Source organism: Pseudomonas sp. VEM90 (genome assembly GCF_054611535.1).
The window spans coordinates 56,770-113,335 of record NZ_JBTRAR010000002.1 but is presented as its reverse complement, the minus strand read 5'-3'; the positions used below and the strand labels follow the sequence as shown (position 1 = coordinate 113,335).

Below are 56,566 nucleotides of genomic sequence, written 5' to 3'. Positions count from 1 at the left end.
TGGATGTTTCAGGAGGCCCCATGCACCTCTGCTCCATCGACCAGGCTGTCGAGCAGGTCTTGTCCCGGCTGCCAACCCATATCCATATGGGCCTGCCTTTGGGCCTGGGGAAACCCAATGCCTTCGTCAACGCGCTTTACGCCCGCGTACGCGAGCTGCCCGAACGGCGCCTGACCATCTACACCGCACTTTCCCTCGGCCGCCCGCCACTGGGCGATGGCCTGCAGCGGCGCTTTCTCGAACCCTTCGTCGACCGAGTCTTCGCTGACTACGAAGAGCTCAGTTACCTCGCAGACCTGCGCAACGACACGTTGCCACCCAATATTCGGGTCGAACAGTTCTTCATGCAGCCCGGTAGCCTGCTGCACAGCGAATCAGCCCAGCAGGACTACGTCAGCAGCAACTACAGCCATGCCGCACGGGATATCAACGCCAAGGGCCTGAACCTGATCGCCCAGTTGGTGGCCGCCACCCCCGAAAAGCCCGTGCACTTGAGCCTGGCCTGCAACCCAGACATCACCCTCGACCTGCTGCCGATGATCGCCAAGCGCCGCGCGGCTGGCGAAACCATCCTTATGCTGGGCCAGGTGCATGCCGAGCTGCCCTACATGCCAGGCGATGCCGAGCTGCCCATCGATTCCTTCGACCTGCTGCTCGACGAAGCCGAGCAACGCCGGTTGTTTTCCACGCCAAATATGCCGGTCGGCATCCAGGACCACTGCATCGGTCTGCACGCCAGCAGCCTGGTACGCGATGGCGGTACGCTGCAGATCGGCATTGGTGCCATGGGCGATGCGGTTGCCGCGGCATTGCTGGCGCGTCAGGGCGACAACGCCGGTTACCGTGCGGTGCTCAAGGCGCTGGATGTCGGACCGTGGCAGACATTGATCGAGCGAGAAGGGGGTCTGGGCACCTTTGCCCACGGCTTGTACGGCTGCAGCGAGATGTTCGTCAACGGCCTGCTGGTGCTGGCTGAAGCAGGGCTGCTACGACGCCCGGCGGACGAGCAGGGCACAATACTGCATGGCGGCTTTTTCCTCGGCCCGCAAGCGTTCTACCAGCGCTTGCGCGAGATGCCGCTGGAGCAGCGCGCGCAGTTTGCCATGACCCGTATCAGCTTCATCAACGAGCTATATGGGCAGGAGGAACTCAAGCGCCGCCAACGCCGTGATGCGCGGTTTATCAACACGGCGTTTGCCATGACCTTGCTCGGCGCCGGGGTGGCCGATCAACTTGAAGACGGCCGCGTGCTCAGCGGCGTGGGCGGGCAGTACAACTTTGTCGCTCAGGGCCATGCGCTGGAAGGCGCACGTTCGATTCTGCTTTTGCGCAGCTGGCGCGAGGCAGGCGGGGAGGTGACCTCAAACCTGTTCTGGACCTATGGCCACTGCACCATCCCCCGGCACCTGCGCGATATCGTGGTGACCGAGTACGGTATCGCGGACTTACGTGGGCAGACCGACAGCGAGGTGATAGCGCGGTTGTTGGCGGTGAGCGATTCGCGGTTCCAGCCGGGCCTGATCAAGCAGGCCAAAGAAGCTGGCAAGCTTGCCGACGACTTTCAGCTGGAGGCGCGCTTTACCGACAATACCCCGCAACGTCTGGAGGCAATCAGGGCACAGCATGCGCGGCTGTTCCCGGAGTATCCGATGGGCACCGACTTTACGGCCGAAGAGCGGGATCTGTTGCGGGCGCTGAACTGGTTGAAGAGCAAGTTCAAGCTGAGCGAGGTGCTGGAGCTGGGCAAGGCAGCGTTGGATGCACCGGGGCCGGAGGGGTATGAAAGCCACCTGGAGCGGATGCAGTTGGGGCAGCCGCAGGGGCTTAAAGAAGAACTTTACCAGCGCTTGTTGTTGGCGGGGCTGGCGGCAACCAGATAAAAGGGTTGCGGCCATTCGCGGGCACGCCCGCTCCCACAGGTACGGCACAGCGTTCGAGACCTGTGCTGTCCCTGTGGGAGCGGGCGTGCCCGCGAAGCAGGTGTCGCGTTTATTCGATGAAGCTGACTACACCACCTTCCAGCGACTTCACCCGGGCCAGCGATTCAACGCGGTAGCCCTGGCTGTCCAGTTCGGCACGGCCGCCCTGGAACGACTTCTCGATCACGATGCCCAGGCCCGCCACGGTGGCACCTGCCTGCTTGATGATCGAGATCAGCGCCTGCGAGGCCTTGCCGTTGGCCAGGAAGTCGTCGATCACCAGCACACGGTCGCTGCTGTTGAGGTGACGCGGCGAGATGGCCACGGTGTTCTCGGTCTGCTTGGTGAAGGAATACACCGAGGCGGTCAGCAGGTTCTCGGTCAGGGTCAGCGACTGGTGCTTGCGAGCGAAGATGACCGGCACACCCAGTTTCAGACCGGTCATCACCGCCGGGGCAATGCCTGAGGCTTCGATGGTGACGATCTTGGTCACACCGGCGTCGGCGAACAGGCGAGCGAACTCGTCACCGATCAGCTGCATCAGCGCCGGATCGATCTGGTGGTTGAGAAACGCGTCGACTTTGAGAACCTGATCGGAAAGCACGATGCCTTCTTCGCGAATCTTCTGATGCAGTGCTTCCACTGTGATTTCCTCGATGTAGATAGTGGTCTGTATGGCCGATCTGTGAGCTCAAATCGGCCATACAAACCACCGTGGCCGCTAACAGCGGCAAAGTTAAAGAGTAATGGTTGATCAGCGTTTGAGCATCGCCCGGATATCGGCCAGGGCGTTGTTGCCGCGTGCGGCCTTCACCTCGACCGGCGCATCGTCCAGGCCCTCCCAGGCCAGGTCGTCCGGAGGCAGTTCGTCGAGGAACCGGCTGGGCGTGCAGTCGATGATTTCACCGTACTGCTTGCGCTTGGCGGCGAAGGTGAAGGCCAGGGTCTGGCGCGCGCGGGTGATGCCCACGTAGGCCAGGCGGCGTTCCTCTTCGATGGTGTCGGCCTCGATGCTGGAGCGGTGCGGGAGGATTTCCTCTTCCATGCCCATGATGAACACGTAGGGGAATTCCAGGCCCTTGGAGGCATGCAGGGTCATCATCTGCACACCTTCGGCGTTCTCTTCTTCTTCCTGCTGGCGCTCGAGCATGTCGCGCAGCACCAGCTTGCCGATGGCGTCTTCGATGGTCATGTCACCCTCTTCGTCCTTCTCGAGGGTGTTTTTCAGCGCTTCCACCAGGAACCAGACGTTGCTGATGCGGAATTCTGCAGCCTTGTCGCTGGCGGTCTGCTGGCGGATCCAGTTCTCGTAGTCGATGTCGCGGATCATCTCGTGCAGCGCGGCAATCGGGTCTTCCAGGGCGACCTTGTGGCGCACCCCATCCAGCCAATGCTTGAAGCGCTGCAAACGCTCGGTGTAGCGCGCGTCCAGGTGCTCGCCCAGGCCCAGTTCCTCGCTGGCGGCGTACATCGATATACCGCGCTCGGTGGCGTAGTTGCCGAGCTTTTCCAGGGTGGTGGAGCCGATTTCCCGGCGCGGTACGTTGATCACACGCAGGTAGGCGTTGTCGTCGTCCGGGTTCACCAGCAAGCGCAGGTAGGCCATCAGGTCCTTGACCTCCTGGCGGCCGAAGAAACTGTTGCCACCCGACAGGCGATACGGCACCTGGTGGTGCTGCAGCTTCAGTTCGATCAGCTTGGCCTGGTAGTTGCCGCGGTAGAGGATGGCGAAGTCGCTGTACGGGCGGTTGGTGCGCAGGTGCAAGGTGAGGATTTCCATGGCCACGCGTTCGGCCTCGGCTTCCTCGTTCTTGCAACGGATCACGCGGATCTCGTCGCCCACGCCCATTTCGCTCCATAGCTGTTTCTCGAACGCATGCGGGTTGTTGGCGATCAACACGTTGGCACAGCGCAGGATGCGGCTGGTGGAGCGGTAGTTCTGCTCGAGCATGACGATCTTCAGGGAGGGGTAGTCCTCCTTGAGCAGCATCAGGTTCTCAGGGCGTGCACCACGCCAGGCGTAGATCGACTGGTCGTCGTCGCCTACCACGGTGAACTGGTTGCGCATGCCGATCAGCATCTTCACCAGCAGGTACTGGCTGGCGTTGGTGTCCTGATATTCGTCTACCAGCAGGTAGCGCACACGGTTTTGCCAGCGTTCCAGCACCTCGGGGTGCTCCTGGAACAGTTTGACTGGCAGCAGGATCAGGTCATCGAAGTCCACTGCGTTGAACGCCTTGAGCGTACGCTGATAGTGGGTGTAGACGATGGCTGCGGTCTGCTCGCGTGGGTTGCGCGCTTTTTCCAGGGCCTCTGGTGGCAGGATAAGGTCGTTCTTCCAGGCACCGATCATGTTCTTGATCTCGTCGATGCCGTCGTCGCCGGAGTATTCCTTCTGCATGATGTCCGACAGCAACGCTTTGATGTCGGACTCGTCGAAGATCGAGAACCCCGGCTTGTAACCCAGGCGCTCGTGTTCCTTGCGGATGATGTTCAGGCCCAGGTTGTGGAACGTACACACGGTCAGGCCACGGCCTTCTCCCGGGCGCAGCAAGGTGGCAACCCGCTCCTTCATCTCGCGCGCGGCCTTGTTGGTAAAGGTCATCGCCACGATGTACTGGGCGCGGATGCCGCAGTTCTGGATGAGGTGGGCAATCTTGCGCGTGATCACGCTGGTCTTGCCCGAACCTGCACCGGCGAGCACCAAAAGAGGGCCGCCGACATAGTCACGGGCTTCCTGCTGCCGGGGATTGAGTCGGGACATGCTAGAAACCGGGGGTCGCCAGAAAATAGCCGCGCATTCTAACAGGCATGGGGCCGTTGTGGCGCGACCGTCTGACGTCTGAGTCAGACTTTTGTCCGTCTCACTATTAGCGCTACTAATGCTAGTAGCTGAAAAAATCATATTTGCCGGTTTGTGCCGTTTCGCGCAGGATGCACGACAAAATACGTCGGGATGCTACGCCCGAGAAACATGTATAAAATTGAAAATCATTTTCATTGAATGCAGTGGCATACCCGCCAGTCTCGTTGCACCGTGAAGCCCTAAGGAGCCCGCTTGTCCACGCCTGTCGAACCTTTGCGTTTGCTGCTGTTGGCCGATGAGCCGGAATGGGCCGCCTTGTTGCACGCCTGCATGCCTGCACTGGGTGGCAGCGCCGTGCTACTGACTGCGCCAAACTGGGAGGCGGTCGACAGCCTGTTCAGTCATGATCGCCAGGCCGTCGTGCTGGCAACGCCAGGCTTGCAGCCCGCCGCCGGGCGTTGCGAGCTGCCGACCATCCTGCTGCTTGACCACGAGCCTGAGGCGGCGCCCAGCGCTGTCAGCGACTGGCTGGTACGCGACCAGCTCAACGCCGATACCCTGCGCCGCTCACTGCGCCATGTGCGAGAGCGCGGTGTGCTGGTCGCCACCTTGCAGCGCCTGGCCGAGCAGGATCCGCTGACCGGCATCGCCAACCGCCAGGGCTTCCAGGCTTTGCTCAATGCGCGCCTGGCCGAAAACGACGGCCGTGGTGTTGCGCTTGGCCACCTGGACCTGGACAACTTCCGCCACGTCAACGATGCCCTCGGCCACCAGTGCGGTGACCGGTTGATCCTGCAGGTCGTGGCACGGCTGAAGCATCAGTTGGAAGCGGGCGACCAGTTGGCACGACTGGGCAGCGACGAGTTTGCCCTGCTGATCGACACCCGCCGCGATGCCAACCGCGCCGAATGGATGGCCGACCGCATCGTCGAGGCCTTGGCCGAACCTTATTGGATCGACGGCGAAAGCCTGTTGTTGGGCTGCAGCCTGGGCCTGGCCCATGCTCGCGCACAGAGCGGCGCCGATCCGCTGATGTGGCACGCGCACATCGCCATGCGTCAGGCCAAGGGCAGCCAAGGCTGCACCTTCCATGTGTTCAACGAACGCATCAACCGCAACGCCCGCAGCCTTGCCGACCTGGAAAGCGAATTGCGCCGCGCCCTGCGCCGCGACGAGCTGGAGCTGCACTATCAGCCCCGCCTTAACCTGGCCGACGGGCGCATTGTCGGGCTGGAGGCGCTGGTGCGCTGGCGCCATGGCGAGCGCGGGCTGCTGCCGCCCAGCGAGTTCGTGCCACTGGCCGAGCAGAGCGGCCTGATCGTGCCCTTGGGCTATTGGGTTATTTCCCGTGCCTTGAGTGACATGCAGGCACTGTGCGAGCGCGGCCTGGAACCGCTGCACATGGCGGTCAATTTGAGTTTCCGCCAGTTCCAGGACAGCCAGCTACTGGCCACCTTGAGTCGCCTGATCCTCGAGCACGGTGTGGATGCCCGCTGGCTTGAGTTCGAACTGACCGAGACGGCGGTGATGCGCCGCAACGAGGTGGTGCGCCAGACCATGGACGCGCTGGGTCGCCTGGGCGTGCGCTTCTCGCTCGATGATTTCGGCACCGGGTTCTCTTCGTTCGTGCACCTCAACAGCCTGCCGATCACCTTGCTCAAGGTGGACCGCAGCTTTGTTGCGGAAATGGAAATGCGTGAAGAAAACCGTAAGCTGGTGCACGCCATGATCAACCTGGCGCACAACCTCAACCTCGAGGTGGTGGCCGAGGGGGTGGAGAGTGAAGAGCAGCTGGCGTTGTTGCGTGGGTTTGGCTGCGACCAGGTGCAGGGTTTCCTGGTCAGCAAGCCGCTGCCGATAGAGGAATTGATGGCGTATTTGCTGCAGGCGCCTGGCCGCCAGTTGGAGGGTGTCCTTTAGGGCCCTTTCGCGGGTACGCTCGCAGGGGACGCGCAATTTTGAGCCTGCGCAATCCTGTAGGAGCGGGTTTACCCGCGAATGGGCCGGGCCTGCTGGCAAATCTCCACCAGGCGTTCACCGTTGCCGCCACCATCGTATTCGCGGGTAAACCCGCTCCTACACACTGATCTGCGGTGGACACACACCGGGGGTTGGGCACAGGCCGTTGTAGGAGCGGGTTTACCCGCGAATAGGCCCCCAAGTCAGGCCGAAGCCGTCGCTTTTCCGGTAGCCCAAGCCTTCCCCAGCAACCGCTTCATCCGCCACTCAAAGCCAAAGGTCAGCGCCACCGCCGCACATGCCAGCCCCAGCGCCAGCCCCCACCAGATCCCTACTGCACCACCGCCCAGGGTAAAGGTGAACAACCAGGCGCTCGGCGCCCCCACCAGCCAGTAGCACACCAGCCCGATCAGGAAGGTGGTCTTGGCATCTTTCAGCCCTCGGATAGAGCCCATGGCAATCGTCTGCATGCCGTCGAACAGTTCGAACCACGCCGCCACCATCAACAACTGCACGGCCACCTGGAAGATCGCGGCAAAGGCCGGGTCATTACGGTCGATAAACAGCCCTACCAGCGCTTCGGGCAGCAGCAGGAACAGGGCGGCGAAGGCAAACATGATCATTGCCCCGAAGCCGATGCCCACCCGCCCGGCGCTGCGTGCTGCCAGCAGGTTACCGGCGCCGTAGTACAGGCCTACGCGCATGGTCACCGCATAGGACAAGCCTGTCGGTACCATGAATGCCGTGGACACGATCTGCAGGGCAATCTGGTGCGCCGCCAGTTCGGTGCTGCCCAGTACGCCCATGCACAGCGCGGCGAAGGCGAACAGGCCCACTTCCACCATGTACGTGCCGCCAATCGGCAGGCCCAGCCGCCACAGTTCGCGCAAGGCCGCCAGTGATGGGCGTGACAGGCCCTTGCGCAGCGGGTAGGCGGCGTAGGCCGGGTGCCAGCGGATGTACAGCGCCAGGGCGATGGCCATGCCCATCGACACCACTGCAGTGACCAGGCCGATGCCCATCAGCCCCAGCTTGGGCAGGCCGAACATGCCCTCGATCAGCGCCACGTTGAACAGGTAGTTGAGCACCGTGCCTACCAGGCTGATGACCATCACCGGGGTCGAGCGGCCCAGCGCGCTGGTGAAGCCGCGCAAGGCCATGAAGGTCAGGTAGCCGGGCAGGGCCAGCGGCAGCAGGGTAAGGAATTGCGCCGCCGAGGCCACGTTCTCGGGCTTTTGCCCGAACAGCAGCAGCACCGGTTCAAGGTTCCACAGCACCAGCGCAGCGAACAGTGCAAGGCCCCAGGCCAGCCACAGACCGTTCTGCGCCAGGCGGGTAGCGCCCTCGATGTCGTTGGCACCCTTGCGAATGGCCACCAGCGTGCCGACTGCGGCGATCACGCCCAGGCAGAAGATCGATACGAACGAATAGCTGGCTGCCCCCAGACCACCACCCGCCAGAGCCTGAGGGCTGATGCGGGCCATCATCAGGGTGTCGGTCAGCACCATCAGCATGTGCGCCAACTGCGAGGCAATCAGCGGCCCGGCCAGGCGCAGCAAAGCCTTGAGTTCTGTGGTGGGCGCGACGTGCATGGGGCGGTCCTTCATTCTGGAGTGATCAACGAACGGCGATTCTGAGGCTTCGGTCAACTTTGCACAAAAGGATAAAAGCGATAGTTGGCATGAGTTGAACTCATGTATATAGGTTTCTCGGTGACTTGCCTCACACGCCTATATTGCAGGTGCCTCATGCCACGCCAGCTACCACCCCTGTATGCACTGCGCGCATTCGAAGCTGCCGCGCGGCTAAGCTCCTTCACCCGTGCGGGCGAAGAGCTTTCTATTACCCAAAGCGCCATCAGCCGGCATATCCGTACGTTGGAAGAGCATTTTGCCTGCCGCCTGTTCGTGCGCAGTGGCCGCAGCCTGCAACTTACCGAAGCGGGGCGGGTACTGCTGCCGGGCGTGCGCGAGGGCTTTGCGGCGTTTGAGCGGGCCTGCGAAACCTTGAGTGGTGAAGACGACATACTGCGCATGAAAGCCCCCTCGACCCTGACCATGCGCTGGTTGCTGGCGTGCCTCAGTCGCTTTCGCCACCTGCAACCGGGCAATGAGGTGCAGCTGACCAGTGCCTGGATGGATGTCGACCATGTGGACTTCCACCAGGAGCCGTTCGATTGCGCGGTGTTGCTCAGCGACGGGGTATTCCCGCCGGAGTGGGAGGTGCGCAAGCTGTTCCCTGAGTTGTTGATCCCGGTCGGCGCGCCGGACCTGCTCGACGAGGAACCCTGGAATGTGTGCAGGCTGGCCTCTGTCGAACTGCTGCACCCCACGGTGGACAAGCGTGACTGGCGGGAGTGGCTGGAGCGTATGGGGCTTGGCGACAAGGTATCGCTCAAGGGCGGCCAGGTGTTCGACACCCTGGAGCTGGGCATGATTGCCGCAGCGCGTGGCTACGGGATATCCATGGGCGACTTGCTGATGGTGGCCGAAGATGTGGCGCAGAAGCGCTTGAGCCTGCCATGGCCGACGGCGGTGCCCAGCGGCATGGATTACTACCTGGTGTGGCCGCGTACCCGCCCGGGTGGCGAGCGTTTGCGGCGGTTGAGTGCGTTTCTGGAAGACGAGGTGGCGGCGATGGATTTGCCGGATGTGGAAATCTTGCCGCGTCTTTGATCACCTGCACCGGCCTCTTCGCGGGCTCGCCCGCTCCCACAGGTCTTGTGGGAGCGGGCGAGCCCGCGAAGAGGCCGGTACAGATTTACATCGAGCCCAGATTCAACGCTTGTGCACAGGCCTGCAGCGACCGGCGCTCGCTTTGCGCATACAGCGCCAGCTCATCCTGTACCTGCAACCCCAACGCCGCTTCGAACGCTTCGCGGTTGGCGTTGCTGCCGTATTCGGCCTGCGCATCGTCGCCCAGGTTGGACTGGAAGATCCCCGCTGCGCTCACTGGCAGGAAGTCCTCGTACACCAGCGCCTCGAAGTGCACGTGGCCCGCGTCGATCAAGCCTTGCAGGGTGGTCGGGCGGCCTTCCTGGTCGCGTGCGGCCAGGCCTTTCTCGGTGGCGAAGTAGCGGAAATATGCAAGGCCTTGTTCGCGCATCTGCGCCAGGTCATCCGGGAATTCGGCAAAGTTTGCCTTCAGCAGCGCCATGTAACGCTCGGCATTGGCTTCGGCTGGAGCGCCACCCAGCGCAGCGCGGGTAGCGTCGAGCAACTTGTCGTAGAGCTGGCGACCTTTCGGCGTCAACGCTGCACCGCGTTGCTCGATTTCGCCAAAGCGTGCGGTGTGGCTGCCTTTGCTGCCTTGCTGGTCGCTGAAAGCGACCGTTTCCTGCAGAGCCTTGAAGCTGGTCTGGCGCAGCAGGATCGGGTGGCGGCGGGTGGGCGGGCCTTCAACCACGGCCTTCGGCGGGATGCCCTTGGCCGGCATGCCGCGCTGGATTGCATCGATATCCAGGGTACGTGGGGTCAGGTGGTTGATGTGCGGGCCCTTGAAGGCCACCACATCGGCGATCAGGCGGTGTTGGTCGTGCAGCTGCTGGTATTGCTCGGCAGTGACGGTAGCGTCCTGGTGCCAGCGGAAGGTGTGCAGCGCTTCCTGCACGAACGTCTCTGCATCCGCGGCGTCAAGGCCACCCTCGCGCTCACACTGGGCGATCAGTTCGAGGGCGCGGGCGGTGAAGATCTGGCGCTTGGCCAGGATGCCCTGTGCCAGCTCGCGCAACTGCGGGTTGTCGATCAGCTCCAGACGCAGCAGCGAGGTGAACACACGGAACGGGCTGACATGCAGCGATTGCTCGTGCACCGCGCGGAAGGCAGTGGAATGCACCGGTACGCCAGCGGAGCTGAGGTCATAGTAGCCGACCGGCTGCATGCCCATGACGGCGAACAGGCGGGCGATGGTGGCCAGTTCTTCGGCGGTGCCGACGCGGATGGCGCCGTGGCGTTCCTGGTCAAGGCGCTCGATTTCGCCGGTCCAGCGCAGGGCCTCGGCCACTTCGGGTTGCCGGGCCATCACCTGCTGGTTGATTTCGCTCACCAGCTCCAGCAGCGTGCCGTACAGCGGCACTTCCTGTTTGTACATGAGCGACATGGCGGCAGAGAACTGCGCGCGGATGCTGTCTGGGCTGACGAAATCGTGGGCTGGCATCGCTAGCTTCCTGGTTGGGTTCGGACGCTTACATGAAAGCTGGGAATGCACTTTGCTCACAAGCGAAAAAAAGTGAGTGTGTCATTCCTTTTTTGATCGACCTCGACGGCCCTTTCGCGGCTAAAGCCGCTCCTACGCGGTCCCCGTAGGAGCGGCTTTAGCCGCGAAGAGGCCCTCAAGCCTGGAGCTGTTCGTGGATCCACTCCACCAGCGCCCGCACCTTGGGCACTTCCGCCGCATGCTCGGCATACGCCAGGTAATGCGCCCCGGCACTGCGCATCGCATGGTTCCACGGCACCACCAGGCTACCGTCGGCCAGTTCCTTCGCCGCCAGGTAGCGCGGCACCAGCGCCACCCCGCACCCGGCCTGCGCCGCGCTCAACGCCATATAGAACGTATCGAAGCGCGGCCCGTGGTAGGCGCTGACGCTTTGCAGGCCCTGCTCCAGGAACCACTCATGCCAGGCCTCCGGGCGCGAGGTGCTTTGCAGCAGCACCAGCTCGGCCAGCTCCTCGGCACCGGCCAGCCTGCGTCCGGTCAGCAGCTCTGGCGCACACACCGGCACCACCTCTTCACGGAACAACTCCACGCAGGTGGCCCCGGGCCAGGTGCCCTGGCCATAGAAGAACACCACGTCGGCCGAGCCTTGCAGCAGGGCGAACGGCTCCATCTCGTTGCGAATGTCCAGGTGGATATTGCTGTGCCGTTTGCCAAAACCCTTCAGGTGCGGGATCAACCAGCGCACGCCAAAACTCGGTTGAGTGGCTACCTTCAATATCTCGGTCTGCTCGCCGTAGGTGAGTACGTAGCGGCTGGACATGTCCACCTGGGTGAGGATCTTGTTGACCTCGGCCAGGTACAGGCTGCCGGCCGGCGTAAGCTGCAAGCGCCGACGGATGCGCAGGAACAGGTGGTGGCGCAGCATGTCCTCCAGCTGCGCCACCTGCTTGCTGACCGCGCTCTGGGTCAGGTGCAGTTCTTCGGCAGCACGGGTAAAACTCAGATGGCGGGCTGCAGCTTCAAAGCACTGCAGGGCGGTCATGGAGGGTACCAGGCGTTTTGACATAGCGGTCTCTGCGGCTCAAATCATTACCTGACGGAATGATATGCGGAATAAAGGTCGTTTGTTGTACCTATGTGATCGGATTAATACTGATCCACATCATTTTTCCACCCCATCACCGATGTAGGAGATGCACAAATGGTTGCTGGATTGCTCGAGCGCCTTGGCGTTGCCGCCGAGGCTTACACCCAGGGCGACTACCCTGTTCACACGCCGATCGACGGCAGCCAGATCGCCTCGGTGAAACTGCTCGGCAAGGCCGAGACCATCGCCCGCATCGATCAGGCCCAGAGCGCCTTCGAAGCCTGGCGCAGTGTGCCGGCTCCGCGCCGTGGCGAACTGGTGCGCCTGTTCGGCGAAGTGCTGCGTGAGCACAAGGCCGACCTCGGCGAGCTGGTCTCGATCGAAGCCGGCAAGATCACCCAGGAAGGCCTGGGCGAAGTGCAGGAAATGATCGACATCTGCGACTTCGCCGTAGGCCTGTCGCGCCAGCTGTACGGCCTGACCATCGCTTCCGAGCGCCCTGGCCACCACATGCGTGAAACCTGGCACCCGCTGGGCGTGGTCGGCGTCATCAGCGCCTTCAACTTCCCGGTTGCCGTGTGGGCCTGGAACACCGCGCTGGCGCTGGTGGCCGGCAACTCGGTGGTATGGAAGCCGTCCGAGAAAACTCCGCTGACCGCCCTGGCCTGCCAGGCGCTGTTCGAAAAAGCCCTGAAAGCCTTCGGCGATGCTCCGGCTGGCTTGGCACAACTGGTTATCGGCGGCCGTGAAGCTGGCGAAGCCATGGTCGACGACCCGCGCGTACCGCTGGTCAGCGCCACCGGCAGCACCCGCATGGGTCGCGAAGTCGGCCCACGCGTGGCTGCCCGCTTCGGCCGCAGCATCCTGGAGCTGGGTGGCAACAACGCCATGATCCTGGCCCCGAGCGCCGACCTGGACCTGGCCGTGCGTGGCATCCTGTTCTCGGCTGTCGGCACTGCCGGCCAGCGTTGCACCACCCTGCGCCGCCTGATCGTGCACCGCTCGATCAAGGACGAAGTGGTTGCCCGCGTCAAAGCCGCCTACGGCAAAGTGCGCATCGGCGACCCACGTAAAGACAACCTGGTAGGCCCGCTGATCGACAAGCAGTCGTTCGACGCCATGCAAGGTGCACTGGCCAAGGCCCGCGACGAAGGTGGCCAGGTATTTGGTGGCGAGCGTCAGTTGGCCGACCAGTACCCGAACGCCTACTACGTTTCGCCAGCCATTGCTGAAATGCCGGCGCAGAGTGACGTGGTGCGCCACGAAACCTTCGCCCCGATCCTGTATGTGCTGGCCTATGACGACTTCGAAGAGGCCCTGCGCCTGAACAACGAAGTGCCACAAGGCCTGTCGTCCTGCATCTTCACCACCGACATCCGTGAGGCCGAGCGCTTCCAGAGCGCCTCGGGCAGCGACTGTGGTATCGCCAACGTCAACATCGGCACCAGCGGCGCCGAGATCGGCGGTGCGTTTGGTGGCGAGAAGGAAACGGGCGGTGGCCGTGAGTCGGGCTCGGATGCCTGGAAAGGCTACATGCGTCGCCAGACCAACACCGTGAACTACTCGCGTGAGCTGCCGCTGGCGCAGGGTATCGTGTTCGACTGATGTATTGATGCTGCATGGCCGGGGGCCTGGCCCCCGGTTCGCGGGTAGACCCGCTCCTACAGGGTTCGTCCAAGCGACACCGACCCCTGTAGGAGCGGGTTTACCCGCGAATGGGCCGCCTTGCGGCCCCAACAAGAACAAATTGCTGGAGCCGGCCATGTCCGAACTGCGTCAACAATGCTTGTGGGAACACGTCAGCAAACCGACCGTCGCCGCCCAGGCCCTGGCCGGTGAGCACAAGGCCGATGTCTGCGTGATCGGCGGCGGTATTACCGGCCTGTCGGCGGCCATCCACCTGCTCGAACAGGGCAAGTCGGTGATCGTGCTGGAGGCCTGGCAGATCGGCCACGGTGGCTCCGGGCGCAACGTCGGCCTGGTCAACGCCGGCACCTGGATCCGCCCCGACGACGTCGAGGCCACCCTTGGCCAGAAGCAGGGCAGCCGCCTGAACAAGGTGCTTGGCGAAGCCCCGGCTGAAGTGTTCGCCATGATCGAGCGCCTCGGCATCGATTGCCAGGCCCAGCACAAAGGCACGCTGCACATGGCGCACAACGCCACCGGCATCGCCGACCTCGAAGCGCGTCACGAACAATGGCGCCGCCGAGGTGCCGACGTCGAGCTGCTGACCGGCGCCCAGTGCCAGGAATACTGCGGTACCGACAAGATTTCCGCTGCGCTGCTTGATCGCCGTGCTGGCACCATCAACCCCATGGGCTACACCCAAGGCCTGGCGGCTGCCGTGGCGCGCCTGGGCGGCAGGATTTTCCAGCAGTCTTCGGTCGAAGGCCTGGAGCGTGAGGGGGATGGCTGGCGGGTGAAGACTGCGCGTGGCGCTGTGCGCGCCGAAAAGGTGGTGATTTCCACCGGCGCCTACACAGAAGGCGACTGGAGCAACCTGCAGAAGCAGTTTTTCCGTGGTTACTACTATCAGGTAGCCTCCAAACCGCTGCAGGGCGCTGCAGCCGACAAGGTGCTGCCACATGGCCAAGGTTCGTGGGACACCCGCACCGTACTCAGCAGCATCCGCCGCGACGACCAGGGCCGCCTGCTGCTCGGCAGCCTGGGCCGGGTAGACAACAAGCCAGCCTGGTTCGTGCGTAGCTGGGCTGACCGCATCCAGAGCCACTATTACCCGGAGCTGGGCAAGGTCGAGTGGGAAATGCACTGGACCGGCTGCATCGACTTCACCCCCGACCACCTGATGCGCCTGTTCGAGCCGGCGCCGGGGCTGGTGGCGGTAACCGGGTACAACGGGCGGGGTAACACAACCGGCACCGTGATCGGGCGTGCGTTTGCTGAGTTCCTGCTCAAGGGCGAGGCGGACAGCCTGCCCATTCCGTTCTCGCCGATGAGCGGCGTGAGCGCGCCTTCGCTGCGTACGGCGTTCTATGAGTCCGGGTTCTCGCTGTACCACGCGGGTCAGTGCCTGAGGGTTGTGTTGTAGCTGCTGGCCTCTTCGCGGGTGAACCCGCTCCTACGCGCGGAGCGGGGGGCACAGATCGGTGGCCCGGCGCAGGCCATTGTGTAGAAGCGGGTTCACCCGCGAAAGGGCCGGACCTGCTGGCCAATTTCCAAAGGCCGATCACCGTTGCCGCCGCTACCGTCTTCGCGGGTAAACCCGCTCCTACAGGCGACCGCGCAGGTTGTTCAAATTTTGAGCAAGACAGTTGCGCCTGTTTAGCGCCTGAGAGGTCTGTGGTGAACATGTGAGCGGGTTTACCCGCGAAGAAGCCAGCACAGGCTCACGTGTGCGACCAACCATGGAAGCCGCCCTTCTTGATTGAAGCCGGCTTCTGCAGCGACAACGACTCCCGGCTCTGTCGCCGAACCGCTGCAACTTGCTCACGCCGTCGGCAGCTCTTCACGCTGCTGCAAACAACTCTTCATCTGCTCCTTGTCGATCCGTTACAGCACGCAGTTGGTCAGCGTGTGGAATTCGGCCAGTCAACCCATTACGTTCTTCATCGTTCCTAGAACAGAACGCTAAAGCCAAAAACCACTATCTACCGCTCCAAAGGTGATGGTTTTAATCTTCTCCCATCAACGCGAAACACCCAGCTGACTGAACATCAAAACCTTAGGAGCAACGACCATGACCAACTTCAAATACAACCGCCTGAACAAAGACGACGCCGCTGTGCTGCTGGTCGATCACCAGGCTGGCCTGTTGTCGCTGGTGCGCGACATCGAGCCGGATGCGTTCAAGAACAACGTGCTGGCCCTGGCCGACCTGGCCAAGTTCTTCAACCTGCCGACCATTCTTACCACCAGCTTCGAGCAAGGCCCCAACGGCCCACTGGTACCGGAGCTGAAAGCCCTGTTCCCGGACGCTCCGTACATTGCCCGCCCTGGCCAGATCAACGCCTGGGACAACGAAGACTTCGTCAAGGCCGTGAAAGCCACTGGCAAGAAGCAGCTGATCATTGCCGGTGTGGTGACTGAGGTCTGTGTAGCTTTCCCGGCCCTGTCGGCCCTGGAAGAAGAGTTCGACGTGTTCGTGGTCACTGATGCCTCCGGCACTTTCAACGCCATGACCCGCGACGCTGCCCACGACCGCATGAGCCAGGCGGGTGCCCAGCTGATGACTTGGTTCGGCGTGGCCTGTGAGCTGCACCGCGACTGGCGCAACGACATCGAAGGCCTGGCCGCGCTGTGCTCCAACCATATCCCGGACTACCGCAACCTGATGACCAGCTACAACGCTTTCAACGCTGGCAAGTAAGCCGACCCGCCTCGGGCGCCGTGAGTCGGTGCCCGCGCAGGGCAGCACACCCATCCAATCCTCCGCCCGTTCGCCGTTGCACAGTGAATGCGGGCAAGCTCATCCCAAGGAACGCCGATGAACACCGCACTCCATGACAACCGCGAAGTGGTGACCGTATGCCTGCAACACAAGGTGCTTGATGGCTCGCCGGGCACCCCGGCAGCGCAACCGCCGCGCTGGAAGCAGGCACTGCTGACCTACCTGGTGATCTGCCCGATGACCATGGTCATCCCGCAACTGCTGGCGCCGCTGTTTGCGCGCTTCCCGCAGCTGGGCGGCGTGATTACCGGCAACCTGATCGTCAACCTGTTCGTCATCCTGCCCGTGGTGTTCTACATCATGCCTTGGGTAACCCGCCGCTGCGCCAACTGGCTGCGCGGCTGAGCCGACGCCTTCACCTGGAAACTTTCAAGGAGATACCGCTATGAGCACGTTCGTTACCCGCGATGGCACTTCGATCTACTTCAAGGACTGGGGCAGCGGCAAGCCTGTGCTGTTCAGCCACGGCTGGCCGCTGGACGCCGACATGTGGGATTCGCAGATGGAGTTCCTGGCCAGCCGCGGTTACCGCGCCATCGCCTTCGACCGCCGGGGTTTCGGGCGCTCGAGCCAGCCGTGGAGCGGTTACGACTACGACACCTTCGCCGATGACATTGCCCAGCTGATCGAACACCTCGACCTGCGCGACGTCACCCTGGTGGGCTTCTCGATGGGGGGCGGTGATGTCAGCCGCTACATCGCCCGCCACGGCAGCGAGCGGGTGGCCGGGCTGGTGTTGCTGGGCGCGGTGACGCCAGTGTTCGGCAAGCGTGACGACAACCCTGACGGTGTCGACCTATCGGTGTTCGAGGGCATCCGGGCCGGCCTGCGTGCCGACCGCGCACAATTCATCGCCGATTTCGCCACGCCGTTCTACGGCCTGAACCATGGGCAGCAGGTGTCCCAGGGTGTGCAGACGCAGACCCTGAACATTGCGCTGATGGCGTCAATCAAAGGCACCCTGGACTGTGTGACGGCCTTCTCGGAGACCGATTTCCGTCCGGACATGGCCAAGGTCGATGTGCCGACGTTGGTGATCCATGGCGATGACGACCAGATCGTGCCGTTCGAGACCACCGGCAAGCAGGCGGCGGAGCTGATTCGCGGCGCCGAGCTGAAGGTGTATGCCGGGGCGCCGCACGGGTTTGCGGTGACCCATGCACAGCAACTGAATGAGGACCTGCTGGCGTTCCTTCAGCGGTAAATGTGGGAAACATTCGCGGGTGAACCCGCTCCTGCGGACGTTGCAGGAGCGGGTTTACCCGCGAAGAGGCCGGCCCAGGCAGCAAAAAGCTTGACCAGGGCTAACCTTCTTCAACCCACCGCACATCCATTCAAGCCCAGGCCTTGCATCAACCGGCATGCTTCGCAGTCCCCCTGCCGGCCCCTAGTCGGAGAAGCCCATGTCCCAGGATCGCAACGACAAGACCCGTCGCCAGTTCCTCGCCACCAGCACTGTGCTCGGTGCCGCCGGCGCACTCTGGTCCGCATTGCCTTTTACCGGCCAAGCCGGTTCCGCTCACGCATCCACGCAAGGAGGTTCCATGACCGCCGACCTGATTCTGTTCAACGGCAAACTGCACACCGTTGACCGCGAAAAGCCCACCGCGACTGCTGTCGCCATCAAGGACGGCCGTTTCATCGCCGTGGGCAGCGACGCCGAGGCCATGGCCCACAAGGGTGCCGCCACGCAGATCATCGACCTCAAGCAACGCACGGTGATCCCGGGTCTCAATGACTCGCACCTGCACCTGATCCGTGGCGGTCTGAACTACAACCTCGAGCTGCGTTGGGAAGGGGTACCGTCGGTGGCCGATGCCCTGCGCATGCTCAAGGACCAGGCGGCGCGCACGCCCACCCCGCAGTGGGTGCGCGTGGTCGGTGGCTGGAACGAATTCCAGTTCGCCGAAAAGCGCATGCCCACCCTTGAAGAAATCAACCAGGCCGCACCCGACACCCCGGTGTTCCTGCTGCACCTGTACGACCGCGCGTTGCTCAACCGCGCCGCACTCAAGGCCGTTGGCTACACCAAGGACACACCGAACCCGCCGGGTGGCGAGATCCAGCGCGACAAGTTCGGCAACCCGACCGGCATGCTGATCGCCCGCCCGAACGCGATGATTCTCTACGCTACGCTGGCCAAGGGGCCTAAGCTGCCGCTGGAGTATCAGGTCAACTCCACTCGCCAGTTCATGCGTGAGCTCAACCGGCTGGGCCTGACCAGCGCCATCGACGCCGGCGGCGGCTACCAGAACTTCCCCGACGACTACTCCGTGATCCAGGAGCTGGCCGACAACGATCAATTGACCGTACGCATCGCCTACAACCTGTTCACCCAGAAGCCCAAGGAAGAACTCGACGATTTCAAGAAGTGGACCTCCAGCGTCAAGCTGCACAGCGGTACCGACTTCTTGCGCCACAATGGCGCTGGCGAAATGCTGGTGTTCTCTGCCGCCGACTTCGAAGACTTCCTCGAGCCGCGCCCAGACCTGCCGCAAACCATGGAAGAAGAGCTGGAGCCGGTGGTGCGCCACTTGGTCGAGCAGCGCTGGCCATTTCGCCTGCACGCCACCTACAACGAATCGATCACGCGCATGCTCGACGTGTTCGAGAAGGTCAACCGTGACATTCCATTCAACGGCCTGCCCTGGTTCTTCGACCACGCCGAAACCATCACCCCGCATAACATCGAACGCGTGCGAGCGCTGGGCGGTGGTATTGCCATCCAGGACCGCATGGCCTTTCAGGGTGAATACTTCGTCGACCGCTACGGCGCCAAGGCCGCCGAGCAGACCCCGCCGATCAAACGCATGCTCGAGATGGGCGTGCCGGTGGGCGCGGGTACCGACGCCACTCGGGTGTCCAGCTACAACCCATGGACTTCACTGTACTGGCTGGTCAGTGGCAAGACGGTCGGTGGCATGGAGCTGTACCCGGAAGGTCTGAGCCGTGACACCGCGCTGCAACTGTTCACCCAGGGCAGCGCCTGGTTTTCCAGCGAGCAAGGCAAGAAAGGCCAGATCAAGGTGGGCCAGCTGGCTGACCTGGCCGCGTTGTCGCTGGACTTCTTCAGTGTCGATGAGGAAGCGATCAAGGGTATCGAATCAGTGTTGACCATCGTTGATGGCAAGGTGGTGTACGGTGCTGGTGAGTTCGACAAGCTTGGCCCGCCGCAGGTGCCGGTGCTGCCGGAGTGGTCGCCGGTGACGAAGGTACCTGGGCACTGGCGTGTCGGTACGCCATCGTTGGCAGCCGCTGTGCACCAGTGCTCGGGGCCGTGCGGGGTGCATGCCCACAGCCATGACAAGGCGCGGCATTCGAGCGTGCCGGTAAATGACTTCCAGGGCTTCTGGGGGGCGCTGGGCTGTTCGTGCTTCGCTTTCTAAGCTGAGCTGATGTGACGAACGGGGGCCAATAACTGGCCCCTTTCTTGTGTCTTCAGTGCCGGCCCTTTCGCGGGTAAACCCGCTCCTACAACGGCCTGTTTCCAACGTCCGGTGTGTGTCTACCGCAGATCATGTGTAGGAGCGGGTTCACCCGCGAATGGGCCGTAAGGGCCGGCATCAATGGTGTGCCTTATGCTCCCCACCAGCCAATAGATGCCGAATCCGCACCTCAACCCCATCGGTCTGCAGCACCCTGACCCGCGCCTCGATCTTCAGTTCGCCACGGGTCACCCGATGGTGATGCCGCAGATGCTCCAGCCACGATTCCTCGAAGAAAAACTCCAGCCACAACGCAGGATCAGCACTGTCCCGCATCAACCCCCACGACAATGCGCCATTGCGCTTGCGCATCGCTTCCAGCTCTCGCGCCGCCTGCTGGAAGGCCTCGGCTTTGGTGGGGGCGATGTGGTACTCGACGGTGACCATCACCGGTCCGACTTCCTTGTCCATGTCATCGCTCAGCACCGGCACCGGCCAATGCAGCGACGGCGTCAGCTCCTCTGCCTCGGTTTCCGGCAGCGTCACCTTGCAGGTCAGCAAGGTACCCAGCGCCAGGCCGCCTGCGGCCAGCAGCAGGCTGAAGGTGATCGTTGCATGGCTGGCCAGCGTGCCCCACAACAGGCCGCCACAGGCCATGGCACCGAAGAAGATCAGGATGTATACCGACAAAGCCCGCGCCCTTACCCAGGCTGGCACCGAAGTCTGCGCAGCCACTTGCAGGTTGGACAGCACCGCGATCCACGCCGCGCCGCTGAGCAGCATCGCGGGCAGCAGCGCATAGAAATTGCGCACCAACGCCAGGGCCAGCAGGAACAGGGCATACAGCAGGCTGGCCAGTAACACCAGGCGGTCACGGCTGATGCGCTCACGCAGGCGCGGCAGCAAGGTGGCGCCCGCCACTGCGCCAATACCGATGGCCGCCAGCAGCAGGCCGAAGTCCGCTGCAGTGCCGTGCATCTCGCCACGCACGATCAGTGGCAGCAGCGAAGTGCCGGCGCTGGCGCAGAAAAAGAACGCCAACGCGCGTAGCAACACGGCCTGCAAAGGCTTGGCACTGCGGGCAAAGCGCAACCCGGTGCGCATGGCGCCAACGAAGCGCTCAGCCGGCAGCAGTGGTTCCTTCACTTCGCGCTTCCACAGGAACAGCACCAGGATCACGCCAGCGAACGAGATGGCATTCAGGGCAAAGGTCAGCCACGGGCCGACCATGCTCACCACCACCCCCGCCAGTGCCGGGCCGATGGCCCGTGACACGTTGATGCCGACACTGGAGAGCGCCACCGCGTTGGCCAGGTCCTTCTTGCCCACCAGTTCCGGTGTCAGTGCGCTCCACGCCGGCATCATCAGCGCTGTACCAATGCCCAGTGCCAGGGTCAGCACCAGCAGCAAGGTGACGTTCATCATCCCGAGCAAGGTCAGGGCCGCCAGCACCACCGCTACGCAAGACATCCACAGCTGCACCAGCAACAGGTAGCGGCGTTTGTCGACGATGTCCGCCGCTGCGCCGGCCGGCAGGGCCAGGAAGAACATCGGCAGCGAGCCGGCTACCTGGATCAACGCCACGTGCAGCGGGCTGGCCGACAGCGTGGTCATCAGCCAGCCGGCGCCCACCTCGTGCATCCAGGTGCCGATGTTGGAGGCGATGGTGGCGACCCACAGCATGCGGAAGGTGGTGTTACGCAACGGGCTCCAGGCACCTGAAGGGGATGTACTCATGTCAGAAGCTGCCTTTGAGTGGGTATTCGATGATCAGGTAGATGCGGTCGATATCACCGCCCGCCTGGGCCTGGTTGGCGCGGTGGCTGACGTGGGAGAACGACAGGCTCAGGTCCTTGGCAGCCCCTGACTGCACCACGTATTTCAGGTCGATATCGCGTTCCCAGTGCTTGCCGCCGTCGCCGTACTGGTTCACATAGGCGCCGCCCGCAGGCGCATGGCTGCCGTCGATGCCGCGGCCGCTGACATAGCGGCCCATCAGGCTCAGGCCAGGTACGCCAAGGGTGGCGAAGTCCAGGTCGTAGCGCAGTTGCCACGAGTGCTCGCCCGGGCCGTTGAAGTCGGCGTACTTGATCGCGTTGGCCAGGTAGATCGAGTCGCCGCCGACAAAGTCGAAAGGCGTGTTGCCCTCGACCTTCTGGTAGGCCAGGCTCAGCGCCTGGGCGCCGAAGCTGTACCTGGCCAGCAGGCTGTAGGCGAGGGTGTCGATCGCCCCTGCGCTGGCGTTGCCGGTGTCGCGGGTTTTGTACAGGTTGCCGTCCAGGCGCCAGTTGCCCTCGGCCAGGATCAGGTTGAGATAGGCCTGGCGCCAGGTGTTTTCCAACTGCCCGGCATACAGTGCGGCGCCGAACGGCCCGTTGGGCGCGAAGGTGGCACCGGCCAGGCTGATGGCCCGGTTGTGGGTGCTGGCGCCGTAGCCGCTGAAGTCGTCGTGGGTGGAACTGTTGTCCTGGTTGTTGAAGGCAGTGAAACGCCCGGCCTGCAGGCGCCAGTCGGGCAGGTCGGTGTTTTCCACCAGCCAGCCGGTGGCGTATTCCGGGTGCAGGCGTTTGTCACCGGTGTCGAACACCGGGGTTTCCACCATCATCTCGCCATAGCGCAACCGGGTGTTGCCTAGCTGCAGTTTGAGCGCGGCCCCGGCGCTGGAGTACTCGGATTCGGCGCGGCCATCGCTGTTGCGTGGCAGCAGGCCGGTGCCGGCATGGCCGCGGCCGCCGTCGAGCTTGAGGCCAAGAAAGCCATGGGCATCGATGCCGACGCCGACAGTGCCTTCGGTGAAGCCGGAACGGACCTCGCCGATGAAGCCTTGGGCCCATTCCTGGCGGTAGTTCTGGCCACTGCCGGAGGGCGAGCGGAAGTCACTGTGCAGGAAATAGTTGCGGCTGAGCAGCGACCAGCCGGGTTCATCGGCCTGGCTGAGCGCCGGCCAGAGGGCGAGGGTGGCGAGCAGGGCGCGGCCTGGTCCGTGAGTGGCGCGGATCATGAGGGGCTCCGGGGGATGATCCGGGAGTGTGGAAGAAGAGTAGACCCAAGGTCTTGTAAGGGTGTGCTGGGTGGGGATTTGCATTGCCTGTACCGGCCCTTTCGCGGCTAAAGCCGCTCCTACAGGGCCACCACCGGCCCCGAGCCTTGTGCAAATACCAGTGGGAGCGGGCATGCCCGCGAAGAGGCCGGGTCAGCCAGTCGGGACCTCAAGCCATGTCGCTGATGGCAAATTCCTCAGCCAGATGGTCGATCAGTGCCCGCACCGACGGCAGCAACCCTCGCCGCGATGGGAAGATTGCATGCACGATACCGCAGCGCGGGTGCCAGTCCGGAATCAGCTCAACCAGACGTCCCGCCGCCAGATCCTCACGCACCGCCACCCGCGGCAAGTGGGCGATCCCCACTCCGGCCACCACGAAATGGCGCAGGGCAAACAGGTCGTCAGTCACCATGCGTGGTGTATGCGGGATGACAATACGGCGGCTGTTGTCCTCACCCTGGAACAGTTCCCACTGGTACTCGCGCTGGGCACTGCCCCAATGCACGCTGGGTAGCGTGCCCAGCAACTGTGGGTCAAACCCTTTGGGCAGTTGCGCCAGGTATTGAGGTTGGCCAACCAGGCACTGGGTGCTGTTACTCAGCACCTTCATCACCATGTCGGTGTTCTCCAGCGGCGGAAAGCGCACCCGCAGGGCGATGTCGAAGCCCTCATGCAGCAGGTCGACGCGGCGGTTGGTGCTTTCGATGAACAGCTCCACCTGCGGGTACTTGAGCATGTAGCGGGTCAGCATCGGCCCGACCCAGGAGTTGAGCAGGGTGGTCGGGCAACTGATGCGCACCAGGCCGCGCGGTTCGCTGCGGTTGCGCTCGATTATTTCCGCCGCGCCCTCTGCCTCCACACGCATGGCCAGACAACGGTTGTAGTAGGCCTGGCCGATCTCGGTCAGCGAGCAGTGGCGGCTGGTGCGGTTCAGCAGCCGCACGCCCAGACGGTCTTCAAGGTCGGCGATTCGCCGGCTGAGTTTTGACTTGGGCATGTCCAGCGCCCGCCCGGCCGGGGCGAAGCCGCCATGTTCGACGACCTGAGTGAAGTAGTAGAGGGAGTTGAGGTCTTCCAATGATCGGTCTCCGGGTATTTGGTTGCCTTTGCCGGCCTCTTCGCGGCTGAAGCCGCTCCTACAGGGGTATGCGGTCCGTGTAGGAGCGGCTTTAGCCGCGAAGAGGCCGGCACAGCCCCCGACAAATCCATCGTTCATAAATCAGAACGCTAAAGCCAGATTCTGCTAACTACCGCCGCAAAGGTGATGATTTTAATCTGTGCCCATCAACTCGAAACACCCCGGATTGCTGAAAAATTCATAACCCTTAGGAGCACAGACCATGAGCAAACTCACCTACAACCGCCTGAACAAAGACGAAGCTGCCGTACTGCTGGTGGACCACCAGGCTGGCCTGCTGTCCCTGGTGCGCGATATCGAGCCGGACAAGTTCAAGAACAACGTGCTGGCGCTGGCTGACTTGGCCAAGTTCTTCAACCTGCCGACCATCCTCACCACCAGCTTCGAGCAAGGCCCCAACGGCCCGCTGGTGCCGGAACTGAAAGCCCTGTTCCCGGATGCGCCGTACATTGCCCGCCCTGGCCAGATCAACGCCTGGGACAACGAGGATTTCGTCAAGGCGGTGAAGGCGACCGGCAAGAAGCAGCTGATCATTGCCGGTGTTGTGACCGAGGTTTGCGTGGCGTTCCCGGCGCTGTCGGCCTTGGAGGAAGAATTTGACGTGTTCGTGGTGACTGATGCTTCCGGCACCTTCAATGAAATGACCCGTGATGCCGCGCATGACCGCATGAGCCAGGCGGGTGCGCAACTGATGACCTGGTTCGGCGTGGCCTGCGAGCTGCACCGCGACTGGCGCAACGATGTCGAAGGGTTGGCTGCACTCTGCTCCAACCACATTCCGGATTATCGCAACCTGATGACCAGCTATAACGCGCTGACTGCGGGTAAGTAACACTAAGTAACCTGATGGGTAGCCTCCCCTTGGGGCTACCGTTGACTTGATCGTAGAGTGTTGTTAGCGTTTGAACTGAGCGCGAAACCAGCTGCCATTCAGCGGTAAAAGCTGGCGTAGGAACCCCGTCGATGGCTGAATCATCAGCGTCGGGTGAGACCTCCACACCCCTGCTTGAGGGTGTGTATATGAATATCAAGCGCAAATACAGGGCCACTGGTGACAGTGGCCCTTTTCTTTTCTTGGCAGAAAATTGTACCGCTTGTAGAGCAGCAGCCCGTGGCGATGTTTGTTCAGTGCTTTTGCATCGCACTGCATGAAATTCCACAGCGTTTTGCCGTTGTCGAGGGTCACGATTACCAGCATCTGGCGCCTGGTTTCGTAGACGCCGATGAAGGCCAGCCTGAAAGTGTCATTGGTGTAAGCGACTTGCCATACCTCAAATGGTCCGATTAACGTATCCAGCGCTACCTTTACATAGCGTTCCCGGGCGTCCTGTCTCTTCTCGACGATGTGGTAGATACAGCTGCGCTGAATCCGGATGTCGCCCAGTGGGCTGCTGATGCTGACTACCTCAACGTTTTCGCTGTCCAAGCCCAGATGCAGTGCAGCAACCTCGACTGCAGCGTCATGCGAATCAGCAGGCGCTAGTTCTTCGATAGCCTGGGCGCGTAGTTCACGCGCAAGTGTTCTGAGGTCGGGTAATTGTTCGTCCAGCCAGGAGTTCTGGCCTTTCTTTTCGGCATTTTTTGCGGCTGGGCTGTTGGGGCTCAATGAAATACCTGACTGGGAACAGTCGCTGATGTGGCGGCGGCCAGGTAAGCCTATGGCGAAGGGGCCCCCCTAACAATCAGACGGAGGGTGACGCGTTGTGTAGGGTATTTCCGGCGTTTGGGTAGAGCAGGCTAGTCATTGCAGCCTGCTCAGGACTGATGTAAATCGCTTCAACTTATTGGCTGTGACTCAATCCCATCCAGCAATGCCTCAACCAAACCTTCTGCCATTTCGAGTGCGTTCAGGTTGCTCCAGAACAGGCTCTTGCCTGTGTCATCCAGATGCTCCAAGGCTTTGTAGCCACAGTCGTAGGCACCGCGCAGGTATTGGGCGACATGCACCAGGGCATCGTGGGCGGAAACGCCGGGGTTTACGGTGAACAATGGGGGATGGCCGGCATCGCAGCGGCTGAAAGAGCGTTTTGTGGTGTTGGGGAGGGGTGGATCGGGGACGATTCTTTTCATGGCAATTCCTTCTCCAGGATTGAACTGCAACCACCCGTTTCCACGCAGAAGGCGGCAGTTGTGCGCGGGGTGGAAAACCGGTGAGAAGGCAAGCCGGTAGGCCAAACGGCCTCACGCGCACAACTGCCATAACGGCAGCCCTTCATCACATCCGGGTTTCCACACCCGATCGCTGAACCGACAGCGACCCGGTCAGCCTAGAGAGCAGGCCTTCCCCGGACAATCAGATGGGCGTCGACACGATGCGTAGGATAATTCCTTGGGATTGGCGTGAACGTAGGAAATGGTTCGCGGGGAAGTAGGACCCAGCTGAGAATTAGACGATTTTGTGATGGCTTTTGTGTGTTCGCGTCATGGCGGCGAGGTGATCGTCAGGAAATTGCAGGATGGCTTCCAGGTGCCTGGCGATAGTTTTTGGGCGCCCATGAGATCGAGCGCCGCCCGCGCGGCGCTTCGCGGGTAAACCCGCTCCTACGTTTGTTTCTGGCCAGTCCCTCCTGTGCCAGGCGCGCGCGACCGCCTTGTTTGTACGACGCGATATCGAGGCGTGCGCCAGGGGGCTCGCGTGCGCGTCCCACAGGAATAACTGGCCCGAAACAGACGTAGGAGCGGGTTTACCCGCGAAGCGCCGCGCGGGCGGCGCTCGATCTCACAGGCACTACAACCCTCAAGGCATGCGCCAAAAGGCCTCAATCCGCATCCGATTCAAACAACCGTTCCAGCTCCACCCGCGCCTCCTTGCCCGTCTGCATCACCTTGGCCCGGTCATCACGTACCTGCCCCTGGGCCTCCAGCACCTCTTCGTCATGCTGGGTGAACCGTGCAATGCGGTCCGCCGCCTGTTCATCGCTCAGGCCCAACCCCACCAGTGCCCGGCGGGCCATTTCCAGGCTGGAGTGGTATGTCTCGCGAATCGGTTCGGCGCCCACATCCGCCAGTTTGTGCACGTGCTGGCGGTTACGCGCCCGGGCCAGCACTTTCAGGTGCGGGTACAGGCGTTTTACCCGTTCAGCGCTACGAATGGCGGCTTCCGGGTCATCGATGGTGATGATGAAGTACTCCGCCTCACCCACCTTGGCCGCATGCAGTACCTCGGGGCGCAGCGGGTTACCGTAGAACACCGGCACCTGCTCGAATATACGGGTCATCTCGATGGCATCCACCGAGGTTTCCAGGGCAACGAACGGGATCTTCTGTGCCCGCAGGATACGCGCGACGATCTGGCCCATACGGCCCATGCCGGCGATTACCACCCGCGGTGTGCCGGCGTCGATGGCCTTGTAATGTTCGGGCACTTCACGCACTGGCTGCGCACGTTTGAGGGCGTGGGCGCAGCCAATCATGAGCAGTGGGGTGATGGCCATCGACAGGGTAATGGTCATCAGCAGCAGGTCGTAGGTCTGGGTATCGAACAGGCCCTGGTCCTTGCCCAGCTTGAACACCACGAAGGCGAACTCGCCGCCGGCGGCCAGCACCATGCCCAGTTGCAGCGCGCTGGCGCCGCTCAGGCCGCCGGCCAGGCGACCGGTGCCGACCAGCAGCACCAGCTTCACGGCCACCAGCAACAGGGTCAGGCCCAGCACCACCAGCGGCATCTCCAGCAGCAGGTGCAGGTTTGCACCCATCCCGACACTGATGAAGAACAGCCCCAGCAGCAGGCCCTTGAAGGGTTCGATCTGTGATTCCAGCTCGTGGCGGTATTCCGAGTCTGCCAGCAGCAGGCCGGCGAGGAAGGCGCCCAGGGCCATGGAAATACCGGCTTGTTCCATGAGCCAGGCGGTGCCGATCACCACCAGCAGTGCGGTGGCAGTGGACACTTCCGGCAGGCCGGTGCGAGCCACGGTGCGGAACAGCGGGCGCAACAGGTAGCGGCCGCCGATGATGACCACGGCGATGCTGGCGAATACCTTCAGCCCATTCTCCAGGCTGTCGCCACTGCTGGTGTCCGGGCCAGTGGCGGCCAGCAGTGGTACCAAGGCGATCAGCGGGATCGCGGCGATGTCCTGGAACAACAGGATGGCGAACGCCAGACGGCCGTGCGGGGCATTGAGCTGTTTGTTCTCTGCCAGGCTCTGCAGGCCAAGGGCGGTTGACGAAAGCGCCAGGCCCAGACCGAGCACGATGGCCGCGGGCAGCGTCTGGCTGAAGCCGAACAGGGCGATGGCGCCGATAGCTGCGCCGGTCAGCAGCACTTGGGCAGTGCCAACACCGAACACCGACTTGCGCATCAGCCACAAGCGTTTGGGCGACAGCTCCAGGCCGATGATGAACAGCAGCAAGACCACGCCCAGTTCGGAAATGTGCGCCACCCTTTCTGTGTCGTGGACCAGGCCAAGTGCTTGCGGGCCGATGACCACACCGGCGAGCAGGTAGCCGAGCATGGCACCCAGTTGCAAGCGCTTGGCCAGGGGGACGGCGAGGACGGCGGCAAGCAGGAAGATCACTGCAGTTTGCAGAAGGCTGCCTTCGTGTGGCATTGGCTCTTACTCCATGAGCTGCCGGGGCAGCGTTATTACAGGTTGGCCGACGATTCTGGAGGCTGGGCTGGCATTAGACAATCTGATGTCGGGAAGAAACATTGTCCTGAAAAAAGAGACGGTGGCTGCGGTCAGTTGTGGGAGTGGCCCGCGCTCATCCCCCACCAAACTGTGCCCGATACTGCGCCGGCGTCATGCCAATCCGCTCACAGAATACCTTGCGCAAATGCCGGTCGCTGCCAAACCCGCACTGCGCTGCCACAACCTTTAACGGCAGGTCGCTGCCTTCGAGCAGCTTGCGCGCGCTGTCGATGCGCGCATTCTGCAGGTACTGCAGCGGCGTCATTCCCACCTCGCGCAGAAACGTTCGGGCAAAGTTGCGCCCGCTCATGGCCACCAGTTCGGCCATTTTCTGCACGGTGAATGCCTGCTCGATGTGGTCGACTATATAGGCTTGCACCCGGGCAATCGGCGAGTCATCGCGTGGTACCGCAGCCAGCAATGGCCCGTAGGGTGTCTGCCCACCCTGACGGTGGCGGGCTACCAGCAGTACCTTGGCTACTTCCAGGGCCAGCGCCTTGCCATGGTCCTCGGCGACCACCGCCAGTGCCAGGTCGATCCCTGCAGTGATACCGCCCGAGGTGATCAGGCAGCGGTCCATCACGTAAATCTGCTCGGTCTCCACCTTGGCTTCGGGAAACGCCTGTGCCAGGCGCTCCACGTAGTTCCAGTGGGTGGTGCAGCGATAGCCATTCAGTAACCCGGCCCGCCCCAGCAGGAACACCCCGGTGCAGATGGCACCGAAGCGCTTTGCCTGGCGCACGGCCTTGGGCAGCCAGCGCTCGATCCCTGGCAGGGCGATGTCATAGGCCCCAGGGCCGCCCGGCACCAGCAACAGGTCGACGGCCTCCGGCAGGTCTTCCAGGCGCCGGTCGGCCACTACCTTCAGGCCGCATGAGCCGCGTACCACTGCTTGCCCCTCGGCCAAGGTCAGCAGCCGATATTGCCGTGCTGCAGGCAAGAACCGGTTGGCGATGGCGAATGCATCCATGGGACCGGTGACATCCAGCAGTAGCACATCGTTGAACAGCACCATGGCCACGGTGCGGTGGGCGGGTTTTTCCTGCATACCTCTTTCGCCTTGAATGCCGACCGCGGGTAGCGGCCAGAAGCTGAATACGAAACGCATCTTAAGGTATCGGCAAAACGCCCAGGGCCAGCAGCGCACAATTAACAACAATTCAGGTTTGGCTCAGGACTTCGTCATGTGCCGGGGGCGAGACTTTCTGCATTGAACAGGAGAGTCGCCATGTACCCTGGGACGCCCGAAGCGCCGCTGCAAACCCCCGGCGCACTCACGCCCGCGCGGCTGCGCCGGGCCAAGGAGCTGATGTTGCACAGCCCGTTGTCGATCATTGAGATCGCCGCGGTATGCAACCTTACCCGCAGCCATTTTTCCCGCGCGTTCAAAGTCAACACTGGCCTTTCGCCGCAGGCCTGGCGCCTGCTGGCGCGCATGGAAAAGGCCAAGCGCTTGCTCGCCACCGAGGCGCCTATCACCCATGTGAGCCTGGAATGCGGCTTTTGTGACCAGGCCCATTTCACCCGCGCTTTCAGCCGCCTGGTCGGCCAGCCACCCAAGGCCTGGCGGCAGGCGCAGGTACTTTCTTAAGCAGAACTTATCCACCGGTATAACCCCTGCGGACAGTGCCGGCCCGTTATCCCAACCCAAGGAGTCACCCCATGAGCCAACCCGATTACAAGCGCCTGAACAAAGACGACGCCGTGGTGCTGCTGGTCGACCACCAGACTGGCCTGATCTCGCTGGTGCAGGATTTTTCGCCCAACGAATTCAAGAACAACGTGCTGGCCTTGGGCGACCTGGCCAAGTTCTTTGGCCTGCCGACCATCCTCACCACCAGCTTCGAGCAAGGCCCGAATGGCCCGCTAGTGCCCGAGCTGAAAGAAATGTTCCCGGATGCGCCGTACATTGCCCGTCCGGGCCAGATCAACGCCTGGGACAACGAAGACTTCGTCAAGGCAATCAAGGCCACGGGCCGCAAGCAACTGATCATCGCCGGTGTGGTGACCGATGTGTGCGTGGCTTTCCCGACCCTGTCGGCGCTGGCGGAAGGTTTTGAAGTGTTCGTGGTGACCGATGCCTCGGGTACCTTCAACGAAACCGTGCAACAAGCGGCTTGGGTGCGCATGACCCAAGCGGGTGCGCAGATGATGAACTGGTTCTCGGTGGCCTGCGAACTGCACCGCGACTGGCGCAACGACATCGAAGGGCTGGGCAACCTGCTGTCGCAGCGTATTCCCAACTACCGCAACCTGATGAACAGCTACGCGGCGCTCGCCTCGCGATGATGTAAACCTGTACCGGCCTCTTCGCGGGTAAACCCGCTCCTACAGCCGCGCCGACCGTAGGAGCGGGTTTACCCGCGAAGAGGCCGGCACAGGCTATGCGTAATTCAAAGGCAGACTGACACGAATCCGGCATCCACCCAACTGCGACACCAGCGCCTGCAACTGCCCGCCGTGGGCCTGAGCCACCGAACTGCAGATCGCCAAGCCCATCCCCATGCCACCGGTCTTGGTGGTATGAAACGCATCGAATATACGCTCCCGCTCGTCCGCCACGATCCCCGGCCCGTTGTCGTCCACGCAGATTTCCACCCCATCCTCGACCACCGCCGATCCAATCTTCAGTACCCCGTCACTGCGATACCCCGCCAATGCTTCCAAGGCATTGGTAATCAGGTTGAACACCAGTTGCTGCAACTGCACCGGGTCGGCTGTCACGCATACCCCGGCTTGTAACCGCGTCTGCACATCCACCTTGCCCCTGGCGGCGTCGGCCGAGGTCAGGCGCACCACCTCGCGGATCAATTCGTCCAGCTTCACCGCCTTGAGTTGCATCGGTGACTGCTTGGCCAGGGACCGCAGCGCCCGCACGATGTTGCCGGCCCGTTCGCTGTCGTTGCGGATATCTTCCAGGCCGGCAATCGCTTCTTCCAGGTCGGGGTTGGCGCGCTTCAGCCAGCGCAGGCTGGCCGCGGCATTGGAAGCGATGCCCAGTAGCGGCTGGCTGATCTCGTGAGCGATGGACGCTGACAGCTCATTCATCGCCTGCAAGTGCGCACTGCGTGCCAGTTCCGCACGCGAGCGGCGCAACTCAGCCTCCATCTGTGCGCGGATCTGGTTTTCCTCGGCCAGACGCGTGTAGAACTTGGCCGTTTGTAGCGATACCGCCGCCTGCGAGGCGAGGATCTCCAGCATGGCCAGGCGCTGACTGCCGAACAGGTTCGGCACAAGGCGGCTTTCCAGGTACACCAGGCCGATCAGCACGCCCTGGATCACCAGCGGCAGGCACAACACCGAGCGGGCGTTGCGTGCCTGCAATTGTTGGCGGAAGGCCTCTGGGCACTCATCAAGGGCATCGTTGAGCACCAGCGGTTTGCGGGTGCGCATGGTGGCGTTGATGACTGACAGCGGCGCCTGGGTCATGAACTTCTGGCAGTTGTCCATGCTCACGTGCAACCCGGCATCGTCGATGTGGGCCAGGGCAGCCATCTGGAATTCGGCCCCGCTTACAATCAGCAACACGCCATGATCGGCACCGGAGTGCTGGGTCAGATGGCCCATCAGGGTTTCGATCAGGCCTTCGAGCAGTACTTCCTCGGACAGCGCCCGCGCAGCTTCGATACCGGCTTCGAGGTCCAGCCTGGCCTGGTGGGTGGCACGATAAGTTTCCTGAACCGGCTGGGTGCGCAGAAACGGATGCAACGTCTCTAGCTGGTGCACCTTGCCGGTCGCGCCCCAGATATGGAAGCAGTCGCGGGCGATACGCAGGTGCAGGTTGGCGCCGGAGATCAGGCCGTTGGGGATGCACACCTCGGCCAGCTGTTCATGGGCCAGTGCCTGCTCGTGGATGAAACCGGCAGCAGTGGCGGCGATCTGCGCCTGGTCGAAGCAGCGGATCGCGGCCAGGCCGTCGCCATCGAGCTTGGCGATCACGCCCTCGATCAGCAACTGCTTGCTGCGGAAGGTGGCCGGGTTGAAGCCGGCCCAGCGGCTGAAGCGCTCGCGCAGGGCCTGTAGCTCGCGCAGCTTGTCGGCAAGGCTGCCGTGGGCTTCGGGGCTGCCCAGGGCCAGGCCGCGGAACAGGTGATAGTCGGCCAGGTTGATGTGCGCCGGTGCCGCCCAGCTGTTGTCACCAGCCAATGCCAGGTCGCGCATGGCCTTCGGGATATTGCCCATGTAAAAGGCGCACATGGCGGCGAACAGGTGCTGGAAGAACCGCGTGGTGGCCGACCTCGAGGGTGCGGCCGGGGCTGGGCTGGGCAGGCCGCTCAGGTTGGCGACGAACGCTTGCTGGGCCTGCAGGATCAGCTCGATATCGCGGTAGCCGTGGTGACGCACAGTGGCCAGGCCTTGCGCCACTTCCTCGACCACGTCCGGCAGGTAGCGGCCCATGAACAGCGAGTCTGAAACCAGGTGGTTGCAGGCATAGCAGCTCATCGCCAGGTCACCGCTCAGGCGCGCCGAGTCGACCGCGTCCAGCGCGGTGCGTCGGGCGAATTCCATGGGTGAGGTCCAGGCGCTGACCTGGTCCAGAGCCAGCAGCGCACTGGTCAGATCAGCGTCGAAACCGTGCCGTTCGATCAGCTTGAGCGCGGCCAGGCAACAGGCATGGCCATCATGGTAAGCGCCAAAACGCTCGGCAATCATCACCCCGTACCAGGCCATGCCGTAGGTGCTGCCAGGCGCAACACCGTGCAGTAGCGACATCTCCATGAGCTTGGCCAGGTGCAGGAAGCAGATGTCGTCCTTCACGAAGAACGATGATGAAAGAGTGGCCAACAAGCTGATGGCAACCATCACCTCCTCCGAATCGGTGCGCGGCAGCGACTCCAGGCAATGCCGTCCTTTCTGTTCGACCAGCGCCTGGACATGGGCATGACTGGCCTCGACCTCTTGCCAGTCGATGCCCCGTACCGGGCTTATACCCAGCAAGTCCAGGCCGCTCAGGGCGCTGTCGATGGCTGCCTGATAGTCACCGCGCAAGGTATACAGCAATGCCTGCAGCCGGCACGCTCGTGCCTGGTCCAACACCGAGCGGGCACGCTGTCGGCATTCAGTGAGGCGTGCCTCGGCCGCGACCGTTCGTGACAGTTGCATGTCGCACTCCGTCGCCATGCAGGCGATGGCAAAGCCATGCGTGGCGCGGCTTTCCAGTGTGGCGCTGTGGTGCAACAACTGCTCGGCGGTGTGCAGGTAGCCTGCGGTCTGTTCGAAGGCGCCGGCGTCGCGTGCGCGTGATGCGGCATCTCGTAAAAGCTGCAGGAACGCTTCGCAATCATCCGCTGCAAACCCGCGGGGGGTGGCACGTTGCAGCTGGCTGGCGAGCTCGAACAGCCCCTCCTGCATGTGGTCTGGCCAAGCCTGGCGCATGGCCAGGGCGATGCGTGCATGCAGCGAGGCGCGCTCGTGTACGGGCGTGAGTGCATAAGCAGCCTCCATCACCCGGTCATGAGTGAAGCCCAAGCCGTTCTGGCCCGGTTGCAGGAAACCGGCGCCAATCAAGGCTTTCAACGGTTCGTCTGGCGGTTGGGCAAGCACTTGCCGAAGCAGGCGTTCATCGCAGTGGCTGCCCGCCGCGCTGACGACTCGCAAAAGCTCGCCTTGCGATGCCGCCAGGCGCCCCAGGCGGTGGACCATCAGGTCGGCGACATTGTCGGAATAGCAGTGCCGGGCCACGGCCTGCAGGCACCATGACCAGCGCATGGCCTGGGTGTCGAAGATGAACAGCTGGTCCTCGACCATGGCCCTGAGGATCTGGTTGATGAAAAACGGGTTGCCCGCCGTCTTGCCGTGCACCAGTTCGGCCAGCTGAAATGCGTCTTCGGGGGCAACATGGAAGCGCTCGCCAATCAGCTCGGCCACCGCCCCAACGGCCAGCGGCCGCAGGTTCAGCGTGGTGCAGCGCACCGCTGCGGGTATGGCCAGCTGTGCGCTGGTGGTGGGCGTATCGTTGCACCGGGTGAAAATCAGCAGCAGGTTGGCCGGTGCGTCAGCCAGCAGTTGGGCCAGCAGTTGCCGGGTGGCGTCGTCGGCCCATTGCAGGTCGTCGAAGAACAGCACCAGCGGTTGGCCCAGCCGGCTGAAAACCTGCAGGAACTCAATGATCGCGTGCAGTTCCTTGTGCAACGCAAGGCGCGTGGGCTTGGTGGGTAACTGTGGCAGGGGGCCGAGAATCAGTTGCAGGTCCGGGGCCAGCTTGCCGAGCAGACGGCCATGACCTTTGATGCGGCGCAGGATCTCGCGGCGCAGGGTGTCGAGGTCCTGACTGTTCTTGGCCAGCAACTGGGTAGTCAGAGCTCCGAGCACTTCGATCCAGGGCGTGTAGGGCACGGCTTGTGCCTGGCTGTTGCACTTGCCGACGGCCCAGTAACCTTCAGCGTTGGCCTTGAGCGCTGCTTCGACCAGGCTCGACTTGCCCATGCCAGTAGCGCCGTTGATGACCAGGGCTTGTGGTTTGCTGTCGCGATGCAAGGCCTTGAGCAGCAGGGTGATAGCCTTTTGCTCGGCGCCGCGGCCATACAGGCGTGCGTGGCCGGGTGCTACCGGGTCGGCGCAGCCTGGGGTGAAGGGTGCCATGGTTTTGTGGGCGACCCACTGCCGCTGGCAGTGAGCCAAATCCACTGCAAGGGCGCGCACGCTCTGGTAGCGGGCGTCCGGCTCTTTGGCCAAGGCCTTTGCCAGGATCAGGCTGAGGGGCGGCGGTACGCTGCTGCGCACTTCGCATGCCGGCCGCGGCTGCACGCCGGCATGCAGCTGTCGCCAGTGCTGGGTGTCGCGCCCGGCGAGCGGCAGCTCGCCTACCAATAGCTGGTAGAGGATCGCCCCCAGGGCATAGATGTCACTGCGTCGGTCGCAGCTGCTACCGTGCGGGCAAATCTGCTCCGGCGCCAGGTAGGCCCAGTTGCCGAGCGGGGATCCCTGTTCGCTGAACTGCTCTGCCGGGTCGGCGTGAAAGAAGCCCAGGCGCACCTGCTGATGGGCGTGCAGGCACACATGCTCCGGCTGCAGTGTACCGTGCAGCACATTGCGTTCATGCGCTTGCGCCAACGCAAGGGCGGCGTTAACCGCGATGTCGAGAAACGGCTCCAGCGGCGCAGGGCCTTCAGTGATCAGGTCGGCGACTGAGCGCCCGGCCGGGTACACCAGCAATGGGCCTTCGGCCGAGCGCACGAACGCCGAGGGGATCACCGCCCACTGCGGGTCCAGTTGCAGGCGGTAGTCACGTTCCAGGCGCTGACAGGCGGAAGGGGCCTCAAGCGGGGCGCGCACGGCGATCCAGGCCTGGAGTGTGGCCGGGTCACGCAGGCGGAAGTAGCTGAGCTCACCTTCCTTGCCCAGTGCGCTGATCTCGCACCGGTTCAGCCAGCCTTCGTCGATTGACTGATCGTAATCGATGGGCCTGTGGGCAAGGCGTTCATCGAGCATAACGCACCCCGCTAGCGACATCCTGAGGCGTGAGTATACGCAGCGGGTCCAGCATGAATGCGGGATACAGTCTGCTTGGCAGGAACGGGCACGCTGTTGTCCGTTATCGTCCCCTTGGGGCTGGCGGGCTTTTGTATAGTCCTTTGGCCAACCTATCCCTCGGGATAATTGTCTGAACGCCAACGCTGGCCTAGGCTGCCCAGGGCAGCGAAAACGCCCGTGCCCGCGCGAGGAAGCCATGATCCGAATAGGCAATGCCCAGGTGTCGCTGGAGCGGCGCGAAGTCTTTGTCGACGGCAAGCCGATCCTGTTGGGTGGGCGTGCTTTCGAAGTGCTGGCCACGCTGATCAGGGCCAAGGGCCGCGTGGTCGGCAAGGACGAGCTGTTCAGTCAGGTGTGGGCTGGTACGGTGGTTGAGGACAATAACTTGCAGGTGCAGGTGTCCTTGCTGCGCAAGGCCTTTGGCGACCGCGGCCTGATCCAGACCGTGCCGCGCCGGGGCTACCGTCTGGCCGCGCCGATCAGCCTCGAGGTGCCGGGTCAGGCACTGTGTGGGTCGTTGCTGCACACCATGGCCGAGGCTGTCGAGCCGCTCGATGAGTGCGTGAACGTGCCGGTGCTGGTCGTGGATGACGACCCATCGGTGCGCACCGCTTTGGGCCGGCTGTTGCGCTCGCAGGACATCCCGCATCACTTGTTTGCCAGCGCCGAGGCCCTGTTCGAGGCCCGTCTGGAAACCCCCTGTGCCTGCCTGCTGCTGGACATGCACTTGCCGGGTACAAGCGGCCTGGAGGTACAGGATGCGCTGTGCCGGCTGGCGCTGCCCTGGCCGATCGTGTTCATGACCGGCTTCGGCACCATCCCGATGACCGTTCAGGCCATGCGCGCCGGGGCGGTGGAGTTTCTGACCAAGCCATTCGATGAAGACCAGTTGCTGACCCTGTTGCAGACAGTGCGCGCCCGTGCTGTGGCCGAAGGCCGCAAGTGGCTCCATGCGCGGCAGGTCGAGGAAAAGTACCAGCGCCTGACTCACCGTGAGCGCCAGGTCTTCTCGCTGGTGGTCGGCGGCTTGTCGCACAAGCAGATCGCCAGGCAGATCGGCACCAGCGAGGTGACGACCAAGGTGCACAAGAAGAACATCATGAACAAGATGCAGTCCCGCTCGCTGCTGGAGCTTGCGGCCATGCACAACCTCCTTGGCGTGCGGTCAGAAAGCCTGGGCGGCGCATGAGCAGAGGGGTGTGCATCGTCGACGACGATGCCTCGGTGCGCAAAAGCCTGGCCAACCTGCTGCGCTCGGCGGGGTTCGAGACCTTGTCGTTTTCCGCCGGGGACGCATTTCTGGCCTCGCCATTGGCGGGCGAGGCAGGCTGTGTGCTGCTGGACCTGAGGATGCCGGGGATGAGCGGGCTGGAGGTACAGCGTGAGCTGGCACAGCGGGAGGGGCGCTTGCCGGTGATCTGCATGTCGGCACATTGGGACGATGGCTCGGTACGGGCAGCGATGGGCCTTGGGGCACTGGCCTGCCTGGGCAAGCCGTTTTCTGAAGAGGTGCTGCTGAGGGTGGTTGAAGAGGCTTTGGCTGGCTGTCAGTGAGGTATGGCTGTGCCGGCCTCTTCGCGGGTGAACCCGCTCCTACAGGGCATCCAGCCCTGGCAATCTAACTGCTCCCCGGCCGGTACTGCAGGGCCTCGGCCAGGTGCGCCCGGCCAATCGTCTCGCATCCCTCCAGGTCCGCCAACGTCCGCGCCACCTTCAACAATCGGTGCGCCGCCCGTAGCGACAAGGTCAGCCGCTCGCAGGCCCCTTCCAGCCAGACTTGGTCCGCTGCTACCAACCCACAGTGATGCCTTAAACCTTCAAGGTCTAGAAATGCATTTGCACACCCTTGTCGCCTGTGCTGCAGCTCCCGCGCTTCAGCTACCCTGACGGCGACATCGGCACTGGTTTCACCGCAGGGCTGGTTGTTCAGCGTAGTGCTTTCGCGAGCCACGGTCAGGTGCAGGTCGATGCGGTCCAGCAGTGGCCCGGACAGTTTGTTGCGATAGCGCGCGATCTGCTCGGTGCTGCAGCGGCAGCGGCCAGTGGGGTCGCCCAGGTAGCCGCAAGGGCAGGGGTTCATCGCCGCCACCAGCTGGAAGCGCGCGGGGAAACGCACTTTGTCGCGGGCACGGGCAATCACGATTTCACCTGACTCCAGTGGCTCGCGAAGCACTTCCAGTACGCGCCGCTCAAACTCCGGAAGTTCGTCGAGAAACAACACGCCGTGATGGGCGAGCGTGATTTCACCTGGTTGCGGTCGGCTACCGCCACCGACCAGCGCCGGGCCGGACGCAGAGTGATGGGGGTGGCGAAAGGGGCGCTGTGGCCAGCTATTCAGCGGCGCTTTCCCGCTGACTGACTGGATTGCCGCCACTTCCAGCGCTTCGTGCTCGTCCAGCGGTGGCAGCAGCCCGGGCAGGCGGCTGGCGAGCAAGGTCTTGCCGGTGCCGGGCGGCCCGGTGAACAGCAGGTTGTGCGCACCGGCCGCAGCCAGCAGCAAGGCACGCTTGGCTGCCAGTTGGCCCTGCACTTCGCTCAGGTCCGGGTAGGGGCGTTGCTGCAGGATCAGGCCGTTGGCAGCGTAGGGCGGCAGCGGCACCTGGCCGTTCAGGTGGGCGATCAACTCCAGCAGGTGGCCCACCGCATACACCACCAACCCGCCGGCCAGGCTGGCTTCCTCGGCATTTTCCCGTGGTACCACCAGCGCCCGGCCTGCTTCGCGTGCCGCCAGTGCCGCAGGTAGCACGCCCTGCACCGGGCGCAATTTTCCCGACAGCGCCAGTTCGCCCAGGCATTCCATATCGGCCAGGGTGGCAATCGGCACCTGGCCGTCGGCGGCGAGGATGCCCAGGGCGATGGCCAGGTCATATCGGCCGCCATCCTTGGGCAGGTCGGCGGGGGCGAGGTTCTGGGTAATGCGCCGCTGCGGGTACTTCAGCCCGGAGTTGACGATGGCGCTGCGCACCCGGTCCTTGCTTTCCTTGACCGTGGTTTCCGGCAGGCCGACCAGGGTGAGATGAGGCAGGCCGTTGGCCAGGTGGGTTTCGACGCTGACCGCCGGTGCCTGCACGCCAACCTGGGCGCGGCTGTGGACGAGGGCTAGGGACATGAACACTCCGTTGTTGCTGGAAAATGCCGCTTCCTGCGGCTGGGCAAAGCATAGCCAGTGCTGCCACGGCAGGCGCAACAAGTGTGCGTCGTGGTTTTTCAGGGCAGGGGTTTTCCCTGCGTTTTCATGGGCTTCGGCAAAAATGGATCCAATAGGCTTTGCGCAGTCGTCAGGTATGACTTAGTGTTGTTGGGCAACCGCAGTTGCCATGGGATGGCACTGCGTCTTCTTTCAAATGGACTTGAGGTATTGCTCCGTGCAAACGCTCACCTGCACGCACCAGGCAATTCGCGAACTGGTGCAGGCCAGTGCATTCGTTGAACTCAACCGCTTTTTCGACAGGCTCGAGGCTCAGTGGCGTCAGGCCCCGACCGGCGAGTTCCCGGCCTACCTGGCGGCCATTGAAGGGCACATGCTGCTCGACCAGGAAAACCAGAGTGACAGGGCCCTGAGCCAAGTGCTCAGAGCCTGGATTGACGCCTGCCCCAGGGCATACCACCCACAAGTGGTAATGGGTATGCACTGCTTCCACCGGGCCTGCCAGGTGCAGGTTGGTGGCCAACGCAACGCTGCACGCTTGCTGGCTGTCGCGCAAATTTGTGAATCCGCCAGCGCGCACCTGTTGCGTGCAATGGACCGCTCTGCGCACCCCGTGGCAGCGGCCATTGGCATGCTGCGCATCAGTGCGCAGTTCCATGAGCCTGGTTGGTTGCTGCAACTGTTTCAGGGGGAGCCCGCACGTTTCAGGCCCAGTGCCCATGCCGATGTAGAGGTGCAGGAAGCTGCAGCGCCGTTGCTGGTGAAGCATGGGTTGTTGCCCTTGGCCGAGCTTCCTCAGGCGCTGCCGCTCTGCCTGGGCAGGCGGGTCGAACATGAAAACGAAGACCCTCGCTATTTTTGGCTGCGCCATGCGCTGATCGCTCGCCCCGGTTGCTTCGAGGCGATCCAGGCCCTTGCTGTTTACCTGCTGCCCCATTGGGGCGGCAGCCTTGATGCGTTCGAGCTGTTGGTCAATGGCCCGTTGTGCGTAGCCTGGGACGAGCGCTTGCGTAATGCGCTGCGCTGGATGGCCGTCGAAGGCCGCCTGATGCTGCCACAGGCTGACCCGTTGCAGGCCGTCGCCGACTGGCAGCAGGTGGTCGAAGACTGGTCAGAACGCCCGTTAAGGCCCAGAGAGCGTGCCGTTGTTCTGGCATGGCGGGGGACGCTGCGTAGCAGGGCATCGGGCGACCATGCTGGCGCGATGCGCGATTTTGCCGCGAGCTTGGCGTGCAATGCCGATCTCGGCGCCATCCGCGCCATGGGCGTGCCTTTTCGCTGTTTGGCCGAGCTGATACTGCGCGATGGCATGGCAGATGAGAAGCAACTGTTACACGGCGCCATTGAGCGCCTGTGTGACGGCCGTTCACATGCTGCTGCCTGTGCATTGCGCGCGGCCGGGCACCGTTTCGGGCTGTGGGCGCTGCCACGCTCGGCCGAGCAGGCAAGGCTATGGTTGCAACGGGCGGTGAATCGCCAGTGTGCGGGCCAGGCACCGGGGTTCGAAGTGCTTGAAGTGGCACGGTTGCTGTGGGCAGCCAACCGGCATGAAGTGGCCTGCTACCTGTATGAACGCTGCGCCGAACTGAACCTGCCGGGTGCTGCCTTGGCCTTGTACGAGCTGCACCACGGCGGCCTGGCCAACACCCCGGCGCATTACCTGGATGACGAGGCAGCCGGGTATTGGCTGCAGCGTGCGGTGGAGGCGGGTAGCAGGCAGGCCAAGTACAATCTGGCCTGCCTGCGCATGGATGGCGATGAAGATTTGAACGAGCGCAGTGCCCTGCTGGCGGTCAGGCGCCTGCTTGTCGACGCGTTGGGCAACGCGCAGATCAACGCGCGTGCGCGTTTGCATCTGGGAATTTTGTTACGCCGGTTTGGTGAGACGCAGGAGCGAACCGAGGCGGTTGCTTACCTGTTGAGCCTGGTCGAGCACCCGGACCCGCGGCTTGCCGGGCGTGCCTGCGCCGAACTGGGGCTGGCCTGGATGCAGGGGCGCGGCACCCGCAAGCAAAGCCGCTTTGCCGCCATCGAATGGGTCAAGCGAGCGGCCAGCTTGCAGCCACGGGATACGGCCATTGGTGATATCCAGGCCGAGATCCTCAATTCGCGCAATCGGGTGAAGACGCTGTTTACTCAGTGCGGGGCGGCGTTGTTCCGCGGCACACTGCATGCAAGTGAGCTACCACCGAAACAGGCCTTTACCCACACCGAGTCGTTGCGGGTTCAGCCTGCATCGGACCGTCTCAGGCACGTACATAAACCCAGGCTGTCAGGCCCGATGCAAGGGTGACGGCGACGCGCTTGTAGTCGGCAACTTCATAGCGGTCCGCTGCAGCCAGTTCGTCTTCGCTGATCTGGAAGACCATGCCGGCCACGCTGTCGTTCGCCTGGCTGCTGGGGGAAACGATGGGGTGATGGGACTTGCCGCTGGTCGCCAGTACGCCTGGGTCGGTGATCTCGACCCAATCCAGGCGGTAGCCCGGCATGCGGTCGGCCTGACCGTTCAGCTCACGGCCAAAGTTGGCCAGTTGCACGGCTTTATCCTGCAAGGTGCCGTAGGAAAACAACAGTACCGGGTATGCGCTGGAGGGTTGCATTCACTCATCCTGTGAGGGTGGGTTCAGCCGGGCTTCCAGCTCGGCTACCTGTTTTTCCAAGGCCTCAAGGCGTGCGCGGGTACGCGCCAGTACGACCATCTGGCTGTCGAATTCGTCACGGCTGACCAGGTCCAGCTTGCTGAAGGCACCTTGCATCAACACTTTGAACTGGCTTTCCAGTTCCGCACGGGGCTGGGCGGCATCGCTGCTGAATAGGCGCGAGGCCTGGTCGCTCAGGGCATCGAGAAGGGCTTTGGGCGCGAGCATGGGGCTGTCCACTGAAACGGAGAAATGGCCGCCAGTGTAGCACGCACAAACCTGGCGCCTGAGTGCACATTGGCCTTCGTAGGAGCGGGTTTACCCGCGAAGAAGACACCGCGGTGGATGGCACGGGCTTCGCCCGTGTTCGCGGGCAAGCCCGCTCCCACAGGAATGATCTGCGGTTTCTAATCTGTTGCACATTTTTCGCGCAACGTGTCCCGCCGCTGCGCACCGAAATTGTGCATGTTTCCCATGCTGGCGACTGGCCAATCCCGACCAAATCACATAACGCTCTGTTTTTCGGCACTTTGTCGGAACTGGCAAGGATTCTGCAAAGACCTGTACGAGCCATGCACTGAAGCAGTTCCTTGTGACCAGGCAGTGCGCACGCGGAGCCGGGTGCCGACGACGCGTTACAAAGCCAACCGCTGCGCTTAGACTTGAGACGGGTTTGTTTTCCTGGGGCAAGTCCACCAAATCGGGAGAGAGTTTCATGAAGCTAGTCACAGCCATCATCAAGCCGTTCAAGCTGGACGACGTACGCGAGTCGCTGTCGGAAATCGGCGTGCAGGGCATCACCGTCACCGAAGTCAAAGGTTTCGGTCGGCAGAAGGGCCACACCGAGCTGTATCGCGGTGCTGAATATGTGGTTGATTTCCTGCCCAAGGTGAAGATCGATGTCGCCATCGATGACAAGGACCTTGATCGGGTAATCGAAGCCATCACCAAGGCAGCCAACACCGGCAAGATCGGTGACGGCAAGATTTTCGTGGTGAATCTGGAGCAGGCGATCCGCATCCGTACCGGCGAAACCGATACCGACGCGATCTAAGCAGCAACAAAGCCTCACCAAACCCAACGCCCCAGGAGAAAACAACATGACTCTGCGTAAGATCGCAGGGCTAGGAGCCCTATTGTCCCTCGTAATGCCCGGGCTTGCCCTGGCAGAGGAAGCTGCCCCAGCGCTGAACTCCGGCGACACCGCCTGGATGCTGACCGCAACGGCGCTGGTGCTGTTCATGACCATTCCGGGCCTGGCCCTGTTCTATGGCGGCATGGTGCGTTCCAAGAACGTGCTGTCGGTGATGATGCAGTGCTTTGCAATTACCGGCCTGATGAGCATTCTCTGGGTCGTCTACGGCTACAGCATGGCCTTCGATACCGCCGGTATGGAAAAGGGCGTGCTCAACTTCAACTCTTTCGTTGGCGGCTTCTCCAAGGCCTTTCTCAGCGGTGTCACGCCTGACAGCCTGACCTCGGCCACCGCGCTGTTCCCTGAAGCGGTGTTCATCACCTTCCAGATGACTTTCGCCATCATCACCCCGGCGCTGATCGTCGGCGCCTTTGCCGAACGCATGAAGTTCTCGGCGATGCTGGTATTCATGGGCATCTGGTTCACCCTGGTGTATGCGCCGATCGCACACATGGTGTGGAGCGGTGACGGTGCCCTGATGTGGGACTGGGGCGTACTGGACTTCGCTGGCGGCACCGTGGTGCACATCAACGCCGGTATCGCAGGCCTGGTCTGCTGCCTGGTACTGGGCAAGCGCAAAGGCTACCCGACCACCCCGATGGCCCCGCACAACCTCGGCTATACCCTGATGGGCGCGGCGATGCTGTGGATCGGCTGGTTCGGCTTCAACGCAGGCTCTGCTGCTGCTGCCAACGGCACTGCCGGGATGGCCATGCTGGTCACTCAGATCGCTACCGCCGCCGCCGCACTGGGCTGGATGTTCGCCGAGTGGATCGGTCACGGTAAGCCAAGTGCGCTGGGCATCGCCTCGGGCGTGGTGGCTGGCCTGGTCGCCATCACCCCGGCTGCGGGCACCGTCGGGCCGATTGGCGCGCTGATTATCGGCCTGGTTTCGGGTGTGGTCTGCTACTTCTGCGCCACCACGCTCAAGCGCAAACTCGGCTATGACGATTCGCTGGACGCGTTCGGCGTGCACGGTGTTGGCGGCATCATCGGAGCCATCCTCACGGGTGTGTTCGCGGCCCCGGCACTGGGCGGCTTCGGTACTGTCACCGACATCGGCATGCAAGTCTGGATCCAGGCCAAAGGTGTGATTTTCACCGTGGTCTACACCGCCATCGTCACCTACGTGATCCTCAAGGTGCTGGATGTGGTGATGGGCCTGCGGGTCAACGAAGAAGAAGAGTCGGTCGGCCTCGACCTGGCTCAGCACAACGAACGCGGCTACAACCTGTAACTGCGACGCGGTAAAAACTTGCCCGGCTTGCCGGGCATTTTTTTGCCAGTTTTTCAGCATTTCCCGCACGGCAAACGGTTTATTCGACACGTTCGTGACGTAGGTAAAAAACTTACAAGTCGCAGGGCGTTTATGGTGCTTTGCTTTTTCCACGGGCGCGCTAGAATGCGCGCCGAAGGGTGTTTGACGAGTAGTCCACACACTTCGCCAGCCTTTGCTAGGCTTGCCAATAGCGTGTGGCCAGCAGGGGCTAATGGATTTGTCAGGTCCTGCCAGGAGCAGGGCCTGCTGGGTACCGCATCCCATCAGGAGTGCCGACCCAAGGGCAGTGGCCTAACCCACGGCCAGTTGAATTTTCACTGGTGGCTGCCGGTCTACGGCTGCACTGGTCTATAACCAACCTGCTTTTCGCAAGTCATGAGGTAGAACATGAGCGACGACGATCTGGAAAATGATGACCTCGAAGTAGGCGACGAAGACGAGGGTGATGAGGGCCTCGAGGCGGCGGCTGATGACGGCGTGGAAGACGCTGGCGATGATGACAGCAGCCCGGCACCCGTTGCCAAGGGCAAATCCAAGGCAGCAGTCTCGGTAGACGAGATGCCGAGCATGGAAGCCAAGCAGAAAGAGCGTGATGCACTGGCCAAGGCGATGGAAGAATTCCTTTCTCGCGGCGGCAAGGTGCAGGAAGTCGAGGCCAACGTGGTCGCCGACCCGCCCAAGAAGCCAGACAACAAGTACGGCAGCCGCCCTATCTGAGTGGCTGATCGCAAAAAAGCCCGCCGTCGCTGCGGGCTTTTTTATGCCTGTGGGTTTTGTGTTGCCTGTTCCGGCCTCTTCGCGGGCACGCCCGCTCCCACAGGTTCACCACAGGGTTCAGGACCTGCGCGGTCCCTGTGGGAGCGGGCGTGCCCGCGAATGGGCCGCAAAGCGGCCCCGTCAGCGCCAGCGCGCAAGCACGTCAGGTAGTTGCGACAGGCGCTGGATCTCGGCATCCGGCGCCTGTTCGCCAGCCCAGGTCTTGCCCTGCGGGTTGAACCACACCGCGCGCAAACCGGCGCGCTGGGCACCGGCAATGTCATCGCCAGGGTGATCGCCGATGTGCACCGCCGCACCCGCATCCACCTCGCCACGGCGTAGCGCTTCGAGGAACGGCGCCGGGTCTGGCTTGCCAATGCCCAGATCCTCGGCGCACAGGGCAAAGCGGAAATAATCGGCCAGCCCCAGCCGGCTGACGTCGGCATTGCCGTTGGTGACCACGCCCAGGATGTATTGATGGCGCAAGATCTCAAGCACCGGCTGCACCTCTGGGAAGATCTCCACCTGGTGGCGGGCATGCAGGAACACTTCGAAGCCCTCGTTGGCCAGCGCTTGCGCGTGCTGCTCGCTGTAGCCGACCTCTTCCAGGGCATGGAACAGCACGCGCCTGCGCAGGGCGCTGATGCGGTGCTTGAGGCCGGGCTCTGCTTGCACCAGGCGCTCGCGGATGGCGAACAGGTGCTCCACCGGTATGCTGCCGAGGGTTGGTGCGTTGGCCTCGAGCCAGTCGCGCAGCACGACTTCCGCGGTGGCAATCACCGGCGCGGTGTCCCACAGGGTGTCGTCGAGGTCGAAGGTGATCAGCTTGATGCTCATGAGTCTGTGCCTTTGCTGCGTTTGGCCCGAGGGTGGGCGCTGTCGTACACCGCGGCCAGGTGCTGGAAGTCCAGGTGGGTGTAGATTTGCGTCGTGCTGATGTCGGCATGGCCGAGCATCTCCTGCACCGCGCGCAGGTCCTGGGACGATTCCAGCACATGGCTGGCGAAAGAATGGCGAAGCATGTGCGGGTGAAGGTGTTGGCCCAGCTCACGCTCACCGGCGGCCTTTACCCGCAGCCGAACGGCCCGGGGGCTGATGCGATTGCCCTGGCGGGTAATGAACACTGCACGGTCGCGCGGGTTGCCGATGCCGCGCAAACGGTACCAGGCCTGCAACGCCTCGCGAGCCTTGCGACCCACCGGCAGCACGCGGGCCTTCCCACCCTTGCCCAGTACCTGCACCAGGCCGGCGGCGAGGTCGAGGTGATCAAGATCGAGGTTGGTCAGCTCGGACAGGCGCAGGCCCGAGGAATAGAACAGTTCGAGGATCGCCTGGTCACGCCGGGCGATGAAGTCGTCGTCCACGCCGCCATCGAGCAGCTGCAGTGCGCGGTCGGTATCCAGTACCTTGGGCAGCCGACGCTCGCCTTTGGGCGCGCTCAGGCCGGTGGCCGGGTCGTGCTGGCACAGGCCTTCGCGGTTGAGGTAGCGGTACAGGCCGCGCACTGCCGACAACAGGCGTGCCAGGCTGCGCGGGGACTGGCCATGGTGGTGCAAGCGAGCGACCAACTGGCGCAGTTGCTGAATTTGCAGCGCCTGCCAGTCGGCAATGCCGTGCTCTTCGCAGTAGGCGATGACTTTTTCCAGGTCGCGACGGTAGCCCAGCGAGGTGTGCTCCGACACTTGGCGCTCGTTGCGCAGGTGTGCGCAATAAGCCTCCAGCTGGCGTTTCATCAGCGTACCGAGCGCAGGGTCTGGGTAACGCGTGGCACAACGCGGCCGAGCACCTCGGCGATATAGCCGAGGAAAAGGGTGCCGACGCTGCTCTTGTAGTGTTGCGGGTCGCGGCTACCGATGGCCAGCACCCCGTGCAGCCCTTGGTACTCAAGAGCTGCCACGGCGCTGGAGCCCACTTCCTGGCGCTGTTCTTCACCGAACAGGAAAGCCAGCTCGTGCTCGCGCAGGTTGCCACTGACGGTCTTGCCACCGCCCAGCAGGGCACCGATGGCTTGCTGCGCCTCGGCATTGCTGACCCAGCGCCCGACCGGCGCGACGTTGTCGCCGAACAGGATCAGGCTGACGAAGGGCACCTGGAATTCCTGGCGCAGGCTGTCTTCGACCGCCATTACCACTTCTTCCAGGCTGCCGGCATCGAGCAGGTCAAGGATCAGCCGGCGGGTCTTGTCGAACAGCCGGTCGTTGTCGCGGGCCACGTCCATCAGTTGCGACAGGCGATGGCGCATTTCGATGTTGCGGTCACGCAGCAGCTTGAGCTGGCGTTCCACCAGCGACACGCTGTCACCTCGCTGGTGCGGGATGTGCTGTTCGATCAGCAGCTCGTCGTGCTCGGCGAAGAAGGTAGGGTGGGCGCGCAGGTAGGCGACCACCGCTTCGGCATCGAGCTCGGCGGACTGCTTGGGTACAACCTTGGGCTGATCGGTCATGGCGGTTACTCGTTTAGAGACGAACCTGTCCTTCGTAGACGCGTACGGCCGGGCCGGTCATCATCACGGGCTTGCCGGGGCCGGCCCATTCGATGTGCAGGCGGCCACCGGGCAGGTCGAGGGACACCGGGGAGTCCATCCAGCCCTGGCTGATCGCCGCCACGGCCGCGGCGCAGGCGCCGGTGCCGCAAGCCTGGGTTTCGCCGGCGCCGCGTTCCCACACGCGCAGGTTGGCGCGGTGGCGGTCGATGACTTGAATGAAGCCGGCATTCACCCGCTGTGGGAAGCGTGGGTGGTTTTCGATCTTCGGGCCCAGCTCGTGCACGGGGGCAGTATGCACGTCGTCGACACGCAGCACGGCGTGCGGGTTACCCATGGACACGGCGGCTATGGAATGCAGCTGGCCGTCGACCTCCAGTGGGTAGCTCAGCGCCTGCGCGTCAGCAACGAAGGGGATTTCGGCAGGGATGAAGCGGGGTGGGCCCATGTCGACACTCACCTGGCCGTCGTTCTGCACGTCCAGCACGATGATGCCGCTCTTGGTCTCCACGCGGATGCGCTTTTTCGCGGTCAGGCGCTTGTCCAGCACGAAGCGGGCAAAGCAGCGCGCACCGTTGCCGCATTGCTCGACCTCGGAGCCGTCGGCGTTGAAGATGCGGTAGCGGAAGTCCACTTCCGGGTTGTTCGGCGCCTCTACGATCAGCAACTGGTCGAAGCCGACACCGGTATGGCGGTCACCCCATTGCTTGGCGTGCTTGGGCTGGATGTGCGCGTGCTGGCTGACCAGGTCCAGGACCATGAAGTCGTTGCCCAGCCCATGCATCTTGGTAAAACGCAGCAGCATGGACTTACTCCGGCAGCAGGCTTTCGCCAGCATACAGTTCGGCGACGGTCTCGCGGCGGCGTACTTCGAACGCCTGGTCGCCGTCGACCAGGATTTCAGCGCAACGGCCGCGGGTGTTGTAGTTGGAACTCATGACAAAACCATAGGCGCCCGCGGACTCTACGGCCAGCAGATCACCTTCGGCCAGATTGAGGACGCGGTCCTTGCCGAGGAAGTCGCCGGTCTCGCAGATAGGGCCGACCAGGTCATAGGCACGGCCTTCGCCTGCACGTGGCTTGACCGCGCTGACACCCATCCAGGCCTGGTACAAGGCCGGGCGGATCAGGTCGTTCATCGCTGCATCGATGATGGCGAAGTCCTTGTGTTCGGTGTGCTTGAGGTATTCCACGCGGGTCAGCAGCACGCCTGCGTTGGCGACGATGTAGCGGCCTGGCTCGAACACCAGGGCCAGGTCGCGTTTGCCCACGCGCTCGCGGATGGCCTTGATGTAGTCGGCCACCCGTGGCGGCTGTTCGTCGCGGTAGCGCACGCCGACACCGCCACCCAGGTCCAGGTGGCGCAGGTGTATGCCGCACTCGGCCAGGCGGTCGACCAGCACCAGCAGGCGGTCGAGGGCGTCGAGGAATGGCTCGACGGTGGTCAGCTGCGAGCCGATGTGGCAGTCGACTCCGACCACTTCCAGGTTCGGTAGCTGTGCGGCGCGCACGTAGATGGCCTCGGCATCGGCGATGGCGATGCCGAACTTGTTTTCTTTAAGGCCAGTGGAGATGTACGGGTGAGTACCGGCATCGACATCCGGGTTGACCCGCAGCGAAACCGGGGCAACCTTGCCCATTTCGGCGGCTACCACTTGCAGGCGCTCCAGCTCGTCGGTGGATTCGACGTTGAAGCAGTGCACGCCAACTTCCAGGGCGCGGCGCATGTCTTCACGTGTTTTGCCGACGCCGGAGAACACCACGCGGTCGGCACGCCCGCCAGCGGCCAGCACACGCTCCAGTTCACCACCGGAAACAATGTCGAAGCCTGCGCCCAGGCGCGCCAGCACGTTCAGCACGCCAAGGTTGGAGTTGGCCTTGACCGCGAAGCACACCAGGTGCTCGGTGCCTTGCAGGGCATCTGCGTAGCTCCGGTACTGGGCCTCGATGTGGGCGCGCGAATACACGTAGGTTGGGGTGCCATAACGTTCAGCAATGGCCGACAGGGCCACGCCTTCCGCGAACAGTTCACCGTCGCGGTAGTTGAAAGCGTTCATCTGGTTTCCTTACTGCGCTGGCGATTGCTCGGGCTCGGATTGCAGCTCGGGCTGCTGTTCTTGTTCCGGGGCCGGCTCGGCTTTTGGCTGGTGCTGGTGCGACTTGTGCGCTTTGCCGTTATCGCCATCTTCAGGCAGATACAGCGGGCCTTTCTGGCCACAGGCCGAAACGAGGCAGGCAACAGCGACCAGCGCCGCGAAGGAGGAAATCAGGCGCTTCATGGGTGAAATCCTTAGAAAAATGCAGTATTGCGCCCGAGTATACCGAGCGACCGGCGGCTTGCCTATGCAAGGACCGGTCCGTCGGGCGGGCTATGCTTAGCCTCTGCGTAGCCCCTGTACAAGCCGGCTTGCCCGCGAAGAGGCCGGTGAAGGCAACGGCTAAACCTTTGCATTCGGCGGCAAGCGCCCGTATCTTGCCCGGCTTGCCTGTAACGCAGCCAATTTCGAGGTTCCTGCAATGAGTTTGAGTGAAGCGCGTTTCCATGACCTGGTCGACGCGACCCAACAGGCCCTGGAAGACCTGTTCGACGAGAGCGGCCTGGACTTGGACATGGAGAACTCCGCCGGTGTCCTGACCGTCAAGTTCGAGGGCGGCGCCCAGCTGATCTTCAGCCGTCAGGAGCCACTGCGCCAGCTGTGGCTTGCCGACCGCTCCGGTGGTTTCCACTTCGATTACGACGAAGACAGCGGCAAGTGGGTGTGCGAAAAGAGCGAAGAGTTGCTGGGTGAAATGCTCGAGCGTATCGTCTGGGAGCGGGCCGGCGAGAAGCTGGACTTCGACGAGATCTGACATGAGTAGCGCCCAGGTTCGGCCGCCCAAGCCGCTTTACAGCAACGTCAGCCCTGCAGTGCCGTCACCGTGCATCAGCGTATGCCGGCTGGACGAACAGCGGGTGTGTACCGGTTGCCATCGGCATGTCGAGCACATTCGCGAATGGCGCTCTGCCGATGACGAACGGCGCCGGCAGATCTGCCGCGAGGCCCAGGTCTTGCGTGAGCAGGCTAAGGCACACTGAGCGCAGGGGCTTGAGTATTTGCCCGGCTGTGGTAGTGTCGGGTTCTGCGTCGGTGACGCCAAAGCCTTCTCAAACCCCGCCCTTGGGCGGGGTTTTGCTTTATTTGCACGTTGAAAACTGCCTGTTCAAAGGAGTCTGACTGGATCATGAGCACCAAGCCTTCCCTCATCCTCACCCGATTGGACGTACAACGTCTGGAGCGTCTGATCGACAGCCTCGACGAGAGTACGCCGGGTGTGCTCGCCCTGCAGGACGAGCTGGACCGCGCCGAGCAGGTGGTCGGTCACGAGGAAGTGCCGGCGGGCGTGGTGACCATGAACTCGCGGGTGCACTGCCGTGAGGAAGCCAGCGGCAAGGACTACCACCTGACGCTGGTGTACCCCAAGGATGCCGGGCCGGAAGGCAAGGTTTCGATTCTGGCGCCGATTGGCTGCGCCTTGCTGGGGCTGTCGGTGGGCGAACAGATCGATTGGCCGGCCCCGGGGGGCAAGACCCTCAAGCTGAAGCTGCTGGAAGTGGAATACCAGCCGGAGGCGGCGGGCGATTACGACCTGTAAGGGCCAGTAGGCCGCTTCGCGGGCCATTTGCAGCACAAGGCTGTTCCATCTTGTGCTGCGAGTTCAGGCGCCTTCCGCCAAAACCTGCCCCAGCCCCTCATTCAAAGCCTGCTCCAGCACCCGCTTGTAGCTCAGGTATACCTGCGTTGCCCCCAGGCGGTCATCCAGCAGCTCGGACAAATCCAGGTCGGTGATATAGCACCGGTACTGCGCTGCACCACGGCGCTGACCGATGATCTGCCGGGCCGCCACCGCATACAGCTGCTCACCATGTTCCAGCTCGGAAAACTCCTGCTGGTCGCAGTACAGCGTCACATGCGCCACACCCGCTACACCGGCCTGGATAATCGCCTGTACCTCATAGTAAGGCTGGTCGCTGCCCTCGGCCGGGGCCAGGCGCGGCTCGATGCTGCGTGCCTTGCCTGGGCCGGTGGGCAACAGCTGCGCGAAGTGGATATCCAGCGAGGCCGGCCGCAGGCTATCGAGGGGCAGGCGTGCATCGCGGCGCATTACCACCGAGCGCAGAAAGCGCTGCAGTGGCAACAACAGATGCGCTTCGTCATGCAGCGGCAGGCGTTGTTGCCACAATGCGTTGTATTCATCCAGCACATACACGTCGGCCCAGCCGCCCTGCAGGCGGTAGAACACCTGAATGCAGGCTGGTCGGCCTTGCTCCAGCACCAGGCGCAGGTCGTGGTCCTGCAGCGCATTGGCATCCAGGTACAGCGGGCTGTAGGCGCTGCGCTCTTCGCCCAGGTAGGCCAGTAGCGCCTCATGCTCGGCCAGGGTCGTCAGGCTGACATGCTCGGGCAGCAGCTCCAGCACATGGGTGTGCTGGGCCACCTGCAACAGGTAGCGGTGGTGTAGCCCTTGATCCCGCAGCAGCTGCGCGGTGTCGAAAATTTCCTCTACGCGCTGGCCGATAGGCTGGGCACGGCTTTGGCAGAAGCAGCGTACTCGCACCCGTGGCCGGTGGCCGCGCTGCGCCGGGCTGTTGAGGAAGTCGCGCAGGCAGCGCACCAGCGCGTGTTCGCCGTCATAGCGCTGGACCAGCACCTCGTTCCAGCTGTTGACGGTGACCTGGTCCAGGGTCAGCACCAGGTTTTCGCGTACGCCAGCGTAGCTCAACGAATCAGTGCGCTCTGTGGTCATCAAAACGTTCAGGTCGCGGTGGTGGCGCAGCGGGTCGACGCCGACGTTGACCAGCAACAACACCTCATCGGCAACGCTGGGCTGCAACAGGCGCACTTCGCTGACGGTGGGCAAGGGCAGGGTGATACTTTGCCGCAGACAGCCCAGCAGGTTGAACAGCTCGAATTCCCCGAGGTCGCTGACCCCTGGATGCAGCGCCAGGCGGGTGCTGTTGTCGATGACCCCGTTGCGATGGGCCCAGGTCAGCAGTTCGAGTAGCTCACGGCAGCGCTTGATCGGGCTGAAGTGCTGCACCTCGTGGGTGTTCAGGTTGCCGCTGTACAGCTCCCAGTGGTAGCTGCCCGGCTCCTTGCGGTTGGGTGCCTGAACCAGCGTCAGGGTGCCTTCGGCGAGGTCAGGGGCGATGCCGGGGTTGATTACTTCGATTTTGCCGGCGCGGCGCTCGAAGGCTGCGTACAGGCGCCGGCCCAACACATTGAGGTCGCGCTGGTCAGCGCGGCTGCTGGCGTTCTGGGTACGGGCGAACTGGCTGAGGAAGCGATAACTGAGGTTAAGCTCGGCCACCAGTTCGCGGCGCTCGACGGCAACCTGCTGCACTTTCCATTGGCTGCGGCTGTCCAGCAGGGCCAGCTGGCGCTGGTCCCAGCCCCACTCGCCGGCCAGGCGCTGCAGCAGCCGGCGTTGCCAGCCTTGGCTGCGGCCTTGGTCGCTGAGCTTCTTGTTCACCTTCAGGTACAGGCTGCGCCTTACCAGCTCCAGGCGCGCGGGTTCGCCGCGTTGCAGCAGGTAACGTTCGATGCGCCGGTAGACCATCACGTAGGGGTCCAGCTCGTCGAGGTCGAGCTGGTTGGCAAACACTGCCTGCTTGTAGTCCAGGCTCAGGCAGCGCACCGCAGGGTGTTCGCTGGCGTAGGCTTCGGTCAGCAGCAGTTTGAGCAGCGATTTGTAGGGCGAGTCGATGCCTTTGAACAATTGCCACAGGCCCGCGCCGACGAACTCACCGGGCGGAATGTGCGCCAGGTTGCCAAGGTCTAGGGCGTCCTGGCTGCGGATGAAGCGTTTGGACAGCAAGGTCTGGGTGTAGCTGTAGTAGTTGTGCTCCTCGTACACAGGTACCAGCCACCACAGCGGCGTGCGCCCGGCCAGCCACAGGGTGGTGCGGTAGAACTCATCCAGCAGCAGGTAGTGCTGGGTGGTGCCGCAGTCGTCGGAGCCGAGCTGGCCATCGCGCTGACCTTGGGCGAAGCCCTGTGTATCGATCAGGAAAAAGTGTGCTTCGGCTCCCAGGCTTGCCGCCCAGACCTCCAGCAGCTGGCACTTGCGGCGCAGCTCTCCCAGCAGCTGTTCGGGCAAGCCGGGTGCATGGCACACCCACAGGTCCATGTCGCTGTGCTCAGCCTGCGCCAGCGAGCCCAGGCTGCCCATCAGGAACAGGCCGTGGATTGGGCGTGGCGGGTTGCCATGCTGGGCCTTGTAGGTGAACGAGCGGGCCAGGCGTTGGGCATCTGCCACCAGCTCGGCGCTTGGCTCGTAAGCCGATACGCCCGCGGGTGTGCTGCCGGAGACGTAACCCGGCAATAACGGGTGGTTCACGTGAAACAGCAGCGGCAGCAACGACAGTACCTGTTGCTGGCGCGTTGACAGGCCCTCCTTTGCTCGCTGCAGTCGGCCCTGGTTGAGATGCAGGAAGCGCGCACGCAATGTCGCCAGGACCTTGCGGTCGATGCCTTCGTCCAGGTCAGGGCGGATTTCGTGAGGGTGGTTCATTGCGCGCTCGGGCAGGCCATTGAAGCTGTGGCGAGTTTAGCCTGAGTGGCGGGGTCGGATAAGCGGTAAATGAAATTTTGGCGCCATTTTTCCAGCGCTGGCCTGCTCCAGCTTTCGCTGCACTTCAGGCATGATGGGCGCATTGAGTTCATGTAGAGAGTGTCCAATGCGTGTATGGATCGATGCCGATGCCTGCCCCAAGGCGGCCAAGGATCTGATCGTCAAGTTCGCCCTCAAGCGCAAGTTCGAGGTGGTGATGGTGGCGGGGCAGGCTGTGGCCAAGCCGGCGTTCGCGATCGTGCGCCTGATCGTGGTGCCCAGCGGCATGGATGCGGCCGATGATTACATTGTGGAGCACGCCGTGCCTGGCGAGCTGGTGATCTGCAGTGACGTGCCGCTGGCTGACCGCCTGGTGAAAAAGGGTGTAGCCGCACTGGACCCGCGTGGGCGTGAGTTCGACGAGCGCAACATGGGCGACCGCCTGGCGGCGCGCAACCTGTTCACCGAGCTGCGTGAGCAGGGCCAGGTGGGGGGTGGACAGGCGGCTTATGGGGAGCGCGAGAAGCAGGCGTTTGCCAATGCATTGGACCGGATCATTGCCCGGCTCTCGAAAAGCTGAGCGCTGACATGGTTCCTGTAGGCGACAGCCCAGCGTAGCGCGGTGGATGGCACTGGCTCTGCCGGTGTTCGCGGGTAAACCCGCTCCTACAGGACCTGTGGGAGCGGGCATGCCCGCGAAGAAGCCAACGCAGTCGCTTACTCGTGCGTCAGCTCCAGCACTCGGTCCACCAGCTTGTAGATTCCGCCCGCCGCCTCGCTGATCGACTTGGCCTCCATGTACGCCGGGGTAGTCACGAGCTTGCGCTGGGTGTCTTCGACAATGTCGTGTACATCGCATTCTTCATGGGTGCCGCCCATCTTCTCGACAGCCGCCGCAGTGCCGGCATCGCTGCCGATGGTGCAGACCACGCCCGGCCCATAGATCTTCGCCGCCAGCGCCGGCGAGATGCAGATCAGGCCAACGGGTTTGCAGGCGTCGGCAAAGGCTTCGGCCAAGGCCAGCACGTCTGGGTTCACGCTGCAGTTGGCGCCTTCCACGGCAAAGTTGGACAGATTTTTTGCTGCCCCGAAACCGCCCGGTACGATCAGCGCATCGAAGTCTTCGGCCTTGGCCTCACGGATATCCTTGACCTCGCCGCGGGCGATGCGCGCCGACTCCACCAGCACATTGCGCGATTCGGGCATTTCTTCGCCAGTCAGATGGTTGATTACATGCATCTGTGCGATGTTCGGCGCGAAGCACTGCACCTGCGCACCGCGCTGGTCGAGGCGCAGCAGGGTGATCACGCTTTCGTGGATTTCGGCGCCGTCATACACGCCACAGCCGGAAAGAATCACCGCTACTTTTTTTGTCATGCTCATTACTCCAGTGTCGAGGCGCTAAATGTCCTCTAGTTTGGCAGATGTCGCCATAGGGATTCCTGCGGGTGCGGCCTAATCTTGGTGGATAACGTCTGAGGTCGCGCCCATGGACCTGATACTGCTGGCCGTGCCGTTCTTTTTTGTGCTGATAGCCGTCGAACTGGTCGCCGATCGTGTGCGTGGCCAGCGCAATTTCACCTTGGCCGATTCGATCAACAGCCTGAGTACCGGCGTACTGTCGACCAGTACCGGGCTGCTGACCAAAGGCGTAGGGCTGGTCACCTATGCCCTGGCCTTCGAGCACCTGGCGCTGCTGCGATTGCCGGCAGAGGCATGGTGGGTCTGGTTGCTGGCCTTTGTCCTGTACGACTTCTGTTACTACTGGCTGCACCGCCTGGGGCATGAGCGCAACGTGCTGTGGGCTGCGCACTCTGTGCATCACCAGAGCGAGGAGTACAACCTCACCACGGCGCTGCGCCAGACCAGTAGCGGGTTCATTTTCTCGTGGCTGTTCTACCTGCCGTTGGCGCTGCTGGGCGTGCCGCCACTGGTGTTCATCACCGTGGCCTCGCTCAACCTGCTGTATCAGTTTTGGGTGCATACCCGGCATATCCCCAAACTTGGCTGGCTTGAGTGGGTGTTGATCACGCCATCCAATCATCGCGTCCACCATGCGCAAAACCCTGCTTACTTGGATCGCAATTACGGCGGTGTGTTCATTTTCTGGGACCGTCTGTTCGGCACGTTCAAGGAGGAGGACACGGCTGAGCCGGTGGTGTTCGGGGTGACCACGCCGCTGGCCAGTTGGAACCCGCTATGGGCCAACCTGCAGTTCTATGCCCAGCTCTGGCATGACGCCCAGCGCACCACCAGCCTGTGGGACAAGCTGCGTATCTGGTTCATGCCTACCGGCTGGCGCCCGGCCGATGTGGCTGCACGTTACCCACAGGCCAAGCAGGACCTGGCGTTATTTCGCAAGTTCGAGATTGCCCTGGGGCGCGCGCAGCAAGCCTATGTGGCCGCGCAGTTCGTGGTCTACGTGGCCTTGGGCA

Annotated in this window: 46 protein-coding genes and 2 pseudogenes; 23 read left to right on the top strand and 25 right to left on the bottom strand. The window is 63.0% G+C overall.

The annotated features are described in order from the left end of the window. Nucleotides 1-20 precede the first annotated feature (20 nt). Nucleotides 21-1,880: an acetyl-CoA hydrolase/transferase C-terminal domain-containing protein gene (locus ACYCCG_RS02845; protein ID WP_459669368.1), complete on the top strand. Its 1,860-nt coding sequence runs from the start codon at nucleotides 21-23 to the stop codon at nucleotides 1,878-1,880. A 109-nt stretch (nucleotides 1,881-1,989) separates the two neighbouring features. Here the strand turns inward: ACYCCG_RS02845 and ACYCCG_RS02840 are convergent, their stop codons facing one another. Together ACYCCG_RS02840 and rep are read right to left on the bottom strand one after the other, a co-directional pair. Next, the gene (locus tag ACYCCG_RS02840) at nucleotides 1,990-2,562 is read right to left on the bottom strand and encodes a xanthine phosphoribosyltransferase (protein WP_003253535.1); all 573 of its coding nucleotides are present in this window, start codon (nucleotides 2,560-2,562) and stop codon (nucleotides 1,990-1,992) included. A gap of 111 nt (nucleotides 2,563-2,673) precedes the next feature. Next, the gene (gene rep, locus ACYCCG_RS02835; RefSeq protein WP_021785228.1) at nucleotides 2,674-4,683 is read right to left on the bottom strand and encodes a DNA helicase Rep; all 2,010 of its coding nucleotides are present in this window, start codon (nucleotides 4,681-4,683) and stop codon (nucleotides 2,674-2,676) included. Nucleotides 4,684-4,977: 294 nt separating this feature from the next. Here rep and ACYCCG_RS02830 point away from each other — a divergent pair, with 294 nt between their 5' ends. Further along, nucleotides 4,978-6,645, top strand: a complete 1,668-nt coding sequence (locus tag ACYCCG_RS02830) for a putative bifunctional diguanylate cyclase/phosphodiesterase (RefSeq protein ID WP_209969164.1) — start codon at nucleotides 4,978-4,980, stop codon at nucleotides 6,643-6,645. A gap of 242 nt (nucleotides 6,646-6,887) precedes the next feature. Here the strand turns inward: ACYCCG_RS02830 and ACYCCG_RS02825 are convergent, their stop codons facing one another. Next, nucleotides 6,888-8,276 carry a NorM family multidrug efflux MATE transporter gene (locus ACYCCG_RS02825; protein ID WP_209969168.1) on the bottom strand — a complete coding sequence of 463 codons (1,389 nt, stop codon included), beginning with the start codon at nucleotides 8,274-8,276 and terminating at the stop codon, nucleotides 6,888-6,890. 156 nt (nucleotides 8,277-8,432) lie between these two features. Between ACYCCG_RS02825 and ACYCCG_RS02820 the strand changes: the two genes are divergently transcribed. Further along, nucleotides 8,433-9,359: a LysR substrate-binding domain-containing protein gene (locus ACYCCG_RS02820; RefSeq protein WP_176682861.1), complete on the top strand. Its 927-nt coding sequence runs from the start codon at nucleotides 8,433-8,435 to the stop codon at nucleotides 9,357-9,359. 85 nt (nucleotides 9,360-9,444) lie between these two features. Here the strand turns inward: ACYCCG_RS02820 and hglS are convergent, their stop codons facing one another. Further along, nucleotides 9,445-10,839 (bottom strand): 2-oxoadipate dioxygenase/decarboxylase HglS, encoded by a 1,395-nt coding sequence (gene hglS / locus ACYCCG_RS02815; protein WP_209969175.1) that lies wholly within the window; start codon nucleotides 10,837-10,839, stop codon nucleotides 9,445-9,447. 175 nt (nucleotides 10,840-11,014) lie between these two features. Further along, nucleotides 11,015-11,905, bottom strand: a complete 891-nt coding sequence (locus ACYCCG_RS02810; RefSeq protein WP_339533558.1) for a LysR family transcriptional regulator — start codon at nucleotides 11,903-11,905, stop codon at nucleotides 11,015-11,017. A gap of 135 nt (nucleotides 11,906-12,040) precedes the next feature. Here ACYCCG_RS02810 and amaB point away from each other — a divergent pair, with 135 nt between their 5' ends. Both amaB and amaA read left to right on the top strand, forming a co-directional pair. Next, nucleotides 12,041-13,531: an L-piperidine-6-carboxylate dehydrogenase gene (gene amaB, locus ACYCCG_RS02805; protein ID WP_003253547.1), complete on the top strand. Its 1,491-nt coding sequence runs from the start codon at nucleotides 12,041-12,043 to the stop codon at nucleotides 13,529-13,531. Between the two features lie 157 nt (nucleotides 13,532-13,688). Beyond that, entirely contained in the window at nucleotides 13,689-14,975 is a 1,287-nt protein-coding gene (gene amaA / locus ACYCCG_RS02800) for an L-pipecolate oxidase (protein ID WP_459669365.1), read from the top strand. A 298-nt stretch (nucleotides 14,976-15,273) separates the two neighbouring features. On the opposite strand, the pseudogene ACYCCG_RS02795 reads toward amaA, so the two are convergent. After that, nucleotides 15,274-15,475: pseudogene (locus ACYCCG_RS02795) on the bottom strand (mechanosensitive ion channel protein MscS); the annotation flags it as partial. A gap of 148 nt (nucleotides 15,476-15,623) precedes the next feature. Here ACYCCG_RS02795 and ycaC (ACYCCG_RS02790) point away from each other — a divergent pair. The 4 genes from ycaC (ACYCCG_RS02790) (at nucleotide 15,624) to ACYCCG_RS02775 (ending at nucleotide 19,720) form a co-directional block, all read left to right on the top strand. Beyond that, a complete protein-coding gene (ycaC, locus tag ACYCCG_RS02790) occupies nucleotides 15,624-16,253 on the top strand; it encodes an isochorismate family cysteine hydrolase YcaC (protein WP_019096461.1) in 630 nt (209 codons plus the stop codon). Between the two features lie 117 nt (nucleotides 16,254-16,370). Continuing rightward, on the top strand, nucleotides 16,371-16,679 hold the full coding sequence (locus tag ACYCCG_RS02785) for a hypothetical protein (RefSeq protein WP_020193757.1): 309 nt from the start codon (nucleotides 16,371-16,373) through the stop codon (nucleotides 16,677-16,679). A 40-nt stretch (nucleotides 16,680-16,719) separates the two neighbouring features. Next, a complete protein-coding gene (locus tag ACYCCG_RS02780; protein ID WP_176682856.1) occupies nucleotides 16,720-17,538 on the top strand; it encodes an alpha/beta fold hydrolase in 819 nt (272 codons plus the stop codon). Nucleotides 17,539-17,737: 199 nt separating this feature from the next. Further along, nucleotides 17,738-19,720: an amidohydrolase gene (locus ACYCCG_RS02775; protein ID WP_459669364.1), complete on the top strand. Its 1,983-nt coding sequence runs from the start codon at nucleotides 17,738-17,740 to the stop codon at nucleotides 19,718-19,720. 177 nt (nucleotides 19,721-19,897) lie between these two features. On the opposite strand, the gene ACYCCG_RS02770 is transcribed toward ACYCCG_RS02775, so the two are convergent. The 3 genes from ACYCCG_RS02770 to ACYCCG_RS02760 form a co-directional block, all read right to left on the bottom strand. Further along, the gene (locus ACYCCG_RS02770) at nucleotides 19,898-21,496 is read right to left on the bottom strand and encodes an MFS transporter (RefSeq protein ID WP_459669362.1); all 1,599 of its coding nucleotides are present in this window, start codon (nucleotides 21,494-21,496) and stop codon (nucleotides 19,898-19,900) included. 1 nt (nucleotide 21,497) lies between these two features. Next, nucleotides 21,498-22,760 carry an OprD family porin gene (locus tag ACYCCG_RS02765; protein WP_459669361.1) on the bottom strand — a complete coding sequence of 421 codons (1,263 nt, stop codon included), beginning with the start codon at nucleotides 22,758-22,760 and terminating at the stop codon, nucleotides 21,498-21,500. A 208-nt stretch (nucleotides 22,761-22,968) separates the two neighbouring features. Beyond that, nucleotides 22,969-23,880 (bottom strand): LysR substrate-binding domain-containing protein, encoded by a 912-nt coding sequence (locus tag ACYCCG_RS02760; RefSeq protein WP_209969193.1) that lies wholly within the window; start codon nucleotides 23,878-23,880, stop codon nucleotides 22,969-22,971. A gap of 262 nt (nucleotides 23,881-24,142) precedes the next feature. On the opposite strand from ACYCCG_RS02760, the gene ycaC (ACYCCG_RS02755) reads away from it, so the two are divergent. Next, nucleotides 24,143-24,772, top strand: coding sequence for an isochorismate family cysteine hydrolase YcaC (gene ycaC / locus ACYCCG_RS02755; RefSeq protein ID WP_459669359.1), 630 nt, complete (start codon nucleotides 24,143-24,145; stop codon nucleotides 24,770-24,772). Between the two features lie 195 nt (nucleotides 24,773-24,967). Here the strand turns inward: ycaC (ACYCCG_RS02755) and ACYCCG_RS02750 are convergent, their stop codons facing one another. From ACYCCG_RS02750 to ACYCCG_RS02735, 4 genes are all read right to left on the bottom strand, one after another. Continuing rightward, entirely contained in the window at nucleotides 24,968-25,546 is a 579-nt protein-coding gene (locus tag ACYCCG_RS02750; RefSeq protein ID WP_274143883.1) for a PBECR2 nuclease fold domain-containing protein, read from the bottom strand. 170 nt (nucleotides 25,547-25,716) lie between these two features. Continuing rightward, nucleotides 25,717-26,010 carry a hypothetical protein gene (locus ACYCCG_RS02745; RefSeq protein WP_459669358.1) on the bottom strand — a complete coding sequence of 98 codons (294 nt, stop codon included), beginning with the start codon at nucleotides 26,008-26,010 and terminating at the stop codon, nucleotides 25,717-25,719. A gap of 689 nt (nucleotides 26,011-26,699) precedes the next feature. Next, on the bottom strand, nucleotides 26,700-28,487 hold the full coding sequence (locus ACYCCG_RS02740; protein ID WP_209969202.1) for a monovalent cation:proton antiporter-2 (CPA2) family protein: 1,788 nt from the start codon (nucleotides 28,485-28,487) through the stop codon (nucleotides 26,700-26,702). 154 nt (nucleotides 28,488-28,641) lie between these two features. Then, nucleotides 28,642-29,616: a GlxA family transcriptional regulator gene (locus ACYCCG_RS02735; protein WP_339533564.1), complete on the bottom strand. Its 975-nt coding sequence runs from the start codon at nucleotides 29,614-29,616 to the stop codon at nucleotides 28,642-28,644. A gap of 180 nt (nucleotides 29,617-29,796) precedes the next feature. On the opposite strand from ACYCCG_RS02735, the gene ACYCCG_RS02730 reads away from it, so the two are divergent. Both ACYCCG_RS02730 and ycaC (ACYCCG_RS02725) read left to right on the top strand, forming a co-directional pair. Further along, nucleotides 29,797-30,159, top strand: a complete 363-nt coding sequence (locus ACYCCG_RS02730; protein ID WP_012054076.1) for a helix-turn-helix domain-containing protein — start codon at nucleotides 29,797-29,799, stop codon at nucleotides 30,157-30,159. Between the two features lie 71 nt (nucleotides 30,160-30,230). Next, nucleotides 30,231-30,857 carry an isochorismate family cysteine hydrolase YcaC gene (ycaC, locus tag ACYCCG_RS02725; protein WP_003253573.1) on the top strand — a complete coding sequence of 209 codons (627 nt, stop codon included), beginning with the start codon at nucleotides 30,231-30,233 and terminating at the stop codon, nucleotides 30,855-30,857. A 93-nt stretch (nucleotides 30,858-30,950) separates the two neighbouring features. On the opposite strand, the gene ACYCCG_RS02720 is transcribed toward ycaC (ACYCCG_RS02725), so the two are convergent. After that, the gene (locus ACYCCG_RS02720; RefSeq protein ID WP_209969206.1) at nucleotides 30,951-35,999 is read right to left on the bottom strand and encodes a trifunctional serine/threonine-protein kinase/ATP-binding protein/sensor histidine kinase; all 5,049 of its coding nucleotides are present in this window, start codon (nucleotides 35,997-35,999) and stop codon (nucleotides 30,951-30,953) included. 238 nt (nucleotides 36,000-36,237) lie between these two features. Here ACYCCG_RS02720 and ACYCCG_RS02715 point away from each other — a divergent pair, with 238 nt between their 5' ends. Further along, a complete protein-coding gene (locus ACYCCG_RS02715; RefSeq protein WP_459669355.1) occupies nucleotides 36,238-37,230 on the top strand; it encodes a response regulator in 993 nt (330 codons plus the stop codon). Continuing rightward, nucleotides 37,227-37,595, top strand: a complete 369-nt coding sequence (locus ACYCCG_RS02710) for a response regulator transcription factor (RefSeq protein ID WP_339533567.1) — start codon at nucleotides 37,227-37,229, stop codon at nucleotides 37,593-37,595. The genes ACYCCG_RS02715 and ACYCCG_RS02710 overlap by 4 nt, the downstream gene beginning before the upstream one ends. Nucleotides 37,596-37,659: 64 nt before the next feature. Here the strand turns inward: ACYCCG_RS02710 and ACYCCG_RS02705 are convergent, their stop codons facing one another. Then, entirely contained in the window at nucleotides 37,660-39,150 is a 1,491-nt protein-coding gene (locus tag ACYCCG_RS02705; RefSeq protein ID WP_459669354.1) for a YifB family Mg chelatase-like AAA ATPase, read from the bottom strand. 235 nt (nucleotides 39,151-39,385) lie between these two features. On the opposite strand from ACYCCG_RS02705, the gene ACYCCG_RS02700 reads away from it, so the two are divergent. Beyond that, a complete protein-coding gene (locus tag ACYCCG_RS02700) occupies nucleotides 39,386-41,482 on the top strand; it encodes a DUF4034 domain-containing protein (RefSeq protein WP_459669503.1) in 2,097 nt (698 codons plus the stop codon). Here ACYCCG_RS02700 and ACYCCG_RS02695 read toward each other — a convergent pair. Next, the gene (locus ACYCCG_RS02695) at nucleotides 41,436-41,789 is read right to left on the bottom strand and encodes a gamma-glutamylcyclotransferase family protein (RefSeq protein WP_020190994.1); all 354 of its coding nucleotides are present in this window, start codon (nucleotides 41,787-41,789) and stop codon (nucleotides 41,436-41,438) included. The genes ACYCCG_RS02700 and ACYCCG_RS02695 overlap by 47 nt on opposite strands. Next, a complete protein-coding gene (locus ACYCCG_RS02690; protein WP_339533578.1) occupies nucleotides 41,790-42,056 on the bottom strand; it encodes an accessory factor UbiK family protein in 267 nt (88 codons plus the stop codon). 487 nt (nucleotides 42,057-42,543) lie between these two features. Here ACYCCG_RS02690 and glnK point away from each other — a divergent pair, with 487 nt between their 5' ends. From glnK to sutA, 3 genes are all read left to right on the top strand, one after another. After that, a complete protein-coding gene (gene glnK, locus ACYCCG_RS02685) occupies nucleotides 42,544-42,882 on the top strand; it encodes a P-II family nitrogen regulator (protein WP_002555808.1) in 339 nt (112 codons plus the stop codon). Nucleotides 42,883-42,928: 46 nt separating this feature from the next. Continuing rightward, nucleotides 42,929-44,260: an ammonium transporter gene (locus tag ACYCCG_RS02680; RefSeq protein WP_176682844.1), complete on the top strand. Its 1,332-nt coding sequence runs from the start codon at nucleotides 42,929-42,931 to the stop codon at nucleotides 44,258-44,260. Nucleotides 44,261-44,689: 429 nt separating this feature from the next. Beyond that, nucleotides 44,690-45,019 carry a transcriptional regulator SutA gene (gene sutA / locus ACYCCG_RS02675; RefSeq protein ID WP_021783509.1) on the top strand — a complete coding sequence of 110 codons (330 nt, stop codon included), beginning with the start codon at nucleotides 44,690-44,692 and terminating at the stop codon, nucleotides 45,017-45,019. A gap of 180 nt (nucleotides 45,020-45,199) precedes the next feature. Here sutA and ACYCCG_RS02670 read toward each other — a convergent pair whose 3' ends face one another. Genes ACYCCG_RS02670 through lptM form a run of 6 tightly spaced genes read right to left on the bottom strand, consistent with a single transcriptional unit; the run spans nucleotide 45,200 to nucleotide 49,819 of the window. Then, nucleotides 45,200-45,895, bottom strand: coding sequence for an HAD family hydrolase (locus tag ACYCCG_RS02670; RefSeq protein ID WP_176682843.1), 696 nt, complete (start codon nucleotides 45,893-45,895; stop codon nucleotides 45,200-45,202). Further along, nucleotides 45,892-46,791: a tyrosine recombinase XerC gene (xerC, locus tag ACYCCG_RS02665; RefSeq protein WP_176682842.1), complete on the bottom strand. Its 900-nt coding sequence runs from the start codon at nucleotides 46,789-46,791 to the stop codon at nucleotides 45,892-45,894. The genes ACYCCG_RS02670 and xerC overlap by 4 nt, the downstream gene beginning before the upstream one ends. Beyond that, nucleotides 46,791-47,501, bottom strand: a complete 711-nt coding sequence (locus ACYCCG_RS02660; protein ID WP_209969222.1) for a DUF484 family protein — start codon at nucleotides 47,499-47,501, stop codon at nucleotides 46,791-46,793. Before ACYCCG_RS02660 ends, xerC begins: the two co-directional genes overlap by 1 nt. Before the next feature lie 13 nt (nucleotides 47,502-47,514). Further along, entirely contained in the window at nucleotides 47,515-48,345 is an 831-nt protein-coding gene (gene dapF / locus ACYCCG_RS02655) for a diaminopimelate epimerase (protein ID WP_014592814.1), read from the bottom strand. A gap of 4 nt (nucleotides 48,346-48,349) precedes the next feature. Continuing rightward, nucleotides 48,350-49,597, bottom strand: a complete 1,248-nt coding sequence (gene lysA / locus ACYCCG_RS02650; RefSeq protein WP_176682840.1) for a diaminopimelate decarboxylase — start codon at nucleotides 49,595-49,597, stop codon at nucleotides 48,350-48,352. 9 nt (nucleotides 49,598-49,606) lie between these two features. Continuing rightward, nucleotides 49,607-49,819, bottom strand: coding sequence for an LPS translocon maturation chaperone LptM (gene lptM, locus ACYCCG_RS02645; RefSeq protein ID WP_176682839.1), 213 nt, complete (start codon nucleotides 49,817-49,819; stop codon nucleotides 49,607-49,609). A 238-nt stretch (nucleotides 49,820-50,057) separates the two neighbouring features. Between lptM and cyaY the strand changes: the two genes are divergently transcribed. From cyaY to rnk, 3 genes are all read left to right on the top strand, one after another. After that, nucleotides 50,058-50,390 (top strand): iron donor protein CyaY, encoded by a 333-nt coding sequence (gene cyaY, locus ACYCCG_RS02640; RefSeq protein ID WP_004575827.1) that lies wholly within the window; start codon nucleotides 50,058-50,060, stop codon nucleotides 50,388-50,390. Nucleotide 50,391: 1 nt separating this feature from the next. Beyond that, complete coding sequence (locus tag ACYCCG_RS02635; protein ID WP_176682838.1) at nucleotides 50,392-50,616, top strand: DUF1289 domain-containing protein; 225 nt, start codon at nucleotides 50,392-50,394, stop codon at nucleotides 50,614-50,616. 146 nt (nucleotides 50,617-50,762) lie between these two features. Continuing rightward, nucleotides 50,763-51,173: a nucleoside diphosphate kinase regulator gene (rnk, locus tag ACYCCG_RS02630; RefSeq protein WP_003253652.1), complete on the top strand. Its 411-nt coding sequence runs from the start codon at nucleotides 50,763-50,765 to the stop codon at nucleotides 51,171-51,173. Between the two features lie 63 nt (nucleotides 51,174-51,236). Here rnk and ACYCCG_RS02625 read toward each other — a convergent pair whose 3' ends face one another. After that, complete coding sequence (locus ACYCCG_RS02625) at nucleotides 51,237-54,092, bottom strand: class I adenylate cyclase (protein ID WP_459669347.1); 2,856 nt, start codon at nucleotides 54,090-54,092, stop codon at nucleotides 51,237-51,239. A 166-nt stretch (nucleotides 54,093-54,258) separates the two neighbouring features. On the opposite strand from ACYCCG_RS02625, the gene ACYCCG_RS02620 reads away from it, so the two are divergent. Then, nucleotides 54,259-54,711, top strand: a complete 453-nt coding sequence (locus ACYCCG_RS02620) for a YaiI/YqxD family protein (RefSeq protein ID WP_003253654.1) — start codon at nucleotides 54,259-54,261, stop codon at nucleotides 54,709-54,711. 137 nt (nucleotides 54,712-54,848) lie between these two features. Here the strand turns inward: ACYCCG_RS02620 and elbB are convergent, their stop codons facing one another. Then, nucleotides 54,849-55,508 (bottom strand): isoprenoid biosynthesis glyoxalase ElbB, encoded by a 660-nt coding sequence (gene elbB / locus ACYCCG_RS02615; protein ID WP_017148021.1) that lies wholly within the window; start codon nucleotides 55,506-55,508, stop codon nucleotides 54,849-54,851. Nucleotides 55,509-55,620: 112 nt separating this feature from the next. Here elbB and ACYCCG_RS02610 point away from each other — a divergent pair. Beyond that, a pseudogene (locus tag ACYCCG_RS02610) lies at nucleotides 55,621-56,247 on the top strand (sterol desaturase family protein); the annotation flags it as partial. Nucleotides 56,248-56,566 lie beyond the last annotated feature (319 nt).

What these genes read in the sequence shown, in the direction of transcription:
- ACYCCG_RS02845 (WP_459669368.1), top strand. Translation starts at nt 21, where the DNA reads ATGCACCTCTGCTCCATCGACCAGGCTGTCGAGCAGGTCTTGTCCCGG.
- rep (WP_021785228.1), bottom strand. Translation starts at nt 4,683, where the DNA reads ATGTCCCGACTCAATCCCCGGCAGCAGGAAGCCCGTGACTATGTCGGC.
- ACYCCG_RS02825 (WP_209969168.1), bottom strand. Translation starts at nt 8,276, where the DNA reads ATGCACGTCGCGCCCACCACAGAACTCAAGGCTTTGCTGCGCCTGGCC.
- ACYCCG_RS02820 (WP_176682861.1), top strand. Translation starts at nt 8,433, where the DNA reads ATGCCACGCCAGCTACCACCCCTGTATGCACTGCGCGCATTCGAAGCT.
- hglS (WP_209969175.1), bottom strand. Translation starts at nt 10,839, where the DNA reads ATGCCAGCCCACGATTTCGTCAGCCCAGACAGCATCCGCGCGCAGTTC.
- ACYCCG_RS02810 (WP_339533558.1), bottom strand. Translation starts at nt 11,905, where the DNA reads ATGTCAAAACGCCTGGTACCCTCCATGACCGCCCTGCAGTGCTTTGAA.
- amaB (WP_003253547.1), top strand. Translation starts at nt 12,041, where the DNA reads ATGGTTGCTGGATTGCTCGAGCGCCTTGGCGTTGCCGCCGAGGCTTAC.
- amaA (WP_459669365.1), top strand. Translation starts at nt 13,689, where the DNA reads ATGTCCGAACTGCGTCAACAATGCTTGTGGGAACACGTCAGCAAACCG.
- ycaC (WP_019096461.1), top strand. Translation starts at nt 15,624, where the DNA reads ATGACCAACTTCAAATACAACCGCCTGAACAAAGACGACGCCGCTGTG.
- ACYCCG_RS02785 (WP_020193757.1), top strand. Translation starts at nt 16,371, where the DNA reads ATGAACACCGCACTCCATGACAACCGCGAAGTGGTGACCGTATGCCTG.
- ACYCCG_RS02780 (WP_176682856.1), top strand. Translation starts at nt 16,720, where the DNA reads ATGAGCACGTTCGTTACCCGCGATGGCACTTCGATCTACTTCAAGGAC.
- ACYCCG_RS02775 (WP_459669364.1), top strand. Translation starts at nt 17,738, where the DNA reads ATGTCCCAGGATCGCAACGACAAGACCCGTCGCCAGTTCCTCGCCACC.
- ACYCCG_RS02770 (WP_459669362.1), bottom strand. Translation starts at nt 21,496, where the DNA reads ATGAGTACATCCCCTTCAGGTGCCTGGAGCCCGTTGCGTAACACCACC.
- ACYCCG_RS02765 (WP_459669361.1), bottom strand. Translation starts at nt 22,760, where the DNA reads ATGATCCGCGCCACTCACGGACCAGGCCGCGCCCTGCTCGCCACCCTC.
- ycaC (WP_459669359.1), top strand. Translation starts at nt 24,143, where the DNA reads ATGAGCAAACTCACCTACAACCGCCTGAACAAAGACGAAGCTGCCGTA.
- ACYCCG_RS02745 (WP_459669358.1), bottom strand. Translation starts at nt 26,010, where the DNA reads ATGAAAAGAATCGTCCCCGATCCACCCCTCCCCAACACCACAAAACGC.
- ACYCCG_RS02740 (WP_209969202.1), bottom strand. Translation starts at nt 28,487, where the DNA reads ATGCCACACGAAGGCAGCCTTCTGCAAACTGCAGTGATCTTCCTGCTT.
- ACYCCG_RS02735 (WP_339533564.1), bottom strand. Translation starts at nt 29,616, where the DNA reads ATGCAGGAAAAACCCGCCCACCGCACCGTGGCCATGGTGCTGTTCAAC.
- ACYCCG_RS02730 (WP_012054076.1), top strand. Translation starts at nt 29,797, where the DNA reads ATGTACCCTGGGACGCCCGAAGCGCCGCTGCAAACCCCCGGCGCACTC.
- ycaC (WP_003253573.1), top strand. Translation starts at nt 30,231, where the DNA reads ATGAGCCAACCCGATTACAAGCGCCTGAACAAAGACGACGCCGTGGTG.
- ACYCCG_RS02720 (WP_209969206.1), bottom strand. Translation starts at nt 35,999, where the DNA reads ATGCTCGATGAACGCCTTGCCCACAGGCCCATCGATTACGATCAGTCA.
- ACYCCG_RS02715 (WP_459669355.1), top strand. Translation starts at nt 36,238, where the DNA reads ATGATCCGAATAGGCAATGCCCAGGTGTCGCTGGAGCGGCGCGAAGTC.
- ACYCCG_RS02710 (WP_339533567.1), top strand. Translation starts at nt 37,227, where the DNA reads ATGAGCAGAGGGGTGTGCATCGTCGACGACGATGCCTCGGTGCGCAAA.
- ACYCCG_RS02705 (WP_459669354.1), bottom strand. Translation starts at nt 39,150, where the DNA reads ATGTCCCTAGCCCTCGTCCACAGCCGCGCCCAGGTTGGCGTGCAGGCA.
- ACYCCG_RS02700 (WP_459669503.1), top strand. Translation starts at nt 39,386, where the DNA reads ATGGACTTGAGGTATTGCTCCGTGCAAACGCTCACCTGCACGCACCAG.
- ACYCCG_RS02695 (WP_020190994.1), bottom strand. Translation starts at nt 41,789, where the DNA reads ATGCAACCCTCCAGCGCATACCCGGTACTGTTGTTTTCCTACGGCACC.
- ACYCCG_RS02690 (WP_339533578.1), bottom strand. Translation starts at nt 42,056, where the DNA reads ATGCTCGCGCCCAAAGCCCTTCTCGATGCCCTGAGCGACCAGGCCTCG.
- glnK (WP_002555808.1), top strand. Translation starts at nt 42,544, where the DNA reads ATGAAGCTAGTCACAGCCATCATCAAGCCGTTCAAGCTGGACGACGTA.
- ACYCCG_RS02680 (WP_176682844.1), top strand. Translation starts at nt 42,929, where the DNA reads ATGACTCTGCGTAAGATCGCAGGGCTAGGAGCCCTATTGTCCCTCGTA.
- sutA (WP_021783509.1), top strand. Translation starts at nt 44,690, where the DNA reads ATGAGCGACGACGATCTGGAAAATGATGACCTCGAAGTAGGCGACGAA.
- ACYCCG_RS02670 (WP_176682843.1), bottom strand. Translation starts at nt 45,895, where the DNA reads ATGAGCATCAAGCTGATCACCTTCGACCTCGACGACACCCTGTGGGAC.
- xerC (WP_176682842.1), bottom strand. Translation starts at nt 46,791, where the DNA reads ATGAAACGCCAGCTGGAGGCTTATTGCGCACACCTGCGCAACGAGCGC.
- ACYCCG_RS02660 (WP_209969222.1), bottom strand. Translation starts at nt 47,501, where the DNA reads ATGACCGATCAGCCCAAGGTTGTACCCAAGCAGTCCGCCGAGCTCGAT.
- dapF (WP_014592814.1), bottom strand. Translation starts at nt 48,345, where the DNA reads ATGCTGCTGCGTTTTACCAAGATGCATGGGCTGGGCAACGACTTCATG.
- lysA (WP_176682840.1), bottom strand. Translation starts at nt 49,597, where the DNA reads ATGAACGCTTTCAACTACCGCGACGGTGAACTGTTCGCGGAAGGCGTG.
- lptM (WP_176682839.1), bottom strand. Translation starts at nt 49,819, where the DNA reads ATGAAGCGCCTGATTTCCTCCTTCGCGGCGCTGGTCGCTGTTGCCTGC.
- cyaY (WP_004575827.1), top strand. Translation starts at nt 50,058, where the DNA reads ATGAGTTTGAGTGAAGCGCGTTTCCATGACCTGGTCGACGCGACCCAA.
- ACYCCG_RS02635 (WP_176682838.1), top strand. Translation starts at nt 50,392, where the DNA reads ATGAGTAGCGCCCAGGTTCGGCCGCCCAAGCCGCTTTACAGCAACGTC.
- rnk (WP_003253652.1), top strand. Translation starts at nt 50,763, where the DNA reads ATGAGCACCAAGCCTTCCCTCATCCTCACCCGATTGGACGTACAACGT.
- ACYCCG_RS02625 (WP_459669347.1), bottom strand. Translation starts at nt 54,092, where the DNA reads ATGAACCACCCTCACGAAATCCGCCCTGACCTGGACGAAGGCATCGAC.
- ACYCCG_RS02620 (WP_003253654.1), top strand. Translation starts at nt 54,259, where the DNA reads ATGCGTGTATGGATCGATGCCGATGCCTGCCCCAAGGCGGCCAAGGAT.
- elbB (WP_017148021.1), bottom strand. Translation starts at nt 55,508, where the DNA reads ATGACAAAAAAAGTAGCGGTGATTCTTTCCGGCTGTGGCGTGTATGAC.